The sequence below is a fragment of the Psychrilyobacter atlanticus DSM 19335 genome, assembly GCF_000426625.1.
Taxonomy (GTDB): domain Bacteria; phylum Fusobacteriota; class Fusobacteriia; order Fusobacteriales; family Fusobacteriaceae; genus Psychrilyobacter; species Psychrilyobacter atlanticus.
Map to the genome: position 1 here is coordinate 230686 of NZ_KE384548.1, position 56697 is coordinate 287382.

The window sequence follows — 56697 nt, forward strand, 5'->3', positions numbered from 1 at the left end:
GTAAATTGAGCATTAACCGCTCTCTTCTTTATTTTCATTCCCATAGATTTAGTTAACCCGGCAATAGGAACTTCTAATTCTCCTGCTATTCCAGAACCTGTAACTGTATCGGTCATAAACTGGATATTAGGTAATTCTACGTCTACTGTTCCTATTTCTTTTAATGCATTTAAATACAAACTAAATCCTTGTAGGGATATTGGAAATCCATTCATTACTTACCACCTCCAAATAGTTTCTTTAAGTATTCTGTATCATACTCTAGAGCTGATTCTATCTTTTCTGCTACTCCTACTGGAGTCATATATCTTTTAAAATTGTACTTTCCATCCATTAACTTAGTAGTTGGATTATCTTGTTTATTAAACTCGATCCTTCCGCCTAAAATGGCTCCTGTAGTTACTAATCCATTGTAGTAGTCGTTATAGCTGTCTACGATCTTATCCATTAGCTTATTATTAGCCGGCTTATCTACATCTAACCAGTAAGTCAGAGTAAAGTTGTTGTTATCCCAGATAAACATCCTCTTACAAGAGATTGTATTATCTTTAATATCTCTATTAGCTGGATAACATCCAGTTCTATTCCCCCATAATCTCCAACCGTTATTAAAGTTAATAGAAGTTGCTACTCCATTATCATTTAGATAATCAGCCTGGGTTAATAGAAGATCTACTTCTGTTTTATTCTTCAGACAGATCCCTGTGATATTAAGAGGTTTATTAGATGGTGATTCATATGGGATATCTCCATTTTTAGTATCTACTGCATACATAGAAGCAGCTACTAAAGTAGAAAGGTGGTAAAGAGTTTTGTCGATTAATCCCATTGGCCAAAAATTATACAAATTTTCATGGATATAATTATTATCGTTTTTCCATGCAGTGACCTTGTTATACTTATCAATCGTTGTTGAATCTATATCGGCTAATGCTATGCCGGTAAAGACCTCATTGATACTTTTCATAGCAGATACAAGGACTGTCATTACCTTGCTCTTATCGGTCCATCCAGGGGCTAATCCGATGTTAGGAACCTTATTAAATTTAGGAAATACCTGATTTATCAGAGCTATTCCTTCGGTCTTTAGAGTAGTTGTATCAATCCCTCCTATAACATCTGCTTCAGTTACTAAACCAGGTTTTAGTTTATCGTAGCTTACTTTTCCTGCGTTTAGAGTTCCTGCTAATGTTTCATCTGTAATTATGATACTTACAGATCCATCCTCATTGAATACTGCTGTATATTTTTCTTTAGGAACTGGACTATCATCAGATTGTTTTAAAGATAAACTCGGTAACAAAATTCCTTTATCAGCTATAGTTCCTTTTTTCTTAGTAAATGTGATATCTCCATCACTAACTGCTTCCTTATGGGTAGCAGGATCCAAGACATTTATGAGAACTACTGGTCCTACTTTAAATAACCTAAAAAATACATCTATAGCTTCACAAAGGGTATAACTCGCCCAATCATCTGAATATCCAAAGGCTTCTATAGCTTCTCTTTCTGAATAACAAAGAACAGGTTTATTGATCTGAGGTGTCTTTGCTAAATTTACCGGTGCAGTTCCTATAATTACTGCGCAATTCCCACTTTCTATTACACTTGCTATAGAGGTGGAGGTTTCACTTGTTTTTACTCCATGATTTATATTTCCCATTAGCTTAATACCTCCTCTAATGCTTTATTAAAAAGGATATTTGTTATAGTTCCTGGTTGATCTATTTCATTTAAAGATTCAACATATTTATCTTCAGAAACAAATAGAGGAGCTATAGATGGATATTTTTCTTTTAATTTCTCTATTTCTTCAGGGAGATTTCCTCGAAAGATAGTTCCTTTATCTAAAATCCCTCTTTGGACTCCTGGACCTATATAAAATATGCTCACTTTTTTTATCTCTTTTGGTTCTTCTATTTTTTTCTTTTTAGATTCTTTTTTTACTGCCATCATTCCTCCCTACAGATAGTCATCTTGTGGCTGTGTTACTGCTATTTCAAAGGTACATTTAGTCTCACCGAGGTAATGGGGGAACTCAATCTCTCCATAGACTTCATGTTTCATAGATCTCTTTAATATCCCAAACTGAAAATTGGTATCTTTAAAGAAATCTTCCCTGATCTTATCTATCACTGAGAGTACATCCCAATGACCAGTTGCATGTGTCAATTTAACTAAAGGTCTACTCTTTTCCCTTTCTCTACTTAACCCAATAGTTCCATATAAGATATTAATATCTGCAATACCGCTTAATTCTTTATCTTCAATATGGGTAGTTTGAATTAATATATATGGTTCTCCTCTCACTGCTGATTTAGGCAGTGCGCCTGTTTCAACTAGTGGTAAGACAAATTCACCTTTATCGTTTATTAACTGAATACCTTTTACTGCTTCAGTTATTCGTCTTTTTATCTCTTGTTCTAAATTTCTTACTGACATGGCTTCTCCTTTTTATTGATATTTATTGGCGGGGATTCTTTAACGACATTTGAAATATCTTTAACAGTATTTAAAATTTCCTTACCTATATTTTTAGTTGACATAATGCCTCCTTAGTTTCTAATATCTATTATTGGAGTTCCTCCAGAAGTAACTTGCGGTAATTCTCCATTCCATCTTAGGGTTTGTTCATATCTAATTAATTCATCTGATAAAGATTTTTTCTTTAGATCATTGGCTTTAGATTGGGCTTTAGCTACAGTTAATATTCTCTCTGCTTCAGCTTTAGCTTGAATTAATTTAACATTTGCTTTTCCTTGCTCCTGGATAGCATTTCTTTCAGCTTCAATTTGAGCTTTTTGTTTTTCAATCTTTTGTCTTTCTAATTCTTGTTGTGTATTTACTCTTTGTTGAATAACTGTAGCAGTGGCTTTATCTAGTCCTATTCTTGAGAAATTAACAGATTCAATGATTATTCCATCTTTAGCAAACTTTTCTTTAATATGCTGATAAGCCTTTAAGTTTAGATCTGCCCGTTTAGATCCATAAATATCAAGGACACTAAATTTAGAAGTTACCTCGGAAACATATGCTTTTATCTTTACTCTGGTATATGTATTCTGAATAAGTTCTCCACTTTTACCTTTAAATCGAGTAAATATTTTAGCAACTTTATTTTCATCATATCTATATGAATATTCTAAATCTACATTTACCATCTTTCCATCTGAAGTAGGAACTATAAAGGAATCATTATCTTCTGAACCTTCCCTTTCATCTGCAGATAAATATGCTTGTTCTGTTCCTACGGTATATTCTGTTACATTTTTAAAAGGATTGATAAGGTTGTATCCTTGGGTTAACACCTTTTCTTGAACTCCTCCATTAGGGCTATAAACAACACCTACATATCCTGCGGATATTCTATGACATGATTTAGTCATCATTAATATCGCCATAACTATTACAATCATTACCGCACTTGTTTTTTTTCCATTAATTATCATTTTTGTCCTCCTAATTTTTATTTTTCAAAGAATTTTTCTACTTGTGTTCCTAGGTTCTTTTCTAGTTTTTCTTGGATAAGCTCCTCTATAAATTCAATTACATTATTTGTTTCTAGCATCCCACCGGTAGAGTATCCTCTTTGTAAACTAATGGGATTTCTTTTCTTCCCGTCTCTTCTGAATACCTGAACATTCCCAGGTTGATTCTTGGGAGCATTAACAAATCCTCTTTTTAGTTCTTTAAGTCCACCGCTCCTGCTTTGAGCTACTTTGATAGGACCGTTACTTGGGATATCTACTTTAAATCTTTTAAGAGTAAAAGTATCCTTTTTCCTGTTATTTTTAACCTGGGCTACTGTGTTGCTTTCACTGGCTTTTTTTATCGTGATACTGGCATTTATAGGTTTCTTGTCAATATAGAATTCATCTATAATACGACTAACTATATCTCTTTTAGCTTCCAGGGCTGCCTTATTAGCAGCCCCTGAAACTACACTTTCAATACCATCTGTTATTCCCTCTAGTTCCTTTGTTATTTTAGCGAGTAACTTGCTATCTATTTCAATCATAAAATTTCACCTTTAGTAGAATTATCTATAATTAATAGCTATATCTATTCGGTATGTATTCCCTAGATCTTCTATGTCTATAATCTCATAAGAAACATCATCCATCTCTACTCTGTCGTTAGGGGCTAAATTTGATGGGAAGTCTGTTTTTCTAATAGATACGCATATCCCATTGGTATAGATCCCCATCTGTTCAGCTTTACCTTTGTATTTTGTCCTGAAGGTTTCAGATGATTTAACTACTACTATTTCATTACCTTCAAAGATAACTTTTTCTCCTATTTCTTCAGGATCAAAGAAAAGATCTAGATCCTCATCCATCAGATCTTTAAAGTTCATCTTCAGCCTCCATAATTGCTTCTATGATCTCAGCTTTTTTAGTCACCTTTAACTCTAGTTCCATATCCACTGCAATCTCTTTTAGATCTGCGACATTTAATTCATCTAATTCTTTTCGTCTTTTTTCTTGTGCTAATTCTTCAGGAGTTTTCTTCTCCTGGAAGTGAGACTTTTTTTCAGTTACAAAATCAGATTTAATTAGATCGACTGCATCTTTATCTTCTAATTCTATAACTGTGCCTGGCTTATATGTTTTCCCTTTATATTCAATGGCTGTTAATTTAACTTTACATTTTTTCATTGTTACCTCCCTATATTACTTTAGCTGCAATCCAGCCTTGAGCATCTTCCGGTATGATTAATGGTGAAGATCTGATTTCTAATAGATCTGTATTACCTTCAGATGAAGGAACAGTTTTTACTGCTTCTTTTCCAACAAATATCTTTGCTCTATCTGTGATCTTTTCTCTGAATGGGAAACTTCCATAATTTACTCTAAAACTCTTGGCTTTGAAGTATAAAAGTGTTCCATCTGGCAAGATAGGTTCTTCAGTAGGTTTACCGTATTCCTTTACCCAATCCATGTATGAATAGATCTTGGTATCTATCTCTGGAATATACCCAATGTATGAAACTCCTGGTTCTTTTTCCTTTGGTTTAAGATTGATAAGAGTGTCGTTGAGGATCTTTATCTTTTCCATCAAAGTTTTGTTGTTGATAATAGATCTAGCTACATCTGGGGTAACTATCACTGTATCAACTACATTTCCTGTGTTCTTTTGAACCTCAAGTTTTTGATTACTTAACCATCCAATGATATCTGAACCTTCTGCATCAAACTTATCCGATCCAGTTAATACCTTTAATGCAAAATCTCCATATCTGATACCTTCTTTTCCATTACCCATTGGAAATACTCCAGTCATTATCAATTGAGATAATGCCCAAATCTTAGTTCTATGGGCTATTGTTTTTAATGTCTTTAAATCTTCAGCTACTTGTTTCTTTAAGATCTTATTCAGATCTTTTTTACCAGTAACATAGATTCCTTCACCAAATTGCTGCTGATATGCTGAGTCAGCAGTTGCAGGTATCTTCAATGAGATAAATGGAGGTTTGTATCTTTCAACTGCAAACCCATCTCTTTCGATAAGGATTCCATTAGACATAGGACCTACAAATGCTGCTCTTACTCTTCCATTGTCCTTAGAGTGGATTTCTATCTCTTGGACTACTTCCTCTATCTCTTTACCAATTAGAATATTCCAAAGAAAATTAACTGGTCTTTTTACTCTTTCTATTGCTGCGGTTATCTTTCTCGCCTCATATGGTCCTGGCATTATTAATCACTCCTTTTGTTATTTAAATTTTTTATCTCATATAGATATTTTTAGGAATACCATTTATTCTTATTTTTTCTATATCTGTAGCATCTTCTTTGATAACTCCACTTTTATAGAACATTCCACTAACATAAACCATTGCTGTTTCAGTTGTTTTGACTTCTACATTTTCACTTAATACTCCAAAGAACTTAGTTTCATCTGTACACTTTGATAGCTTTAAAGTAGTGGGATCTAATTCTAAGAGCATCCCTCTAGTATAAGTTCCTGCAACAAATCCCATAGGTTCTACTAGGTAGGGAACTACTCCTCCGGCTTTCAGGTTTTCAGGCATTATTTTTTCTTTTTCCATTTAAAATCACTCTCCTTATTCGATCCCATTTGCTAACGCTACTATGTCATCAATCTCTTCTTCTTCCTGCTTGATCTTCATCTCTTCTGGAGTCATTCCATCTAATATTTGTTCTTGGACTCCTCCAGCTTTTGCATCATCGATCTTGTTTAGCAAAATTTCCATTTTATTCTCAGGTTTAGGTGGAACTTCAACATTTTTAGGTTGAGTTGCCATCTCTTGAAGAATATCAGTCATTAATTCTTGGTTTGTAGACTCTATAGGAGTTTCAAATTTAGCTTTTTGAATACATTCTAATGGTCTTCCTGCCCTTTGTTCTATTGTTTCTAGGTTTTGAATTCTTGTTCTTTCCTGGCTAACTCCTACTTGAACTATTTGTTTATATAGTTCCGGATGTTCTTGCATTAATTGCTCTAAACTCATTTCATCAACTCCCTCTGTATTTTTTAAATTCTTGTTTATTGGATTTTCTATTTTCTTCATACTATTTTTAATATTTTCTTTTTCTAAAAATTCATCTAGATTTTTAAATTCTGAAACATTTAAAATTTCTTCAGTACCGCACATAAGCATATTATTCTGAAAACTCATTTGAGCTTTGCTTTCACTCTCTATGTTAGTTACAAAACCATGTGCTAAAGCGGTCTTAGCGGTCATCCAGGTAGTTGCATCCATTTTCTCTATAAGATCGTCACGAGTGATATTAACTTTGCTTAAATAGGCTTCTATGGACACTTCTCTAAATTGATCTAGATCATCAGCTTGCTTTCTAAGTTCTTTAGCTTCTCCACCAGTCGCTCCATAATATGGATTGTGGATCATCATCATAGAAACCTTGCTCATATGTATCGTGTCTCCTGCCATGGCTACCACAGTGGCAATAGAGGCGCAAATACCATCGATAAATATATTTACTTTAGCTGGATGCCTTTTTAAACTGTTGTATATAGCGCATCCTGCAAATACTCCGCCACCACGAGAATTGATTCTGACATCTATCTCACTGATATCTCCTAATGCATCTAATTCTTCATTTATGTTTTTAGGAGTAGCATCAGCAAACCAACCCTCACCTACTACTCCATAGATTCTTATCTCCGCTTTCTTTTTGCTTATCATTACCGCATTAAGTAAGTTCATCTTCCTCACCTTCTTTAGTTTTTTTGTTTTTAGATTCTTCCTTGTTTGTTAAACCAAATTTTTTGATCTTCTTTACCTCTCGCCCACGTTGCTCGATATTATCATCAATATCACTACCATTAAGTTCCATACTTTCTCTCCCACCTGTGCTTAAATTATTTTTGATTCTAATTTCTGCAGCTTGAGCTTCTTTTTTGGGATCTAATGATCCTTGAGCTTGTCCAAACCATTGAGTTTTTAGATATGCTCTTCTTTTAAAAGGATCTTCATATCCAGGAAGATCTATATAATCCATGGCTACACAATAATCCATAAATTCCTCGTAGATAGGTTGCATAAAATCATCTGTAAACCATTGTCTTCTTGTTTTTAACATCTTCCAGGACTCTAATAGAGCTCCCTTTGAAGCTGAATAATTATTAGAGAACTTTAGTAATAGTTGCTCAGGAGCTAATTCCAGAGCTGCGCCTAAATGAACACACATAGTATCCATAAACTTTGTAAATCCAGAGTTAGGTCTATTAGAATCTGGAAATACTATCTTTTGTCCTGGAGGTAAGCCAGTAACAACTCCACTTTTTAACGTGATATCTTTTCCATCTTTAGGTTTAAAAGGACTTTTAGATTTAGTTTCCACTGTTTCATTTTCTATAAATGCTGCAAAATATGAATTAATAGTAGCTGCCATTAGTTCTGCATGGGTAAACTTTCTCATTTGGTGGAGGATTTCAAGAACTGGAGCAATTAAGGGGATCCCTCTTCTCTGTCCTATCCTTTCTTTGTCCATTAGGACCAATAGATTTTTCCTACCTGTTTTACTTCCATGAACTTGGATCTTAGTAGTCTCAGATCCTTCTTTATTCTTTTTAAAATGATAAGCAATTATTATCCCGTTTTTATCCTTTTCTACGCCGTTTTTTATATCTTTATCTCCAGTATCCGAAGGATTGATACAACTAGCAGGATCTAATAACCTTACTTTTAATCCGAATAGTTCTCCTGGATGAAGTTTAAATGATAGAGCTGCGAAACATTCCCCATCGATTAGAGAAGTTAATATAGCCAAGGATTGAATATGACTCAGTTTAGATTGTCTTCCCCAATCACATTCAGTAGATCCTGCCCACATTCTCCATAGGTTCTCTATATTTTTTTCTATCTCTTCTTTTTTTTCTTGTTCCAACCCCAGTATGCTATTATCTATAGATGCTTTTAGTTTTATCCCTGTTCCTATAACATTGGATCTGATTCTTTTGATAGCTCCATTTGCTATGGCATTTCCCATAAATTCATCTCTAGATCTAGCCACTAAGATATCTTTTGATTCCCCTATGTCCACATCAGAACTATTTATCTGATCATCATAATCCATAGCATTTTGAGTTCCTGCCCCATGGTTATGATATTGAAGTACATTTTCATAAGTTTTCTCTGCATCATAAAGACGTGCTTTATTCATGACTCTCTTAGCTGCTAATCCAGGGAACATTTTTTTTAATGATAGTTCCATCTGCTCCTCCTAAATAATTCTATTTATAGATTTTTATTTAATAATTTACTAATCAGATCTACACCTCTTTGATAAACTAGAGTTTTAATGTTTATAGATATTTCTCCATTCGATTTGGTAAACTTAGTTTCTATAGTTCTAAAGCATCCATTATCTATGTATTTTTGATAAGGCTGGTTATTTTGCATTAATATTTTTTTTCTCTTTAAAAATTCAAATAACTTTTTTCTTCCATAACCTTTTTTATTTATAACTTTGGCAATTACTCCTAAATCTAGGGCGTCTCTAGATCCTGTTATTGTTTCAAAAAATTTTATTTTGTGTTTATCCTCTTTTATTTTTTGTTTTAAAACTTGTATTTCTTTTTGCTCTTTTATCCAAGCGTTAGCTCTTTCTATTGGATCAGTTATTTTATAGCTTGGAATTTCCCCATTTTTTGCCAAGACTAAATTCTTATGTTTCATATTTTCCTCCTAAAGATCTAACCCGTATACATGGCCCCATACATCTGAATGATATGCATTTGCTTCCCCGTATCTAGGGCAGGGGACTTTCTTTATTTCATAACCTAATGCAATACTATTACTCTTTAGTTCTTGCCACTTAAAGTTACCTTTGAACTGTTTTTGTGCTCTACTAACTGTATAATAATTATTTAAAATCCCAAGTTCTTTTTGAGTATCATCTAATTCTTCTTCTAGGGCTTTATTATCTGCTAAAACTACTTTTATATGCCTAAATGAGCTATCTTCTCTTTGTAACATCATCAGATTCCCACGAGCTTCTAGTTTTTCCTTTTCTTCTATTGTTGCGACTAATTCTAACAATGCATCTTTATAGCTAATTGGTAATTTATTTTTATTCAATTGTTTCTCACACTCTATAAAATATTGTCTAACCTCTTTTCCTTTTGGTACGTTTGATAGCATAGCCAATTCTTTTGCAGTATCTAATTTCAAAATATATTCTATTCGTGGTCTAGGTACTGATTTTGTTGAATTCGCCTTATAAGTTGTATAATCTACGCCTTCAATTAATCCATAATTGCTATTTTTTACATATGTTTTTATCCAATTGGAAAAATCTTTTTTTACTTCTAAAAATCTATGCAACTCTCTAGCACTAACAAGTTGTTCCCCTTTTTCATTTTTAGTTATTTTTATTAACTCCATCTCTCATCCTCCTAATGTCTTCCTGGTATTACATTTTCTATTGTCATTCCCACATCATCGGGATTTCCATATTTCCGACACCTTTCTTCCCAAAGTTTAATTCCTGATTGTATCTTCCCTATATCTGCTCTTGTAACTTCTTTTCCATCTATGTTATATGCCTGACCTAATAAAACTTTTTCTTCAGCTTTTAAATACATTTTTAATTTCTCCTGGCACATTTCCAAGGTTATCCCTGTAATACTCATTCTTCCTCCCTTTCTAAATATCCAACTTTAGATAATAGACTTAATTCTTCTTTGGATAGAGTTGCTAAAATTTTCATATCATAATCATATATTTCTAGTGCTGCTTCAGAGTAGTTCCTCAGGTCTAATCCTTCATTTCTTTCTCTGATTTTTATCCATTTGTTACTACTAGGATCTCGAACCTCAGCAGTTAAACTCATAAAATATTCTTCAGTATAGTTTCTTGTTGGATTTTTAGGGAAATGACAAAACCCTGGTCCAGACTTTTTAATTCTCAATTTACTCATGGTTGAATCTTTTAATGCGTTGACCCCTACAGAATAAAGATTGATCTCATTATTTTTAGTTTTTCTAAATCCATTGTTTATTGCTACTATTCCACCTTGACCTTTAATTCCAAAGATTCGTTCATCTTCTTTATCAGAAACAAAGTTATATACATTTTGTGTGTTGTACCCAGTATCAATACAAGTTGCAAAGATCTTTAATGGAGTTCCATCTTTAAAATAAAAATCTGATTTTAAAAATTCATATAACTCATTCCAAACTTCTTCTTTTGAAGGATTCCCGTAAAATACCTGGTATGTAATCCCCCAACTTTCACGGCCTAATCCCCAGCCTGTAAGTTCTAACTCAATTCTGTTATGCTGTATATCGACTCCTGCAGTTAGTAATAACACTCCTTCAGGTATTTCAGCCTCATAGGTTTCACGTCTTTTAAATAGAGCTATATAATCAATTGTCTTGATGTTCTCTTCTTCCCAAGTTTCGGCCAATACGGTATTTTTAAATGTTTTTATTTTTTCCATATCACCTTGAGATTCTATCCATTCTTCGACTATTGATTCCCATGTTCTCCATGGACTAGCTAAGGCATTTAGGTGATAGCTTAGCTTCTTTTTCTTTTCAGGAAATTTGTGTACCCATTTTCCTTTAGATTGATTACCTCTTTTCCATTCTTTCTCGTGAGATAAAACACCACATTCATTACAAACCATCTCTACTGTTTCGTGATCATCATCAATCCACTTTAGATTTTTAAAATCTAATACTTGATACTCTCCACAATGGGGACAAGGTAATTTCCATACTGCCTGTGAGCCATTAGCAAACTCTTTCTCTATGGCACTTTTATTCTTTACAGTAGGTGTTCCAGTGATAATACATTTACTCTCATCACCATAAGTTGTTAGTCTTTTTCTTCCAAGGGAGATTACATCTCCTTCCCGACCTGAAGACTCCGGATACCTATCTACTTCATCAAAGAAAATTATTTTAATTGGTCTAGCTGCTAACTTACTTGGTGAGTTAGATCCAATGAAGGCAAGATACCCTCCCGGGAACATCTTATGTGTAACTGTATTCCCTGAGTTCTTGGAATTAGCATCTTTTATCCTGGCTTTTAATACATAGGTATCTCTTATCATTGGGGCTATTCGTTCTTTAGAATATGCTATTGCCATGGTGTCTGTTGGTTGCACTAATAGCATTGGACAAGGATCCAGATGTGCATATTTCCCAAAGATATTATTTATAAATTCTGATTTTGCAAGCTGGGAAGCCATCATAAGAATTGCTTCTCTCACATCTCCAGACTCTATTTTTTCGTAGATCTCTATCATGTATGGAGTTCTCTTTGTCTCCCAGGCTCCGATCTCTTTAGAGCCCTCTGAAGATAAGATCCTATTTGCATCTGCCCATTCACTAATACTTAAATTAAGTGGAGGTTTTAATAAATCCAGGCATTCTTTAAATAATTTTTTTACTTTTTTTTTGCCATTCATCACCTATCACCCTTATTGCTTGGAGGATCATATTTTTCTAACTCTTCCAAGGATTTTAATATATGTTTCTCTACAATCTTTTTAATATCCGGATTTTCATCTTGCTCTATTTCAATAGTAATTTTTCTACTGGTACTGAGGAGCTGGGATTTAAATTTTATTAGCATATCAGATAAGGCTCCTCTGACTACATCATCAGGATAATATTTATCTTTTAATATTTTTAAATTGAATTCTTGAGTTTCTCTTTTTGCTTTTTTTAATTTTTGATCTTCAAGATTATGATCTCCATTTTTACTTTTAATTTGTTTAATATATTCCTTAACGCACTTCCGGTAGATATATTCTCCAGGAGCATATTTAAAATCTTTAAATAGTGTTCTTACTTGTCTCTCAGTGATTAAAAACTGTTTGGCTAGTTGTTTTTCACTGATTAAAATTATTTGACCCATATATCCTCCTAAAATTTTTGGAAGTCCCAAATAAAAATTTTCTAACGGCCAAAGTTCTGCGCCTCAGCGTCGCAAATCTTTTTTCCGAACACCTCACAGTACCTTTTTATTACAATCTGTGTTATGCTTTAATAGAAAGAATAATCAGGAGGTAAAATTATGAAACAATGTGCTTATTATATCGATTGTGCCACGGAAGAAGTTCATAAATCAGGATGTCCCAATATGCCTACCGCTAATAAGATTAACTTAGGAAAGCATACAACTGCTCCTAAAGCAGTAAAGGCTGCATTATCTAAAGGCTTCACAAATGCTAATGGTTGTCCTCTCTGTTGCTCTCTCGCTAATAAAAAGTAAATGACTTTAGTTACATAGTCATTTACTTTTTTTATTTAATCGTCATCCTCTTCTTCCATAAGCATTGTCTCTTTTTGTTTTATAATATCTTTCTTACACTCTTCATATTTAATTTGCTTTAACTTATAATCTATTTGTTCTGTAGATGTCTGAAGGCTGAATAGTTCCTTGCCTAGCTTATACAGTTCTGTAGTGGCTGCTATCCTATTCTTCAAAGCTTCTTCATGTGATTTAACCTTTGGTTTTATACCATTAGCATTTAACTCCATGAGATAAGATAAGTTAGACTGATGGAGAGTTCTATAATCAGTTATGACCTTATTTCTCAATTCAACTCTTTTAGTTATGTCATCTTCAATAAATGCCTGTTGTAATATTGCTTTAGTCTTTCCTTTTTTCCAATTCTCTTTACTAGATAGGTTCCTAAGGGTTCCATAGTTGATCATGTATTCAACAGATATATCCAGTAGATCCATTCCGGCTTCATATGCTTTTCTCATATCTTTCTTTTTATCGTTATTAATTTTTCTGTATCTATTCATCAGTAATCAACCTTAGATCATTTAAATCTACTCCATATCTTTTTTCTATTAGATCTATAAGTAGTTTTCCCATTACACTTTCTGTATTTATCTTCTTTATGATCGCTTCCATGAGCTTAGATGGATCTTTATTACTTACAACATCAAAGCCAGGATTATTAAAAGAATAGACATAACTGTTTGCAAAGATATTTATGGTTTCTAATGATCTATCAGTTTGAAAAGATGAGATCTTAAATTTCTCTGCATCTTCTATCATTTCAGTAAAATCTCTTTCATTCATTTTTAGCATCATGACTCTCACCTCCAAACTACTTTTTTATGTCATAATAATGTCATAAATCACTTAAAATTTTCTACCTCATTACTTAGGGAAACTGTGTCACAATTATTTTTTGTCATTTCTTTTCAATCAATTGTTTTATATAGCTTTTAGCTGAAATTAGTACTTTTATTTTTTCCTCACTTTCTGCGATTAGTGAGGAAAAATTTTTCCCACTAAATAACTTAATTTTTCTTTGTTATTTAAGTGAGAGTATTTACTATTTATTCTCTTTATTTCCCTTCCACGGTTCTTTTTATTGTGAATATTTACTATGTCTATAAGATTAGAATAATCAAATATCCAGGAGTTATCTTCCAGGTATTTATATACACTTCTCTTTGGGGATCGGCCCTTAGATCTGGCTAATTTATTTTGTTTTTTTAGTTCTAAGTAATTTAATTCTAAGTTTGGTACTAATTCTTTTTCTAAATATCTATATGCTTCTTTAAATAATTTTTCCCGGCATAACTCCATAAAAATCTTATCTAAGAGATCTTGATCCCCTAATAGTGCTTCTAATGTATTATCGATATTAAATCTTTCAGTGGCATAGTATTTATATGTTGAGCTGGATAGCCACCACTCCAGTCTGGTTAATTCAAAATTTAAAAGAGTTTTATCGTCTACTTCTCTTTTCTTATCGTAAATTCTAACTTTATGACTTTTCCATCCTCCATCTAGGGTAGAATCTACAAATAATTTTTTATATGATTCATTTAGATTGATATTGCCTATTTTTCTCAATTTAGGCAGTTTAAGGAATAAAAGGATAAAGACTTCTTTAAATTCTTCAAAGATCAGATCCAGGTTTATATTTATCTCTATTTCACTGATCTTAGCTTCAGAAAGATCTATAGATATGTCTTTGCTATTTAATAAACTTATTAATCTATTAATAGATTCTTTCAGTTCAAAATTCCTTGTATTGTATATATTGTGACCATGTAAAATTTTATTAGGATTAAACCTAAGGTATGTAGTTTCTCTTACTTCTCCACTGTCGTAGAGTTTAATAGTTTTTTCTATACTGAAGAGTTCTTCTTTTATCTCAAACTTCTCTTCTATCCATCCCTGACCTTCAGTAAAAAGTGATTTTTTATCTGTTTCTATTTTTATTCCAGAGAGAACTAGTTTATCGATCCCTATCCTTTCTAACTTATCTCTATTTAACATTTGACAAATTCACCTCCTCTTATTAAATTTTATTAATTTTTAACTTGACTAAGCCGGTAAGTAACTGTAGAATGTCTGTGTAATGATGTTATTATATTTGAATAAATATTATTCTCTCTCCCAAGAGATTCATTACAAAGGTTTTATGATTGGCTCTTAAATTAACTTTTAAGAGCCTTTTTTATATATTCATAGAGATATTACATTGATGATTTGTTTTAGGAGGTTCACCTAATGTAATATCTTTAAAAATATATAGAAGATGTTATTTTATTTTTTTGTAGCCCTTTGTTTTCAAGGTTTTTTTTTCACTTAGTTGACTTTAGCGTTTTTTTAAGGTAAAATTAATTTATAATGAGCATACCAATTTGTATACATTCCTCATCCCAGTTGGAATGTATGCTGCTCATAAGGGTAAATTCATTTCGGACAGTGAATTTACTTACTTTTCCTCTGAGCCTCTAGTTATCTAAATAATTAGAGGCTCTATTTTTATTTAGTTAATTTAGTTAATTTTATTTATTTAGATAAACTTGTTTTAAAAGATACTTTGCTATATACTCTATCCATGGTGGGAAAGAGATTTTGAGAAGTTACTACTAGCAAAGGATTTAAGCCCTAAAAAATACAGCGATTTTATATACAACCCACCAGAATAAAATTAACACCCCAAAAGTTAATTTTATTTAAATTCCCTAAAAGAACCACTTTTTTAAGTGGTTCTTTTTATTTGATTTAAAATAAAAGAGTTTGCTTTTTTGTTTATTTAATTTATTTTGTTTATTTAGTTAAACTTGTTTCATAGAAAAAAATTATATATAATAATTCTAAGATGGATTTGACAAAGAATTATTTTAAAAACCTTTTAATTGTTGTTAAAGTCTATGAAACATTTTAGAATCCATCTAGAAAGATTTTCAGCATCTTTCGATTTTTTCATATGGGATCCCTTTTCCTGAAGGGGTCCTCTTCCATTTAAAAGATCTTTATTTTTTTTAATATCTAAAGTGTTACGTTTGACTTTGAAAAAAAAGTTCGATATACTTAATTTAGGTGGATTTAAATTAAACATTATTTAAAATACATAATAAACTGCTTGTTAATACCAAAAATTGCTTTTTTGAAATTTTAAATCCGCCTAAAAAAGACTTTTTTATTGGATTATTATTATATAGATTATTCGCATGAGACCTCTATTTTATGGAGATCTCATTCTTTTTTTCACAACATTAATTTTTTTTAATTAGTATATTGACTTTTATTTAGATTAGATATACACTTGTTTCAAGTGGGTTGAATACAGTCAAAAGTATTTTTATTTTTAATAATTAAACTATTGATTATCCACTTCGCAGAGACTTTTATTTATACGTCTTTAGTTGTATTCCTTCATATGGGGGCTCCTTTCAATCTTGGAAGGAGCCCCTTCCCTATTCAATTTCTTTGCTTTTTTTACACAATAATTTTCAATTTCTAATGTTAAATATTTCTCTTTTGATGGGATTTTATCTCTTATGAATTTATGCATGTTGTCCCAGTCAAAGTTTATTTTTTTATACAGTTGGTCTCTTTCAATCTTTCCCATGGATTTCCAGCCTTTTTTAGCAAGATCTTTTCTTTTATCTTCCAGGGCTTTCATCTGGGTTTGTCTTAATTCTCTTTGCTTTTTCCAGTTCATATTTCCCCCTAATGGGTGATTGAGTTCCCACCTTCTCAATGTTGAATAGTTTCCCGTTAAATTAACTATTTCCCTTATTAAAAAACAAAAAGGAGCGTAAAAACAGGCTAGTTATAGCCTATCTTTACACCCCATAATTTTTTGGTAGTATAAGTTAGAAGGTTTTCCTTATTGTAAGTTGTCCTTTCTTAGTAGCAATATAAATTGCCCTCGTCTTAGTAACAGATCTTACAGGTCCGTCTTCCCATATTTTTTATTGTATATTTACTTTTTAATTTTAATATTTTTTATTAGAGACTATGGTAGTTTTCATTGGATGACCTTTTTCAAAAGTGACTTTAATCTCTCCATATAGATCTTCTTCCATTAGTTTCTCTATTTCGATACTTAGTTTTATATATTTCTCCATTTTCTTCTTTTCCATAGGCTCCTCCTAAAAAATATAATTCTTTGGTCAAGTTTAATTATATAGGGAACTACAAAAAAATAAAAGTATTTTTTTTAAAATTGCTTTAATCATTATTAAATATGGGCTACTTACCCTAAACATTTTAGTAATTTTAATTTTAAAATCATTATTTTCTTTTCTTCACTTAGTTTTCACAAACAAATCATATAATCATTTTACAGAAAAGAATACAGAGGAGGAAAGAGATGAAGAAAAAGATTTTATTATTTACAGGGGTAGTTTTAATGGGGATATTTATGTATAGTATGCCTTACACTAGCAGCTTAAATGGAACTAGCATAAGCCAAACAGGGAATTCTTCAGAATTGAAGTTACAATATAGAAAAGGACTTTATTATGAACTAGGAAAAGGTACACCGTTTACAGGTAAAATGAAAGTTAATTACGAGAAGGAGTATGTAAATAGCGAAGGTAATTATAAGACCAAAGAAGCAATTTTTGAGAATGAATATGTGAATGGAGTTATAAAAAATACAAACTATTATACTCAAAATGGAACTTTTGAATATAATGTTAAAAAAATATAGAATATAATCATTTTACAAAAAAGAATACAGAGGAGGAGTTATATGAAGAAGAAGATTGCACTACTTACAGGGGTAGTTTTAATAGGGATATTTATGTATAGTATGCCTTACACTAGCAGTTTAAATGGGACGAGCATAAGCCAAACAGGGAATACGTCACAATTGAGGTTACAATATAAAAAAGGACTTTATTATGAACTAGGAAAGGAGACACCATTTACAGGTGAAATGAGAGTAAATTATGAAAAGGAATATATAAATAGTGAAGGTAATTCTAAGACCAGAGAAGCATTTTTCAAGAATGAATATGTGAATGGACTTTTAAAAGAAACAAACTACTATAGTCAAAATGGAACTTTTGAATATAGTGTTAAAAAAATATAGAAAAAAAACAGACGAGCAGCTAAAAATTCTTAGTTACTTGTCTGTTTTTTTATGAGAAAATCATGTATTTTTCTCAAATAAAATTCTTATGCAAAGCAGAAGTTTCCAGGGGTTACACGTGCATAACTTTAGTTATGCGTAAGCGTGCAGTCCTTCTTTTTATTCTTTAGGAAAGATTGTTATTTTTGGTTTGATTTTTGGTTTTTTATCTGGTGTAGTAGTAATAGTAATTTCCTTAGGAGAATATCCTTTTATAACTTGACTTCCTTTATCACTAGGTTTTATAAAGTGATCAGAAAGTTTTTTACGAGGAATATATCCTTCTAAACCCGGGATTGAGACTGTGTCTTTATTATCTTTCATAAGTTATTCACCTCCATTACTTTCTATAATATTAGCATCCATAAAATTAATTCGAGATATTTCAGAACCTTTGATAAGAACTCCTTTAGAATAATCTGAAAATTCTACTACTTGATTATTATCGTCAGTAGCATAAATAAATTCAAGATAGATACTTTGTTCGTTTGGGTAAGCACTGGCAAAAGAATTTGTTCCATAATAACCAACAATAGGCTTTTCTTTCCCTTTAATGTAAACTACTACAACACAAGGCTCTCTTTTTTCAAAGAAAAAATCCCAAGCCAGAGGACTGATAGTATTTACAGTATTTTCTTTTATAAGTTTACTTAAAAGAATTTTTTTTAATAATAATGGCAAAACAAAAGACATTGAAATTATAAGAAGAATTTTGATAGGTTTATTCAAAAAATCTATAGATAGATAGACTAATTTATATAAAATACCTAAAGAAATTATTTCAAAATAATTATCTTTTAACATATTTTTTTTATTTGGTACAATCATTTTCCAAATTTTATAAGAAATAAATCCCAAAGAAAAATAAGGAAATATACTTTCAAGTTGACTAAAAAAATTGGCACTATTCATATTTTCACCTCCTAAAATAAATTTTAAATTAAGTAATTACTTTATATTCTCTTACTAAAAAGTAGGTTAATTATAGATATATTAACCTACTTTTAGTTTTTTTGCAATACTTCTAATCTTTTTTTTAGAATTAATGTTCTGTTATCGTCTTTTTTGAATAAAAAAAAGATAGTCAAAAACTATCTTTTTTATTTTTAATATATTTACAAGATCACTCTGGATATCTCAGCTTCTTTTGAAGGGTAACTCTTCTCTAAATTAAATATATTTTGATCAAAAAAATTTAAGCAACCATCTCTTCACACATTTTCTTGGTTTTGTCTTTATTTTTTTTATCCATATAAAATACCTACTCAATTAAATTTTTTTCATTACTACTATATATTCTTTATGCATTGTTTTTACTTTATTACCTTTTTTCCCTGTAGGCGCTACTTTTCCTGGAAGTCTTTTTCTACTAATATTTCTAATAATTGTTTCAAGGTGTTCAAATCCATTTTTTTCAAAAAAATGTTTTGTTACCTCGTCTGTTTTAAGAAGTTGACCTTTGATAGTTCTATTCCCTACAACATATGCTACTATCCCTCCAGGTTTAATTACTTTAGCTACATTAGAAATTGATTTTTGATAATCTGAATAGAAACTCATCACTTCACGAACTCTTTTTGAGTCTTGTTCTTTTATTTTATACAGTGAATCATCTAAAAGAGGAAAATCAAAATAAACTTCTTCTTTCTTTCTTTTCCCTCCCATTAACATAGCATCTATTTTTTCAGAATTTTCATGCCCTAACCAATCATTAGCAAATCTTGAGAACTGCCCGTAAGCTACCGTTGATTGGCTATCTCCATAGGGAGGAGAAGTTATAACTATATCCACACTATTTTCTTTTAAAATATCTTCTGGAATGTTTTGAACAGTATCAAAATTATAGATATTTATTTTAGAATCCTTATTTGAAACTTTTAAATACTCTTCTAATTTATCTCTCATTTGAGTGAGGTTCCCCAACATCAGAAAGAAAGCTTCTTTCCTATAATGTTCTATATCTTCCTTAGGTATACGATATCTTTTAAATTCATTATTTCTAGTCATTGACACTTCTCTTAAAGTTTCGCTAAATGCAATTTCAAAAAGATCCTTTATATCTTGATTTTGAATTTTATCGATCCATTCTTTTATTGGAACCAACTGTTTTATATTTCTTTTTTTGAACCAATATTTTATATTTGTAACTTTAGGGTATTCAACAATCAAGTTATTAATATTTAATTCTACTTTTATTAGCTCGTGATCGAATTTTTCGATTTTTTTAGTCAACTCTTGGATATTTATATAGGTTGTTTTCACTTTTGATATTTTTCTAGCTAAAGGATTTAAGTCTGTTCCTATACAATTTAATCCTTTTATATTAGCTTCTATCAGAGTAGTCCCAGATCCTACGTATGGTTCAAATAAAGTATCCATACCTTTAGTTTGGTATCTTTCTAATAATTTTTCTACAATCCCTGGAACTAATTTAGCAGGATATTTATGTATATCATGTGTATATTTGTATCTATTGTTTAAAAAATCCCACTCTATATCTTCATATTTTTTACTCATGCTACCTCTCAATCTAATTCTTTAATATGTTTTTTCTAATCTAGTATAACATAAATTTTAAAGTATTACATCAACTCCTGGGGAAGATATTTTGGCTAGAAAGTCCTGGTAAAGTGCTAAAGTTTTATCTTCCATAACTCTACCTATCCTCTGAATTTTAAATTTAGTCTCGCTCTTATTAAAAGATATATTATTATTTTTAGAAATAATGTGATAGTTTAATTGATTAAATTCATCACCTTCAAAGCTCAATCCTAAGCTTTTTAGTTTCTCATCAAAAAAATTATCAAATTTTAAACCTTTAAAATATTCAGCTGAATAATAGGTCTTATTCTTGACAATTTCTTCTTTTGAACTTTCAAAATCAATAATAGCTTCTCCTTTGTTATTAAGTGTGCATAAATCTAAAATATTACAATCTACAATTTGAAGATTTTTTTTATCAGGAACTTTCAAGAACCAACTTTTAGATATTTGCCCGTTCGTAGAATCTTTATCAATTTGAATAGGCCAAAGATAAACACCTTTATCAATTTTTAAAAACTTGTCTAAATCATGATTATCTTTATCACTTCTATCATGATTATTAATTTTATCTTTTTCTAATAATAATAACCTATATTTATCTACATCTCTTGCTATATCATTACCTTTTTTTCTTAAAATAGTGTGACATGATTTTGTTATAACTAAACCATACTTATTTTTATTTTTATAATCTTTAAATTTAAATAGATCTCCAGGATAGATATCTTTATAACGAATATTAACAGAATAATCTATTATTGTGTGTTTGCTATTTTCTGATAGAAATTCCTCTAAATTAATTCTAGGCTCATTTTTAGTATATTTATTAGAAGCATTATTGAGATTTTTTTTACTTTCTATATACTTTCCATTTTCGGTAGACCTGATATTATTAATAGTTCTAAAAGCTTTATTTAATAAACTATCAACTCCTTCCCCACTTTCTTTAGCATTAATAATACTTGTTTTTAAATCAAAAATTTTAGAATGATATATGTCATCATATACCATTTGGTTTAATTTTTTTCTTTTCTCCAAATAATCATATAGGTGAGAATAGAGATAAGAATCATATATTAAATTTTCCAATGAAGTGCCGCACATTTTTTTTAGTTCTTTCTTTACTTCTTCTACGCTTTCTTTTTTTTGTATAGGATGTATGAGATAAGTATAGCTCAGGTCACGACTATTAGTTTTTAAATAATTTTTTTTTGCTTCTTTGTCTTTTATATCATTAAGATTTTCATGACTATAAAGCATCACCATAAATTTTTCAACTTTCAGATCCTTTGTTATACAGTCTAGGAGTTCCAAAACAGAGTCTTCGTTTTCGCCACTCCCTTCCAAGTTTCTATCCACAACAAATAAAGTGAAGTCATCGTTTTGTGTAAATTCATCTTTTAAATTTTTAATGCCACAAAACTTCTCAATTTCTCCCCCAAAAAGTTCTTCTAATGCTTTTAAAGGAAGAGGCGTATCTGCACTATAAAGTTCAGGGAAATCATCTTCATCAAAATTTTCTTCAAATAAGTTTTTATCTTTTTCTTTTAATTCTCTTAATGTATTGTAATAACTTAATTTAACGATTTTTCCATGATCGGCATCTTCTTCTTTATCCTCTAAATATTTAACAGGGTTACTTTCCCATAATTTTTCATTTTCACCATGTTCCCACTCATCATCTATTGATACTATTTTTTTTATATTCAATTGTTTTAAAATTTCATGCATTTTCTCTTTAATCCCCCTTAAAATAAAGTTTGTTCCATTTCATGCTTATTGAACTTCAAATAAAATTTATAAAGTCTTCCTGTGTCATTTCTTTCAGTTAACATACTAAGCTTACCATTTGATTCAGCAAGTAAAGCTTGCGATATATATAACCCTAATCCTCTACCACCTTCTTTTGCTGTTTGGAATGGTTGGAATAAGAAAATTTCCATATTTTTTGATATACCTGGCCCATTATCATAAAATACTACTTCTCCTTTATCGCTAATCTCTATTATTATCTTTTTTTGCTCTTCATTTGAGTACATAACCCAGTATAAAGAGTTTAAGAATAAATTATCAAAGATAGTCACCAAATATCCTCTATTAATTTTTATTCTAAAGCTGTCTCCTCTTACTTCTACAAGAATATTAGCTTTTTTTGCCTTTTTTGACATTGGAGTCTCATCAATATAAATTTCTTCCAAAATTTTCTTGATATCAACATCCTCTATTAATTTTTTATTTTTCTTATACATAGGCTCTAAGTGATCTAACTGCTCTTCAAGGTATCTAATCTCAGTTATAATATTATTTTGCCACCTCAATATCTCTCGTTTTTCTATATTACCTTCTTTTACTTTTTTTCTACTACTGCTAGCATACCCTCTGATATTTGATACAATTCTATTAAATTCATGTGTCATTGATTCCATTATTATACTTTGACCTACCATTGGTAGCACATCTTTAACATCGTCTAATACTTTCTCCTGAATCTCAATTGTTTGTCTTAAATGTTGATTTTGCTTTTTACCTGCTTTTTTTATTTTTTTTAGAGCATCGCCTATTTTTTTATTTCTTTTGTTTTTATTTTTTTCATCAGTTTTACCTATAGAAATTTCAGATACAACTATTTCTCCAGTACTTTCTTCTAATTTGTCATTTTCTTCTGTACTTTCATTATTTTCTTCACCCTCAAGAGCACTTTGAATTTCTTTCATAGCTTCTTCTATTTCTTCTTCTGAACTTTTTATTCTTTCAAATTTTAACAATCCATTTCTTGTAACAATTTCATCATCATTAAGGTTTCCTTTAATTTCAAATCCAGCAATAATATCACGTATTTCATCACAAATTAAAGTTACTATTCCATGCTTTATGATATTTAGAAAATTTTCTCCATATTCATCTAAAATAAAACCTTGTCTATTAGTTTGTTCTCTTAAGTTTCTACATGTAGGACTATCCAATTTTATATATCCTAAAATACTTTTTGATTGATAGGGAATATACTTAGTTTTTTGAGAATAAACATCAAAACCTGCCCAGTCATAGTTACTATTACCATAAGGCAATATCCTAAAACCATTCCTAAATATATAAAATCCTTGCAATGAACTCCATATATGAGTAAAATCATTATAACTTTTTATAGCGTCAAGTTTTAAATCTCTAATACTCTCTGTTATCAAACTCTTATTTTCTTGAGTAAGCGAAAGGTTATATAATTTTCCAGAAAAATTACCTGGATTAGCTAAACCTCCATCAATATAATTTAAAACTATTTTTTTAAAATACTTTTCATACTCCACTTGTACTTTTTCTTTGAAATCTATTTTATGACTGGTATATTTAAAATTTTGTAATAACTTGGTATCATTCAGCTTGTTTTCAACTAATCGAAAATTTTGCATTTTATTCGTTCTATTATTTATAAGCTTCTCTATATACTTCTCATAGTGAATAGTATTAATTTTTAATATCGAATTTTCATATGAAAACTCTATTGTGTTATCGGCTAAAAACTCTAAAACCTCTTCATCTACTTCTGTATTTGAATATGAATTCCCATTTAATGAAAAGAAAATCTTAAATAAATCTTTTAATTCGTCGTTATTAGAATTATTTAACTTGTCAAAAGGGGAAGACATCTTGTACAATTCATCTACTAAAAGTTTTATATTTTTCTTACTCAATTTCCAAAATTCAATATTTCTTATTCCATCAATCTCAATTCTTGTAAAAGAGTTTTTCTCATCACTATTATTATGCTCTAAATTTGCTGTTACATCTGTAATAGACATTTCAGTATTGAGTTTTGTCCAATCAATTTTCAATTCAGAAGCATTTGTTTTTAGTAGAATGTCGATATCTTCATCTCTTAATAAATTATTTTCTTTAAAAGCATCTAAATCCGCTTTAGTTTTAACAGTAATGTAGTGCCCTAATCTTTGAAACGAAAGTCTTCCAAGCCCTTTTTCTCCTAACACTTGCCTATTAAACTTTAGTGATTCTTTATGCACCTCTCTAAAGTTAGTAGCAATTTTAAAGAAGCTATTCTTTAATATGCTTGGTAGCATTCCATGACCATTATCTTCTATAATTATTTTCCCTCTCCCATATGGAGTCATTATTTCTGTATCTACTGAAATAGATGCAAAGGTAGCGTCTGCATCATAGGAGTTTTTTATTAACTCTAATAATGCCACTAATTCATTTTCAATTAACTGTTCTCCTAACTGGTATATTAATTTGGCAGCAGCCTGTAATTTTATTATTTCCATATCCCTCTACACCTCCTCCAAATATTTTCTTTCATCAAATAAACTCGATAGTTTATTGATTAAATCGCCTTTAAAAAGCATTAATTAGCCTCCTTAGTTTTATTTTACTATTTATTTTTAATACGCTATAACATCTTCTAAAAACTCACTAAAACATACTTTACTGTCTAACATATCTTTAAATTCATGTATATCATTTCCATCTATTCTTATTGAGCATGAGCTTTTTTCTTTTCTATAATAAAATATCTCTTCAGGATAAAGATAAGTTTTTTTAGGGATCCTAAACAAATAGAGGTTATTTTCATTCTGATCATTCAACAATATATACAATGTTTTTTTAAATTTTTTAGGTTTAGGTTCAAACCACCATTGTCCTGTTGTTTCATTTCTATTTGAAAAAATTGCATCCATAGAATTTAATCTTTTATCTGTACATCTATTGATCATTTCTATAGCTTCACCTTTATTTATTTTTGTATCTAATTGAGTTATATTTATTGATTTATTCATGTTAGACATTTTTTTTAATTTTTCTATTTTTATTTCAATTTTTTCTATTTCATCTTTTTTTATTTTTAATTTTTTCGTCAATTCTTTGATTTCTTCTGTAAACATATTTGTCCTCCCCTACCAATTTTACTCAAAAGAAGTTTTAATAATTATATTCTCTCACTCAGTATAACTATGGAATTATCGATTATAACGACTTTTTTGTTTTCTTATGTTTTCTTTTACTTTCAACAACTATTCCATGGCATTTAAAATCAGTATCTTCAGTTTTTAAAATAATAATGTCTTTATAAATAGTTCTATTTGAATTATCGCTCATCAAGTTTATGAAATTTTCATTATCTGAAACTCTCTTAATATATTCTTGGCCTTCGTAAGTTACTAAACATATTTCATCATTAAGATCCAAGTCATGACAATCTGGATCTACTACGGCAATATCTCCATCTAATAAAGTTGGGTACATTGAATCACCTGAAACTTCTACTGCAAAAGCTCCTTTAGGCATAGTTTCACCTTGTAAAAGAATAAAACTTTCTTTTCTAACTACGTTCCCCATATTGATAGCTCCTCCACCTGCTGAAGCAGCTCCATAAACTGGTAATTCTATAACTGTTATTCCTAGAGGATTAACCAAATTTTGAGAAGTATTTTCTTCATCTAAATAATCAACCATTTTATACAATATTTTATAATCTAAATCTAATGCTTCAGCTACTCTTCTTAGATAGTAAGGATTAATTTTTTTCTTATCCCCTTTTTCTAAACGATGTATATCAGCATTATTAATTCCTGTTTTATATGCCAATTGACCTTGGCTTAATCCTTTCTCTAATCTTTTTTCTCTAATCAATTTTCCTAACAGATCTCTCTGTTCTTCATTAACATTAAACTTATCCATAAAACATTTCAACTCCTTGTATATTAAGATTATATTTAAAAATACTGACAATTGTAAGAAACTAAAAAAAACTTCCTTGACAATCATCAGTAGAAGTGGTAAAACTATACTGACAAATATAAGTGGAGAGGAGGGGTGCTTTGAGTTTGCTTAGAAAAGTGAAATTAACTGTTATAAAATCTGATTTAAATATGAATAAAGCAATAGAAATATCTGGTGTATCCAGAGATACATTTTATAAAAAATTAAAAAAAGATGATAAAGATTTTTACGATAAACTTCTTTTAAGTCTAAAAAAATTTACTTAAGTTACTTACAAATATCAGTGAATAAAAGTGTTCTTTTAATTTTAAAGATTAAAAAATTGTTTTTATTTAATAACAAGGGGGGAGATGTGAAAACTAACTTTAAAGATTATAAAGTTTTAGTCAGTAGAAAAATAAAAGTTCCTAGTTCTATAGAACTTAAAATGGGTAATATTGATATTATCATTGATGTTTTCTATGGATATGATGGGGTAATGAGCTATAAAAAAAATGGAATATCTAGAGTGAGTATTTCCATTCCTCGTAAATTTCATTCTCCAGTCTTAATTAATAGAGATATACCAGTAATAACAAACTCAGGAAGAGAAATAAGAATAAATCTATTTAATAAAAGTAAATTAAGTTACACACTATATGAAAAATGTTAAAAGGGGGAACTATGGAAATTTCAAATGCTAAGGTTATAAAAACTGTATTTAGGAATAAAGACAAGATAAAAAAGAATGAATTTATAAAGAAAGTAAAAAAGCTGACCTATGATCTTACTCCTACCGGGGAGAAGCAATATAAATTATTTTAAATAAAAAAGAGTAGAAATAGATCTACTCTTAAAAAATCGGCAAATTTATGATTATAAAATATTTTTATATTTTGCTAGGAAATTTTCAACCCATGGATAAGCTTTACCGCAGTCAGGGCAGTAATTTGGTATTTCTTGACTCTCCATATATCGAGGTTGTCGAGCATGAGTAAAATTAGGATTAGCATTCACAGCTAAAAGGCCGCCTTTGATAGGTGAGCCACATGTACAGTGAGTTAAAACTTTACTATTACACTTGGTACATAGATCACCACAAAAATCCTCTACTCTTTCAAGTGTAGAAGTTTGAAGATGTCCTTTTTCACAGATAGCAGACATTAAATTTCTTACCTTTACTTTTACTAATTTTTTCATCGAAGCTCGCCCCCTTAAATTTTAAATAGGATATTTCAAGAGTTTTTAAGAAAGTTTATCATTTCTCTTGAATAGCACTATTAAGATTTTAATACCATATTACTATACTTGAGTATACTCTATAAATTATCAGTATTCAACATTTTTAGAGTAAAAATATAAAAAATTTTAAAGAAAAAAAACTGACCTGTGATCTAACTCCAAATGGGAAGAAACAATATAAATTATTTTAAATAAAAAAGAGTAGAAACAGATCTACTCTTGGAAGATAAAAAATTAAAGCGAGGTGTAACAATGAAAAAATTACTGTTTGATATTATTTTTTTATCACTAATACTAATTATATTCTTTTTACGCTCTATTATTGAAAAGGATAAAATTAGTAAATACATGGAAATAATACAATTTGCATTAACAATAATTATTTTATATTTTGTAGTAAAAACAGGACAGACACTATCTAATCCATTTATTTATTTTGGATTAGGAGGTTCAGCTTTAACTAGCTTTATCAGTATAAGACAGAAATTCTTTACAAAGAATTAAAAAATATATATAGGGAAATTACACTAGAAACAAATCCAATAATTTTCATAAAATTGTCAATAAATTTAAAAAATTTATTTTCAGCCTTATGTTTCATTTTGAAAGCTACATAGAAAATTAAAAGTATAAAATCAACTAAATTTTTATAAATAAAAATAGGTAGATATCTAAAAAAAGTATCTTTAAATTCTCTTTTTAAGTATCCAATTGATATATTTTTAGAAAAATCAATTTTATTATATGTTTCTTGAATAATGTATCTTGTTTCTTGTTCTTCAAAATTTATTAACATTTCATATTCACTAGCATCTTTATAAGAACGAATGGCATTAATAAAATCAGTTAGATTCTCTGGGTTATCTAAATTTTTAGCTGATTCTGTATTAGTAAATTTTAATATTGTATATTTTTTTAAAAGCTGTAGACACCTTGGGTATTTTTCTTCTAAAGATTTCCTAGATGAGAGAAAAGATTCAACATATTCAATATTTGTTTGAACCAGTTTACTATTAAAAGATAAATTTCTAATTACTAAAATATCATTCCAATAATTTCTTAGAAAAGTAGCGGTTTCTTTAATTTTAAATTGATCATAAATGACAGCAAGAAGTCCTAAAAAATAAAGCCATAAAAATGTTTCGATTTTTAAGATAAAAATTTTTGAAATAAAATGTTCCATTTGTTCCACTCCTTTAAACTCTAGATAGTATTGGTTTAATTTCTAATTCAAGTATAACTTTTAAATAGGAGAAATCAAAAATTATATCAAGCTAGGGAGTAAATATCTAACTAGAGTAGGTTTAATTTTACCATTAGAGCCCATTCATATAAAAAATAAAAAAAGGCATATAAGCCTTTTAATAATTTCTTATAAATTCATCAGTGATTGTACTAATATTAGTTTTAAAACTTGGAAAAATCGTTTTTAAAATGATTTCTAAAACTTTAGCATAATCAATATCTTTCATTGAATTAACAACGAAATTTAGAAGTGCATAAACAAGCTGATTAGAATAATTGCTAGAAGATGAAGCTATGATAGCTACACCTAAGGCTTTATGTCTATATGGATCATCTTCTCTTGAGAATTCAACATAGCTAAATTCAAAATCTTTTTCTAGTTTATCGAAATTGTAATCTTCGAAATTAAGATTTGATATAGGCTCAAATTTGTCTGTTATTACTTTTACAGTTTCTTCTGTTGGGATTTTTCCATCAAATTTAATGCTGTAGCTAAATCTGGCCAAATCACCTAACGCGGTTGTGTTAATTTTATACATTTTTTACTCTCCTTTAAACTCTGAATAGTATAGTTCAAGAATTTCTAAAATAGCCTGGGCTTATCTTGAACTGTATCATTGAGACTTTAAATAATGCATTAGACTTCATTATACTATGAAGCTGAGAAGTAAACAAGAATGATATAGGAATTTATAAAAATATAATTATTTTAAATAAAAAAGAGTAGAAACAGATCTACTCTGAGAAGATAAAAAAATTAAAGCGAGGTGAAACAATGGAAAAATTTTGGATGAGCTTTCTTTTAGCGGGTTTTCTTATAGGGATTATAAATCTAATGATTGAAGCTAGTTTTATTTTAAAAAAATTGAATTATGAAATTATGGATATTAAAACCAAGTTTCTGACTAAACACAATAATTGCTGTAAGTGTTGTAATTATTGTAGAGAATGTCCCAATAATAATTTTTAAGTTTTTAGCATATTTACCAATATGAAAAAATAATGGGAATTCAAAAATACTAGATTAACGGGAAGATTTTATAAAAAATAAGAGGAGGGAACACCATGGGAAAAAAATTAGATTTAAAATTAAGAGGTGTTCAATACGAAATCATAAGTAATGACAACGATTATGATTTAGAACTTACTGAAGAAAATACTTTGTGTTTTAAAAGAGGAGGGGAACTGTATGTTTCTGTTAACCTGGACAAAGTTTGTTTAGGCAGTAAATTAGCTATCTTAGATTTTTTAGGTTTAAAAATAAAAAGAGAGAAATAAATCTCTCTTGGAAAATTAAATAAATTAGAAATGAGGGGAGGAAATAATAATGAAAGAAAAGTTAATTATATATTCTTTAATAATACTAGGGTTATTAATTTTTATAATTGTATGTTTAGATTATTTATACCGTCTAGCACTTATAAAAACCTTTAAACCTCAGAGGTTAAAATTTGAGTTAGAAGAGCAATTTATTTTAAAAGAGCTTAGAGACAACAATGTATATATTGTCAATGAAATCTCTGAATTTAGGAAAAGTCAAAATATCAAACACAGGAGGTAACACATGGCTAGACCAGATTCAGCTCTGTCCTTAGAGCTAGAAAGAAGCATGAATATGCAGGTAAGGGTTGAAACCTTTGAAGAACATCTGAGACATGCAGGAGTGATAGATGATCTCGATGATGAGAGACGGATAAAGAGTTTCAATTTAAATAAATGGAATGAGGATATGCAAAAATCATTTACTAAAACCAGATCTGAGATCCTAAGACTAAAAAATCTTTCATCTATGAAAAAAGCCCTGGAAGATCTGAATAAAAAAATAAATGAATTCAATGAAACATATTTTGAAAAAAGAAAACAGATCGATGCTTTAGAGGTCCAGTACGAAACCTTGGATGATGAAGTGAGAGTGTGGCTCTTGGAATATGCTGTCAGCTGCAGAGAAAAGCTAAAGATAGAAAATTCCAATATCGAGAAAAAACTTATTAGAGAAAATCTAAATCGGAAAAAAAGGTAAAAAAAAAGGAGGACTAATCCACCTTTTTATAGAGACCTGAACCACAATCTGGGCATGCTGGTAACTCCTCATTGTCTGTCTCTATTATTAATTCTAAGTAACACATGACACACATATAAGTTCCTACACCTGGTTTTTCACCTGCTGCGTACATAGGATCTCACCTCCTAAAACAAACTAAAAACTCTTTACTCTAGGAGTATACATTAAAAACCTTAAAAAAGCACTAAGAATTGTATTTTATTTAAATTGTGCTAATTTTAAAAACAAAAAAATATTATTGAAAGGAGTAAATTTATGAGAGATACAATATTTAATATGAGACAAGATATTGCTCTAGAAATGAAAGAAAAGCATAAATTGAATATTGAGGACTTTATTTTAATCCGAAAAATAGGAGATTTCAGCTTATCTGATGACACGATAGAAATTATAAAAGATGGAAAAGCTTATCACTGGATCAGTTATGAAACTATCCAAAAAGATTTTCCATTATTATATCCCACAGTAGAAGCTATTAAAAAAAGAGTTCATAGAATGACTAAAAAAGGTCTCTTAGTGAGTAAAGCTCATATAGTAAAAAGAGGAGATTTAAATAAAAGTGAGTTTAACACACCAGGAACATTTTCAATCTTAAGGTTAGAAAAAGAAGCTAAAAAATTATTTAATTCAAAAGTAGTTCTACCCCCGGGACAAAATGGCGCACCCCTTGAGCCAAATTGTCCTGACCCCCAGGACAATTTGGGGCGACCCCTAGGACAAAATGGCGTTAACAAAGAACTCCTAGAAAAGAACCCCAAGAAAAGAACACCTAAAAAAGAAGTAGTAGCAAAAAAGAAAGGATCTACTGCTGCCCCTGAAGATACTTTTTTTAAAAACTTAAAAGACCTTCTGTCTAAAGCTAGTATTAAAAATCAGAATTCTAATACTTTAAAAAATATCAAAGAGTTCTCCAATGGGGATCTGGAGGAAGTAAAAAAAGTAATTGAATTTATAAAGCTGAAGAATAAAAATATGAACTCCAAGGTCTTGGTAGCAATTTTGAGAGACAAAGATCACCTGATAGTTGAACCGGTAGAATTAAAAAAAGTCACCAGGAAAGAAAAGATAAACTTTATGGTTAATAAATTGGGGGAGATTGAGATCAATGATCTCAGAGAGAAGGTCAAGGAGCAAACCTTCAAAGGTGAGGAGGGATGTTTTGTAAATACCGAGTTGGAAAATGTCCTATGTAAAAGATTCAATAAGTATATCTCAGATGGAGGGACCTATGCATAACACAGAGATCGGTGATTGGAACTACTTTAGGATTAACATTTTGCCTAAAATAAAAAAAGTGGTTCTTCATGATATTGAATATACAGATAAAAATGATATACAGAGTATGTCTTTGGAGGCATATCTGCAAAAAGAAACTATTAAAATGGAAATGGGAGGATCTTATGGGGAAATTAAGTTTGTATAAAAAAACAGCCTTCAGATCTATAGATCTAAAAAGGCTGCCAAACAGAATCACCAACCTATAAAAAATTCCGACCAAAGAAAAATATTACAGAAGGTGTCAGTGATTCTAAATAGATTATAGCATAAAGCCACCGGTTGTATTTAATTTTTAGGGGGTTATGAATTAATGAAAACTAAAAAAGAAGTTTTAAAAAAATTAGAAACCAGACCTCATACTAAGAAATATGCTAAAAAACAATGTTTTAAGTTTGGTTTAGACATTGAACTACTTAATAAATTTTGGTTAGGTGATATAGAGCCTATGGGGACCAAGAAGTATTTTTTTACTAGAAAAAGAAAAATTCAATTTCAAAGATTTATTATTTCCAATCGAGACTATGAGGTTGAGATAAAGAAAAATCAAAAGGAGAAAGATAAAATTCTTAACCTCAAGAAAGATGAAAAGATCAGAAAATGCACCAAATGTAAAAAAGAGTTTATAACGAAGGTCGATCGATTAGGAGTGAGTTATGATACTCGGTGTAAGAAGTGTAAAACAAATGAGAGGTATGACCATAGTGGCCGATTAAATGGAAGGCTGGGGAAGGTAGAAGGTAGGAGTAATTAAATATTTGTTCAATTGGACATTGAAAACTAAATAGTGTGCTTAACTTGAAATTCATTTTTTATTGTAGTATATTTAATACTATAATTTTAAAGACTAGGGGTGTAAAGAAAATGGAAACAATAATTAACTATTATAATAAGTACGATGAAGAACCAAGACTTATGAGGACAAAAGCTAACACATTAGAATTTGAAACAACTAAATATCTTTTAAAATATTATATTGAGAAAAGTGATAAAATCTTAGAAACAGGTGCAGGTACTGGAAGATACTCTCTTCATTATGCTAATGAGGGAAACTGTGTTACTGCTACAGATCTGGTTCCTAGACATGTAGAAATAATAAAGAATAAAGCTTTAGGAAACAAAATGAATAATCTTACTGTAGGATTAGCTAATGCAACTAACTTAGAAAAATATGCAGATAACTCTTTTGATGTTGTTCTTTGTCTTGGTCCAATGTATCATCTAACAAATATCAAAGATAGAGAAAACTGTATAAAAGAAAATTTAAGAGTTTTAAAGCCAGGAGGAATTTTAGCTATTGCTTATATAAACAAACATTATATTCTTTCTAACCTTCTCTTTAAAGATAAAAAGTTTTTAACTAATGATTTTATAGATAAGGTTTTAACAGATGGATATTTAAGTGAAGATGATGGATTTAATTTCTGGACAGATTCATGTTATTACACTCCTAAAGAAATTGAAGAATTTTTGGGAACGTTTAACGTAAACAAATTAGAAAATGCCGCAACAGATGGTTTAGGAAGACTTCTTCCTGAAAAGGTGAATAATCTTTCGGATGAAGAATTTGAGGTATATAAAAATTATCATTTTAAAAGTTGTAGAGAGGAATCAATAGTTGGTTATAGTAATCATGCACTTTACATAGGAAGAAAAAAACTATAAATAATTTTTTTCACTATAGTGAAAAACATGAAAATCATAAAAATATTAATATTTGAGATATAAAAGCACACTATATAAATAGTGTGCTTTTATTTTATAAAAACACACTATATAAATAGTGTGCTTTTATTTTATAAAAACAAATAAATAAAATATTTTAGAGGATAAAAAATAATATATTAATTCTTAAATCTAATTTTTAGATAAGATTACATGAAAAATCGGCTTTCTAATTTTGTTATATAGGCGTTTTGTAAGGATGGTTCGATAGATTAATCAAGAATTTGTCGGAATCGCTAGAAACTCGTTTTAGAGACTCTCAGAGGGGTTTACCAGAAAAAATGTTTTCAGTGGAGATTTAAAGTGAATTTTAGGAAATTATAAAAATCAAAATCAGGGGAGGAGGTATAAATATGGGTAATATTGAAAAAATAGAAATTTTAAGACTTTTAAAGAAAATAAAAACTAAGCAGGATAGGAGAAAGAAAAATGCTTAAAGGAATTTTGTATTGCAGAGTTTCTACTGAGATGCAAGAAGAAAAAGAATCTTTAAAGTATCAAATTGAAAAAGGTAAAAGTTATTCAAAATCACAAGATATAGAATTGACTAAAACTATTACCGATGTGGAGTCTGGTGGAAGAGATGACAGGGATGGGTTTTTAGAATTGCAGAGAGAAATAAAAGCGAGGAGTTTTGATGTACTTGTAGTTTACGAAGCTTCTAGAATTTCTAGGAAGATGATTACAATGATCCAATTTGTATTACAGCTTCAGGAACAAGATATAAAATTTATCTCTATTTCTCAGCCAGATCTAAATACAACTACAGCCACTGGAATGTTATTTTTTCAAATCCAGGCATCATTGGCTGAATATGAAAGAAAGCAAATATCTATTAGGGTAAAATCAGGAAAATATGAGAGAGCTAAAGTTGGACAGTTTACAGGTGGGACTGCTCCTCTGGGATATGATGTTATCGAAAAAAAATTAACTCCAAATGAGGATGCAGAATTAGTTAATGATATTTTTGATTATTATCTGAGATGCCAATCTATGGCAGCGACCGGAAAAAAATTTAATAGAAATAATGAATCAATAAGATGGATGTTAAAAAATGAAGTATATATAGGTAAAAAGAAGTGGGGACAAAAAGAAAAAAACTTAATGACTCATAAACAAAAAACAAAGTTAGATTATGAAGTGTTTGATGGTGAGCATGAAGGAATAGTGCCGGAAGAGATATTTGAAAAAGTCCAAACAATACTAAAATTAAATTCTAAAAGAAGAATTGAATTTTCAACTAGTGGAGCTTTATTTGCCGGTTTAATTAGATGTGCTTGTGGAAATAAGATGTATAACTCAACTTTGAGAAATACTAAAAAAAATTATCATTATTATCAGTGCGATAATAAGCGTTGTAACTTGAAAATTCCAAGAGAGAAATTGGAAACTAAATTATTAAAACAAATATATGCTTTAAAGGAATTAAAAGATTTAAATAATACTGAAGATCTTAAAGTTGTCAATTATACATTAGATATAGAAAAACTAAAGGTTAAAATTTCTAAATCTAAAAACAAGAGAAAAAAATTAACTAGAAGCTTTGCTTCTGGATTAATAGAAGATGATGATTTTGAAGATCTAGTAAAAGAGATTAAAAATGATATATCGATCTATGAAAATGAAATAGAAGAATTAGAAGAGATTAGGGATAATGAAAAAAACTTAGAAGTAAGAAATGATAATTTAGAATTGTTTATAGATGTTATGGAAAATTTAGAACCTGAAGATATTAATGATGCTAAAAAGGTAATGAGATTTATTATCAATAGAATAGAGTTGCATGATGACAATAAGAAAAACCCACAGTTTGATATATACTTTAATTAATAAAAGCTCCCAAAAATGGGAGCTTTTTAAATATCTAATTATATATCCCAATTTGTAGGGGGATAACGTGGTGCATCAGGGGGGACTTGAACCCCCACAGGAAAACTCCCATAAAGCCCTCAACCTTACGCGTCTACCATTCCGCCACTGATGCTTAACATAGAAAATTATATAGTAAACTCCTACACTTGTCAATTAATTTTTTCAAAAGAGATAAGTTGAATAGTTGATTTTACTTATCTCTTCTAAACGTTAACTGAGATAGCCTAATATTATAAATATAATAGAGCTTATTCCTGCATTTAAGAGGGCATATGGAATTTGAGTCTTCACATGATGTATATGATCCGATGCTGTTGCCATAGATGACATGATGGTGGTGTCGGATATAGGAGAACAGTGATCTCCCATAATACCTCCAGATATAGCAGCTCCCACAGCTAGGTAGATATTCCCGTCAAGGATTACGGCAGTTTGAAGTGCAATAGGAATCATTATTGCGAATGTACCAAAGGATGTTCCAGTAGCAAAGGCCATTATTCCAGCTAGAATAAATACTATTACCCCTGTAAAGGCAGAATTTATGGAAGCTCCATTTAATAGGTTGGCTAAATATTTTCCCGTTCCCAAGGCATTTATGGAATTACCAATTGCAAAGGCAAAGATTAGTATGGATGAAACGGGGATCATTCCTCCGATTCCCTTATAGAAATAATCCATATATTCTTTTAAGTTCATAATACCTTTACCTATATAATATATTCCTGTAAAGGTGGTCACTGCAAATATTGCCCAAAACAATGCTGTAGACCCGCTTCCCTTAGTGAGATCTCCATCGCCAGTAATATACAGTCCGGTGGGAACCATTATTACTAAAACTAAAATAGGGAGGATCATATGCCACATAGATGGTTTTACACCCTTCTTTATAGGAAGATGAATGGATTCTTTTTCGATTACAGGTCTGGCATCATCGGCTAAAACTTTTCCATCTAGCATGGCTCTGTCTTCAGCTTTTTTCATAGGTCCAAAATGGTTACCAGAGATAATAAAGTAGAGAACACTGAGAATAGTTACATATGAATAGACTTGATATGGAATGCTTTTTATAAGGATAGTTACTGGATTTATATCTACAACTCCTGCTGCTACCTGGGCAGCCAAAACTCCTAAGATAGTAGCACCCCATCCATTTAACGGGATCAGTCCGCAGATAGGTGCTGATGTAGAATCACATATATATGCTAATTTTTCTCTAGATACCTTATATTTATCGGCGAGATCTCTAGTGATGGTTCCGGCTAATAAGATGGTTATGCTAGATTCTATAAAAACTACTATCCCTATAAAGTATGCCAAAAGCATAGTTCCACGCCTTGATTTTATTATTCTTTTTTTCTTTGTCAGGAAATCGACAAATCCTTGTACTCCACCAGAGACCTGGATCAAGGTCATAACTCCACCTATTAAAAATACAAATATCAATGTTTTGGTAGCCCAACTTTCACTAAATACGTCTATAATCCCATTTAGACTCTGATTTAATGAAGTTAACAGATTCCAATCTGTTAAGATAAGGTTGCAAAAGACTATCCCTAAAAATAAAGAGATTACCACCTGTCCTGTAGTTATAGCCAAAATTATGGTGATAATTGGGGGGATAATGCTTAAAATTCCATAATCCATCTTATTCCTCCTAAGTTATATATTGTTTACTTAAACAGTGTAACATTAGTTTTTTAGTTTCGAAAGTATCAATCAATCTGAAGAACTGTTCGCAAAAATCATAAGATTTGTTATAGATATTGGCGGTTGAGCTATTATACTGTTCATGTTTTTTGAATTTCAAGGTTATGAAATTTTATAAGGCCTTTAGAGAAGTAGGGGTTGTAATATAAAGTTTAAATACATAAAAGTCAAAAAGTGTCGCGGCGACACTTTTTGACTTCGGATAATTATTGATTATACCTTATTGAAAATATATGAATGATTTTAAGTGGAGGAAAAAAAACAGTGGAAATCAAATGGTTAGGTTTTACTCTAGAGGAACATAGAAATATGGTTCTTATGAAAATGTTAATGAAGGAGGAAAAAGGGAAAAAGCAGATAGAGTAAAGACGGTATTCGTGAATAGCAAGCTATAAAATTAAAGGGTGGATATTGAAGGAAAGAATTATAAGTTTGTTTTATTTTTTATGGTATAATAAGAAATAAAACATTAAAGGAAGTGATTATATTGAGTATTACATTAGATCAAGAGATGAAAGAAAAATTAGATAGAAGAGTTGTAGCAATGAGTGAGAAGATCAGTGAATTAGGTTTTGACTTAGAGGAAGACATGAAAGAGTTGGTGGAGATGAGAGAAGATATCTCTGAGTTGATTTTAACAACAAAATTAAAGAAGATAGAGTACTTTGTAGAAAAAGAAGGAGATGGAGTAGGATTCTATTTAGGAGATTTACAAGTTACTTTTTTTGTAGAATATGGTGAAGATGAAGAAGGACCATATTATGAAGCTACAGCAGAGATCTTAGAAGGGTAAACCTTTAATATCAAATTTAAATTTAAAAAGCAAAAAGTGTCGCGGCGACACTTTTTGCTTTTTTTGTAATAATCTATACCTTTATAACTTGCTCTTCTAAATTTGATTTCTTTTTTAGAGATTTGAACTCCTTAATTACAAAATGTGATGTGATTAGAGCTAGTGTGAAGTCTGTAATAGGAACAGCTAACCAAACTCCATTTACACCGTAGTATTTAGGTAAAAAATAGAGGAGTGGAAGCATAAGTATAAACTGACGGATGATGTTTATAGCTGTTGTTATTTTGGCTTTTCCAACAGTCTGGAAATAACTACTTCCAATCATATGAAATCCCATGAAGAGGGTCATACTAAAAAATATTTTAGTTGCATTTGTTGTTAGTTCGAATAATGTTTGATCGTTATTGATAAATGGTGAAATTAATAGATGTGGTAAAAATATAGCTGCAAAAAACCCTATGGCTGAAATACTCATAGCCACTAGAAGAGATAGCTTATACGTTTCCCTTACTCTTTTAAAGTTTTTAGCACCGTGATTATATCCTAAGATAGGCTGACTTCCTTGATATATTCCTACAATAGGCATATACATAAGAACACTGATACTGTTAATTATTCCGTAAGCAGCAATAGCGATATCGCCTCCATAGATATTTAAATTTTTATTGATGAAGATGACCACGATAGAATTGGACATCTGCATAATAAAAGGCGCTATTCCAATACTGGCTATCCCTAGAAGGATCTCTTTTTTTAATTTCAAATTTTTTAGTTTTAATTTTATATTGCTGTCTCCGTTTAAAAAATGCCTGATTTGGAGTATTGCTACAAGCACATTTGAAATAACTGTAGCAATTGCAGCTCCTTTTATCCCCATACCCAGTGTGAATATGAAAAGTGGGTCTAGTAAAATATTTAATCCACATCCTATGATGCTCATCTTCATGGCAGCTTTTGGGTTCCCTTCACCCCTCATAATATTATTCATTCCTATGAATAATAGTTGAAAAGTAGTGGCAAAAAAGATGATGGACATATAATCTTTGGCATAATTAATATTATTTGCTGTAGCACCAAATAATAAAAGGATATCATCTAGGAATAAGATCCCGAAAATTGAAAATAAAATTCCCATTCCAATAAATAAAGTCAGTGCATTCCCTAATATTTGCTCTGCTTTTTCTTTATTTTTTTGTCCTAAATTTATAGAAATAAGAGCTCCTCCTCCGACACCTATAAATAACCCTGTTGCTAATATAAACGTGAAAAGCGGTAAAGCTATACTTATTCCTGCAATAGCTAATCTTCCAACACCAAAACTTATAAAAATTCGGTCTACGATATTGTATAGGATATAAACCAAAGTTCCTGTGATGGCTGGGATAGAATACTCCCATAAAAGTTTTGGTATTTTTTCTGTTTCTAATTTTATGTTTTTCATACACTCTCCTAAATGTTCTTATTATGTGATAGTCATTGAATTCTGATCTATTTTCTTCATTATAGTAAATAAAGTTTCAACCTCTGATTCCGACAGATCTTTTAAAATGATTTTTTTCCAATGGGTGATAATGTTTTTTAGGTCGGGAATTATCTTTTTTCCGCTTTTTGTCAAAAATAATTTTTGTTTTTGTTTATGGTGGAGATCATCTTCTTGATATAGATAATCGTATTCAATTAATTTTTTGACTCCTTTAGAAATCAGACTTTTGTTTAATTTAGTCAGCCTAGAGACTTCGTTTTGACATATCCCTGGGTTATTATTGAGACAGAGTAAAATGGGGTAGTCGCTGTTGCCAATCTTATATTTTTTTAACTCCTCCCTCATATAATGCTGGTATTGTCTGTAGGTTATACTTATGTATTTTGAAAGCATATTCCTCCTCCTTACTGTTTATATGTAAACAGTATAGATTAAAACATTTTAATTGTCAACAGAAATAAAAATAAGAGTGAAATTTAAAATGCTAAAATTAAAAAAGTGTCGCCGCGACACTTTTTTAATAGGTGGATATATATAGATTAGAGTGATATAATATAATAATTTAAATTATACGGAGGGGAAATATGAAAAAATTATTGTTATTGGGATCAATCGTTTCATTGTTTGCTTTTAATAGTGCAGAAGTAAAAGCTGCAAAAAAAGTAGATCTAATAGTAAAAAATGGGATAGTTTTAACTATGAATGGAGAAAAAGAAATACTAGATGATGGTGTAGTAATTGTAAAGGGAAATAAGATAGTAGAGGTAGGAGATAAAAAGATACTGAAAAAATATTCTTCTAAAAAAACAATAGACGCAGACGGTGGGATAATCATGCCGGGGATGATAAATACTCATACCCATGTTTCTATGAGTGTATTTAGAAGTTTAGCAGATGACGTTCCTGATAGATTAAATAGGTATATATTCCCACTAGAAAATAAGATGGTATCTCAAGAGATGGTTTATACTGGAGCTATCCATGGTTCTATAGAGATGGCTAAAGGCGGAGTTACAACTATGGTGGACATGTATCTATTTGAAGAAAGTGCGGCAGAAGCTGTAAAAGAAATCGGTTTGAGGGGTATAATGACACAGAATATCATTAAGTATCCTACAGCAGACGGAAAAGATGGAGACGCTAAGGTGAAGATGGCGATAGAATTTGTAGAAAAATATAAAAATGATGAATTGATAACTCCTGGATTTGGACCTCATGCACCTCATACTGTTAAAGAAGAAGATCTAAAGAGGATAAGAGATCTTTCTAAAAAATATAATGTTCCAGTTTCTATGCATGTAGCAGAAACACAAAAAGAGTTTGATAAATTTAAAGCTAAATATAATATGACCCCTATTGAATATTTAGATTCTATAGGTCTATTGAATGAAAGATTCATAGCAGCTCATTCTATTTTCGTAACAGACAGTGATATTGAACTTATGAAAAAAAGAGATATAGGGGTAGCACATAATATGGTAGCCAACATTAAATCGGCAAAAGGTGTATCTCCAGCGCTGAAGATGTTTGATGATGGACTTAGAATTGGACTTGGAACAGATGGACCTATGAGTGGAAATACACTGGATATAATCGGTCAAATGGGATATGTGGCAAAATTACATAAATTAACAAATAAAGACAGATCAGCAATGCCGCCATATAAAGTAGTAGAAATGGCTACAATGGGAGGAGCTAGAGCTATCCATAGAGAAGATGAATTAGGATCTCTAGAAAATGGAAAGTTAGCAGATATAGTAGTTCTAGAAACAAAATCTGCAAATATGCAGCCTATATTTGATCCATATTCAGTATTGGTGTATTCAGCTAATGCTTCTAATGTAGATACAGTAATTGTAAATGGAAAGATGATTGTAGAAGATAAAAAATTATTGACCTATGATGAAGAAAAAAATAGAAAAGCTATTCAAGAATTTTCAAAAAAAGTTAAAAAGATAGCAGAAACTTTATAGATAAAAATTTAAATCTACTCCTTTTTAGGGGTAGATTTAAATTTATGAGGAGGAGTTAAAGTGGAAAAAAATCCAAAGAAAATAGTTGTCAAAGATAAAGGACAGAATATAAAAAGTGTTCAAGAGTATAAGTATAATGAATATGGAGATCCGATTTTGTTTAAAAAAACAGATGGCTTGGGGGAAACTTTAATTCACTGGATATATGAATATAAATATGACGAATCCAAAAGGAAGACTATGATGAAAATATCTGATATAGGAACAGATAAAGAAACAATAATGGAGTATGAATATTAGAAGGAAAAAATAGAGGGAATATGATATAATATAATAAATTGTTCATATAAAATAGCAGAAGAGGAGATTTATGTGCATTTATTAGATGGAATTATATGTGGAATGATACTTTCATTACCTTTTGGTCCACTAGCTATATATTGCATGGAAAAGACACTATCTGAAGGAAGGTATAAGGGTTTTATATCCTCTTTAGGAATGATAACAGTAGATGTTTTTTACGGGCTTATTGCATTGTTTGGATTTAGATATGTAGAAGGTTTATTACGTGACTATCAAATAGAAATAAAGGTAGTATCTGGAATATTAATATTAGGATTAGGATATAAAATTTTTAGAAACAGAAAAGAGATAAAAAATATTGTAGAAGAAGATCACTTTGGTTATATAAGATCTTATGTAACAACTATTCTAGTGGCATTTGCTAACCCACTTTCGATCTTTACCTTTATAGGTCTTTTTGCAATTTTAGGTGTATCTACAGATGTAAAACACATTAGTTTAAAAATTGCTTTGGGAATACTAATCGGTGGAGGAACCCAGTGGTTTGGAATAACAGGGGCATTATCTCATTATAGAAAAAAAATAACATTTAAAACTTTAGAAACATTGAGGCATTATGCCAGTGTAATAATTATGTTAGGTGGAGTGGCAATCACTCTGTCATCATTTATAAAAAACTAAGATATAGCTTTTTCCTATAATCTTAAAAAGGAGTAGTGAAATGGTAAAAAATTTAGATTCATACTTAAAGTATGATCCAAAGAATGAAAATGTAACAATAGCAGTAGCAATGAGTGGAGGAGTAGATTCTTCAACAGTGGCTTACCTGTTAAAAAAACAAGGATACAAAGTTTTTGGAATCACAATGGAGGTCTGGACCAGTGGATCAGCATGCAGTACAAATATAGACTTAAGTGATGCAAAAAAAGTATGTGATGATCTAGGAATAGAACATCATATGATTAACTTAGGAGACGAATTCAAAGACATAGTGGTAGACAGTTTTGTAAACGACTATATGGAAGGAAGAACTCCTAATCCATGCATGGTGTGCAATAGACATATTAAGTTTGGAAGATTAGTACAATCAGCATTATCTCATGGAGCTGACTTTATAGCTACCGGGCATTATGCTAAGATAGAAAATGGTCTGTTGAAAATAGGTGACGATCCAAATAAAGACCAGGTATATTTTCTGTCTCAAATGAGAAAAGAAAATATAAAAAAATTAATGTTCCCAATAGGAGATCTTGAGAAACCTCAGGTAAGAGAATTAGCCGAACTATTAAATATCAGAGTATATGCAAAGAAAGACAGTCAAGAGATCTGTTTTGTAGAGGATGGTAAATTAGGCGAATTCTTAAATGAACTGACAGATGGGAAAGCTACATCTGAAGGGGAGATTGTAACAACAGATGGAAAGATAATCGGTAAGCATAGAGGAGTTAGTTTTTATACTATTGGACAGAGAAAAGGGTTAGGAATCAGTTACCCGACACCACTTTATGTTATTCAAATAGATAGCAAAAAAAATCGTTTGATAGTTGGAAATAATGAAGAGTTATTTAGTTCATATTTGATAGCTAACAAAATAAATCTTTTGGGATGCGAAATGATAGAAGATTTAAAAAGTATGAAATTAAAAGCAAAGACTAGATCTAGAGATAAATTTCATCCTTGTAGTGTAAAGGTTTTAGAAAATGACAAGATAAAGATAGACTTCACTGAGGAGAAGGTTAGAGCCATAACTCCAGGACAAGGTGTGGTACTTTATAATTACGATGGTGAAGTCATGGCCAGTGGATTCATAGTTAAATAAAAGAATCAAAAAGATAAAAATTATTTGAAATAATAAAGCCCAAGTCTTTAGACTTGGGCTTTTAAAATTAAAAAAATTAAGAACTAAATAATATTTGGCCGCTACTGTCTAGGGCCATGATAATTTTCATAGGATCATAATCACCAAAACTTTGATTCCAAGATATTATAGATGCTAGAAGTAATGTTTTGTTGTTAAATTTTTGCATTATTTTTTCACCCTTTTTTAATATAAGAAACACTTTCAACTTATACACCTCCTCAAAATAATTGTGATAATAACTCCTTAATAGAGTATACCACCTATATGGATAGAAAAAAATTAAAACTTCATTAAAAGTTTTATAAATTTACATCTTATAAATTAATTTTTTTTAATGTTTGTAGTTACTTTATTAGACGTAAAAAATATAAAAAAGTTTAAAAAAAGTTATTTATGTCTTTTTTTTGAATTATTTATAAAAAATGTTTGACAAAGAGAGAAAATTAAGGATATAATCAATTATAAAATTGAATAGAAACTTCGGGGCAGGGTGTGATTCCCTACCGGCGGTTATAGTCCGCGAGCGTAAGCTGAACTAGTGAAATTCTAGTACCGACAGTATAGTCTGGATGATAGAAGTTATTTAATAAAATTTTAATTTATAGTTTAAAATGTTTTTCCTTTATGGGGTATTCTGAAATAGAACCATATGGAAGTCTTTTTTTAGGAAAGTATAAATTAAAAAAATTATTAGAAGTCTAAAGCCTCAAGTAAAACTTGAGGCTTTTTTTATTATCTAAGAATCTTTAGAGAAAAATTCTGATGTGGTAAAAAATTATTAAAATATAAATTTGGCTAATCTGGATGCAACGTCACGTTGCTTTTTTATAAAAAAAATAAAATATATGGGGGAAAAAAATCATGAAAACATTTGAAGGAAATTTTAACGGAGAGAATATCAGAGTAGGAATAGTATGCGGGAGATTCAATGAATTTATCACTTCTAAATTATTAGGAGGAGCTAAGGATGCTCTAGTTAGACATGGTGTAAATGTTGAAAATATAGATGCGGCATGGGTTCCAGGAGTGTTTGAAATGCCATTGATAGCTAAAAAAATGGTAGAAACTAAAAAATATGACGCAGTAATAGCTCTAGGAGCAGTAATAAAAGGATCAACACCTCATTTTGATTATGTATGTGCAGAAGTATCTAAAGGAATAGCAACTGTATCAATGGATTCAGGAATCCCTGTAATCTTTGGAGTTTTAACAACGAATACAATTGAGCAGGCTATAGAAAGAGCTGGAACTAAAGCAGGAAATAAAGGTTTTGATGCAGGAGTATCGGCTATCGAGATGGTAAACTTAATCCAAACAATAGGATAAAACCTTAAAAATATAGTCAGAGAAGAAGAACTATAAACATAAAGAGCACTGAGGAAGGGAGTTAATTATGGTGAATTTAGATGAAAAATATATGGAGTTAGCCCTGGAACTGGCAGCCTTAGGAGAGGGAGATGTAAATCCAAATCCTATGGTAGGATCAGTAGTTGTAAAAGATGGGGAAATAATCGGAAGAGGCTACCACAAAAAATACGGTGGTCCCCATGCAGAAGTTTTTGCATTAGAAGAAGCAGGGAAAAGAGCTGAAGGCGCTACAATATATGTAACTTTGGAACCATGTTCCCATTATGGGAAGACCCCTCCTTGTGCTGAAAAGATAGTTAAAATGGGAATTAAACGATGTGTAATCGCAACTTTAGATCCCAATCCATTGGTAGCTGGGAAAGGTGTTAAACTTTTAGAAGAAGCAGGAATAGAGGTAAAAATTAATGTTTTAAAAAATACAGCCTTAAAACAAAATGTTGTTTTCTTTAAATATATAGAGAAAAAAATTCCTTATTTATTTTTAAAGTGCGCTATTACCCTAGATGGAAAAATAGCTACTGAAAGTGGAGATTCTAAATGGATCTCTAATGAGATATCGAGGGAAAGAGTACAGAGGTTACGACATAAATATATGGGGATAATGGTAGGGATAAATACACTATTAGGAGATAACCCAAGGCTCAATGCAAGGATAGACGGTGGGAATAATCCCCATAGAATCGTCATAGATCCCGGTTTAAAAACTCCAGAGGACTATAATTTTATTCAAAATAACAGGGATAATAAATCTATAATAGTTACCTCTAAAGAAAATATCGATAGTGAAAAGCATCTAAAATTTGAAAAGAAATATAATGTGAAATTTATATTTTTAGATGGAAATAGATTTTTAATGACAGAGATATTGGAAAAAATAGGAAAAATAGGGATAGATTCTATACTTTTAGAAGGTGGGAATTCTATGATATCTATGGCTTTTAAAGAAAAAGCTTTAGATGGAGGAGAGATATTTATTGCTCCAAAAATCACAGGAGACAATAATGCCATCCCATTTGTAAGTGGATTTAAGATAGGAAATATGAAAGAAAGTATAGAATTAAAAGAGGCAAAGTTTAGAATCTATGGAGATAATGTAGCAATAGAATTTAGTTTATAAGGAGTAAAATTATGTTTACAGGATTAGTAGAGGAGATGGGGGAAGTAATCGGTCTGGAAACAGGAGATCTTTCACTTAAAATAACACTGAGGTGTAAAAAAGTACTTGAAGGGGCGAAATTAGGAGACAGTATTGCTACTAATGGAACCTGTCTGACTGCTACTAAGATAGGCAGCGATTATTTCGAGGCTGACATAATGCATGAAAGTGTGAAAAGAACCAACCTGAAAAGATTGAAGGTTGGAGATCGGGTAAACTTAGAAAAATCTATAACTTTGGCCACTCCTTTAGGAGGGCATCTGGTAACAGGTGATGTAGACGGTGAAGGAATGATATCTAATATCTATTCCGATGGAATAGCAAAAATCTATGTAGTAAAGATTGAGTCACGACTTATGAAATATGTTGTTGAAAAGGGGAGAATTACCCTGGATGGTGCCAGTCTGACTGTAGTAGATTTTGGAGATGATTTCTTAAGTGTATCACTAATTCCTCACACCCAGGAGATGATAACTTTGGGAAGTAAAAGTGTAGGAGATCATCTAAATGTAGAGACCGATTTAATCGGAAAATATGTAGAGAGAATGATGAACTTTAAAGAAAAAGCAGATGTTGAAAAGAAAAGTAATATCACAGAAGGTTTTTTAGCTGAAAATGGCTTTTATTAAAGCTTAGTAATTACTAAATATCAGTTTTCACCAGCAATAATTTCGACTTGTTATGAAAACTAAATTTTGAAATCAATAAAAAAGTTGTATTAAAAAAATTGAAAAAGGGGAGAATAACTATGTTAGATAATATAAAAGATGCAATTGAAGATATAAAACAAGGAAAGATGATAATAGTAGTAGATGATGAAGACAGAGAAAATGAAGGAGATATAGTAATGGCTGCCGATATGGTATCCTATGATGCGATTAATTTTATGGCTACTCATGCCAGAGGACTTACTTGTGTCCCAATGGATAGAGCAAGAGCTAAGGAATTAAAGTTAGATCAAATGGTCGGGAACAATACCGATCCCCATGGAACAGCCTTTACAGTATCTGTGGATTCAAAAGATACTACTACAGGAATATCTATCAGAGACAGGGTGCAGACTATAAAAGATCTATCTGATAGAAATAAAGGTGCTGATGACTTTAATAGGCCAGGACATCTATTTCCCCTTGTAGCAAAAGATGGAGGAGTTTTGATCAGAAATGGTCATACTGAAGCATCTGTAGATTTTGCACGTTTAGCAGGGTTAAAACCAATGGGTGTAATCTGTGAAATTTTAAAAGATGACGGTACCATGGCAAGATTAGATGATTTAAAAACATTTGCTAAAAAGCATAATTTAAAACTTGTAAGTATAGAAGATCTTATAAAATACAGGAAAGAAAATGATGTTTTAGTAAATGAAGTTGCAGTAGCAAAGATGCCTACACAATGGGGTGAATTTAACCTTCATGCCTATGAAAATTGTTTGGATGATAAGGAACATATTGCCTTAGTAAAAGGAGATGTAAAGGGTAAAGAAGAGGTATTGGTAAGGATACATTCTGAATGTTTTACAGGAGATGTATTGGGATCTCGTAGATGTGACTGTGGTTCCCAACTACATAAGGCTATGAAAACTATAGATGGAAAAGAAGAGGGAGTTATCCTATATCTTCGTCAGGAAGGAAGAGGAATAGGTCTTTATAACAAGATGAAAGCCTATAATCTGCAGGACGAAGGATTAGATACTGTGGAAGCTAATGAAAAACTTGGATTTGAAGCAGATCTAAGAGATTATGTATTAGGATCTCAGATATTGAAAGATTTAGGAGTAAAATCAGTTAAACTTATGACAAATAATCCTAAGAAGATAGAGGGATTAAAATCTTATGGGATAGATGTTGTAGAGAGAGAAAATATCGAAATTACACCTAATGAGGAGAATAAAAGATATTTAAAAACTAAGAAAGAAAAATTAGACCATATGCTGGAAAAGGTATAAAATCGATCTCATTGATAAATAAAAAAGACAGATATTTTTTAAATGTCTGTCTTTTTATCTATATACTTATATATTCCTTGTTTTTTCTAAATATCTTCTAGAGGCTATTTTTATAAAGTTATTTTTGATTCCCTCTGTTAGCAGGCCTCCTACAACCTTATTATCTGTATAATCAAGATGTTTTTTCAATAAAATTTCCAATATTTCCAGATCATTTTCATTGATATCAAAACATTCTACCATATCCATATTTATGTTGGATTCTAAATAGTTTTCTTTCAACAGGTAAGCAACTCCTCCACTCATTCCTGCTCCAAAGTTATTTCCTGTACTTCCCAAGATAACAACATGTCCTCCAGTCATATACTCACAGCCATGGTTTCCTATACCTTCTACCACAGCAGAAGCTCCAGAATTTCTTACTGCAAATCGTTCTCCAGCGCTGCCATTTAAGTATAATTCTCCTCCAGTAGCTCCATATAATACTGTGTTCCCGGCAATACATCCCATATTAGATGAATAATCTACCTCTTCTGGTTTTTTAATTATAATTGTTCCTCCAGAGAGACCTTTGGCTACATAGTCATTCCCATAACCTTCTAAGGTTATCTTCTGCCCCTCTACGGCAAAGGCACCAAAACTCTGTCCCGAATATCCCCTGAGGTTTATGTTTAAATTTGTTTTCCCGTCATTATGGAAAGCTTCTAATTGAGCTTTTCCAGCTACTGTAGTTCCAAAAGATCTGTTTGTATTATCAATTATTCCATGATATTCCAAGTTCCCATGATTTGAGTTCTGACAAATCATTTTATTTAGAGGATCTACTGTGTTTATATTTCCACAGTATTCTTTTTTACTTCTAACCTCTCTGAAGATAGGATCAAAATTCAGCTTAGATCTTTTATATCCAGAGCTTAAATCAGAAGATAACAAGGAAGATTTACCAAGTATTTCTTCAATACTTTTAGCTCCTATAGATGCCAGTAGTTCCCTTACTTCAGATGCTATAAACTTTAAATATGTAAGGATATCTTCAGGTGATCCGGTAAATTTTTCTCTCAATTCTTCTTTCTGAGTTGTAATTCCTACAGGACATGAATTGGTATGGCATCTTCTACAGAAGATACAGCCTTCAGCCACAAGAAGTCCACTACCAAAAGCATATTCATCTGCTCCTAAAAGAGCTGCAACAATAATGTCATATCCTGTTTTTATCCCACCGTCTACTTGGAGTTTAACCAGATCTCTCAGATCATTTTCACATAAAACTTTATGGGTGTCTGATAGTCCAAGTTCCCATGGAGTAGCTGTAAATTTCATAGATGAAGAAACTGCTGCACCTGTTCCTCCGTCAAATCCTGATATAACTACCTTATCGGCTCCTGCCTTTACAGTCCCGCTGGCTATTATTCCAACACCTTTTTCACTGGCCAGTTTCACACTTACCTTAGCATCAGTATTCAAATTTTTTAGATCAAATATCAGCTGAGCCAGATCTTCTATAGAATAGATATCATGGTGGGGAGGAGGAGAGATAAGATCTGTCCCCGGAACTGTATTTCTTACTTTTCCAATGGAATCACTGACTTTATGTCCCGGAAGATGTCCACCTTCTCCAGGCTTTGCTCCCTGGGCCATCTTTATCTGAAGTTCTTTGGCATGCATAAGATAATTTGCTGTTACACCAAACCTACCACTGGCAATCTGTTTAACTTGGGAGATTCTGTTATCTTTTAATCTTTCTATATCTTCTCCACCTTCACCGGAATTTGACATAGCTCCAATGGAGTTAAAGGCTATAGCGATAGTTTCGTGAGCTTCCTTGGAGAGAGCTCCAAAAGACATGGCTCCTGCTACAAATCTTTTTAGTATATTTTCCTCCGATTCCACCTGGGATAATGAGATAGGTTTTTTATTCAGGATGAAATAATCTCTCAAAGTTCCCTTTATCTTATGGAAGTCATCTGAGTATTCCTTATACTTAGTATAATCTTTTGAATAGACTGCCTCCTGAAGTTTTTTTATCATATCATATGAATTTTTATGGGAGAGGCCATTTTTTGTAGCTATAAACTCTCCGATACTTTTTTTGTGGGAATATCCGGTCTTTTCTCTAGAGATAACTTCTCTTTGGATGTCTTGTATGCCCAATCCGTCAAGGTCTGAAGATGTATTCCCCATATATTTTCTACATAGTTCCTGGGATAAGCCGATACTTTCAAAAATTTTGGCTCCTCTATAGGATGCTATAGAAGATATTCCCATCTTAGACATTATCTTTTGTATACCGTTATCGACTGCTTTTAAATATTTAACTGTGTTCAATTCCTTAACGGCAAGATATTCCAATACAAGGTATGGATTAACAAGGTCTGCTCCGTATCCAATAAGAAGTGCATAATGAGTAACTTCACGAATTTCACCACTTTCTGCAGCCAGGCCGATTTTTCCCCTCAATCCTTTTTCTATCAGAGCATGATGCACTGCAGAGACAGCAAGTAATATAGGGATGGATCTTTTGGTATCTTTATCCGTAAGGATGATATTTTTATTCTGCTTTGCATTTGATATAGCGATTTCTATTATGCTTTTTAAAGATTCCTCCATATTTTCTTGAAATTCTGTTGAAATCACAGCGGAGTTTACTTGTTTAAATTTTTCTATATATTTATTTTCTACTATGGGAGAGGGAAACTGGTGTATGGTTCCCCTATCTTCTATTGGGTCTAAAAGATTTTTCTTCCCTCCAAAGTTAGAAGTGATAGAAAATATTGATTTTTCCCTTATAGAATCCGTAGGAGGATTGGTTACCTGAGCAAATTTCTGCTTAAAATAATCAAAGAATAGTCTGGGATTATCTTCATCTAATACAGCCAGAGGGACATCGTAGTTTGTAGATGCTACGACCTCTTTCCCCTCATCGGCTAGATGCTCTATGGACATATCTATATCTTCCTTGGTATATGAATATCTGTCTAAAAGATCTTCTACTTCTTTGGTTGTTAGATCAGCTTTCACTACCTCTGCTCTACTATATTTTTTTAGATTCTTTACCTCCTCACTGTAATCTGTTCCACTGATGATCCTTTCAATTATCTCATCTCTAGTGAGTAGTTTTTTTTCTATGAGATCTAAGTGTAAAAATTCCCCTGCACTTAGTTTTCCACTATGAGCAATTTTTGAAAATTCTGTATCCAGTACTCCCATCTCAGAAGAGATAATGAGTTTATTATCTTTAGTTATCGTATATCTCATAGGTCTCAGGCCATTTCTGTCCAAAGAGGCAAAGATCTCATCTCCATTAGATGTAATAAGACCTGCAGGGCCGTCCCAAGGTTCCATAACTAGAGATTTGGCCTCATAATACTCTTTTAATTTTTCTTCTAAATTATTATTTTTTTCCCAAGCCTGAGGAACCAGAGTTGTAACTATCTCAGGAAGTTTCTTCCCTGTATACATCATAAATTCTACTACACTGTCAAGATTGGCACTGTCAGAATTTTCAGGACTGGTAAGGGGAAAGATGTTTTCGACATCATCCCTTGAATATTCTTTTGAATAAGTATCATTTTTTCTGGCTTCAATCCACGCTGTATTACCGTTTATTGTGTTGATCTCTCCATTGTGCTCCAAAGTTCTAAATGGCTGTGCCAGATCCCATGAAGGCAGTGTATTTGTACTAAACCTCTGATGGATCATAACATAGGCTGATTTAAAACTTTCTTCTGAGAGGTCACTATAAAAATCATTGAATTGTTTAGGAGTAATAAGTCCCTTATAAACTACTGTCTTATTGGAAAATGAAGCAAAATAAAAATCTTTTTTAAATATCCCTTCAGCAGAAATCTTTTTTTCTATATTTCTTCTCAAGTTATATGCAGAAAAACTATCTTTACTTTGAGGAATCTTTATAAAATATTGATATATATATGGAAGAGATTTTCTTGCACTGGTTCCGAGGATCTCCTCCTTTACAGGAACTTTTCTTTCGCCTATGACAGCACTTCCAGTAGAAGAGACCTCTTCTAGAATTATGTCTATACAGATTTTTCTTAAGAGTTCATCTTTTGGCAGGAATGTCATAGCTACATGGTAATCTCCATCTATACCAATTTTTTCTTTAAAAAAATCCTTTGGAACCTGGACTAAAAGACCGGCACCATCGCCACTACCGTCTCTTAGAGTCCCTCCTCGATGTTCTAATCTATTTAATATTTTTATACCCTCTCTGACTATCTGATGTTGAGGTATATTGTTTATATCAGCTACGACTCCTATTCCACAATTTGAATGTTCTTTCATAAATTCCTCCTTTATCTTCAAATTTCACCTATATTTATAGTATTATCATATTACATTTATATGTTTTTCATATATATACTAAATACTTCATTCATTAATAATATATTCTTTGAATGGTAATGTCAATTATTATTTTATAGAAACGAATTATTAAACTTTTTATGAGAGGGTTATTTTTTAAATTTATCTTCTAAAAATGTAAAGATAACAGTTATAAAGACTGTGGAGATGATGCCAACTCCGGTATCTATTATCCTGTGAAAAGCATAAAAAGAACTAGAAATTCCTCCTAAATTTATAGAAATAGCTAAAAAGACTATTCCTGCCATATTTGAGGGGGCTTTTAAAAAATTAGAGCAGATGAAAACTACCAGAAATGCACCCAAGGCATAGATATAATTTGAATGAGGAAGATAATGATAAAAAAATAGACCCATAAGGGCTCCTATAATTGTTCCATAAAGTCTTTTTATACCTAATTGAATAACTTTTTTATGGCAGGATTGGGATACTACCACTGCTGCAATACAAGCATAAAATAAAGAGTTTATATGTAGGAGAGTTCCTATAGACAGGGCAGTTAATATGGAAATTCCTGTAATCAGCGACAGTTTTAAATTTTCTAACATGTGATTCTCCTTTTTTCAAAAACGGTATTAAGTTTAGTATAAATAATTTAGTATAAATAAATTTTATCATAATCAAGAAAAAATTGTTTGAAATAGAGGAGAAAAAATATGAAAAAATGTCGCCGCGACAACTTTTGAATGAGAGGAAAGATTATTATTTTAAGCTATAGAGAGAATACAAAAATTAGAATTGAAAGAAGGAGGTCTATAAAAATAAAAGTTCATAAAAAATATAATAAAAGAGATAATCAAAATGATTATCTCCTTTATTAATTTCATTTATAATCAATATACCCTTTTTCTAACAATTCTTCTCCTCTTTATATAGTTTCCTGTTAAAGTATTTTCTTCAAATAATTTTTCATAAATTACACTTCTTTTAATTTTACATTTAGTTTAAATTAAGCTACAACAACTTTATTTTTGTTAACTTTTATTGCGATAAATGTAAATACTAAACCAATCGTTGGTATTATTGCTCCATAAAATGGAATTGCAGATGCTCCTATAGACTGACTATCTAATATATATCCACCTATTGAGGCTCCTAAAAAATTAGCTATATTAAAGGCTGATATATTTGCAGTACCTGCTAGTTCTGGGGCTTTGGCTCCATATCTCATTACATTCATTTGCATTGATGGAACATTAAAGAAAGTTCCTATACCAAAGATAAATGCAAATATCCAGAATAAATAATAATTTGTATCTACAAATCCTAAAATAATCATACTAACTATCATGAATACAGCACCAACTATAAGTGATCTATCAAGATCTTTATCTGCTGCTTTACCTCCAAAGTTATTCCCAACTAAAAGACCGAACCCTACAAGGATAAGAAGTGGAGTTAATAGATGCTTAGATATTCCTGCTACATCAAGTGATAGTGGAGCTAAATAACCGTAAACACTCATAAACCCTGTCCAAACTAGTACTGTGCTTAAAAGACTTCCTATTAATCTAGGATTTTTAAATACACTCAATTGGGAGATAATACTATTTTCTGTTTGATTTTCTTTTAGATCTTTTATAAAAATTATTATACTGATCATTGTTATTAATCCAAGAAATGCAACCACTACAAATGTTGTATCCCAACTAAAGTTTTGAGCTATAAAAGTTCCTCCAGGAACTCCTAAAACATTTGCTAGTGTTAATCCGGCAAACATTTGACCTATTGCTCTTCCGTTTTGTTCTTTTGTAACCAATTCTGTGGCAATAACTGCTCCTATTCCATAGAAAGGACCTTGAGTTAATCCTGATATGACTCTACCTAAAAGCATCATATGATAAGTTGGTGCAAAGGCACAAATTAGATTCCCCGCTATAAATAATCCAATTAATCCAATCAAAACTATCTTTTTATCATATCTAGATAACCAAAGTGTGAGTATAGGTCCTCCAATAACTATTGCTAATGCGTAATAACCTATAAAGTTTCCTGCAGCCCCTTCTGTTATTGAAAATGCTGCAGCTACATCTTTTAATACTCCTGCAATTATAAATTCCGCTGTTCCTATTGCAAATGCTGCAAGTGTCAGTATCCATACTTGAAATGGTAGTTTTTCATTTTTTCTCTCCTTTTATAAATAAATTTAATACACTACAAATTTTAACATCTAAAAAATAACGGTAATAATTTATTACCTATAAAAGTTACTATTTTTTATGTGATATTTTTTGACAGGCCATTTAGTAGTTTTTGTTCTTCTTACTTTTATGTATACATTGTAAATTAATTTGATTTTAAATTACACGCCAAATGTCGTTACTTTGAATTTTTTTAGTTAAAAATAAAAAAAGGTTTGCATTAAACCATGGTTTAAGATATATACTAATTTCATAATAAAACTTTAGGAGGAAATTTAATGAAAAAATTAGTAGTAATAACAGGAGCAAGCAGCGGATTTGGAATGGAACTGGCAAAGGAATTCTCAAAAGATGGATATCCAATGTTGTTATTAGCAAGAAGGGTGGGAAAAATGGAGGCACTTAATTTACCAAATACAATATGTAGAAAAGTAGATGTAACTGATAAAGTTTCATTTGAAAATGCAATAAGAGAAGCTGAAGCTAAATATGGGAAAACAGATTTAATAATAAATAATGCTGGAATGATGTTATTGGGAGATATAGCAACTCAAGATGCGAGTGAATGGCAAACTATGTTAAATGTAAATGTAATGGGGGTAATGAATGGAATGCAGATAGTAATGAAGGATATGAAAGAAAGAAAATTTGGAACAATAATTAATCTATCTTCAATAGCAGGATTAAAACCATTTGGTGGTCATGCTGCTTATTGTGCAACCAAATATGGCGTGACAGGTCTTACTGAAGTAGCGAGACAAGAGATGTCTTCTTATAATGTAAGAGTGTTGTCTATTTGTCCAGGAGCAGTAACAACTGAATTATTGGGACATACTACAGATAAAGATATTGTCAATGGATACGAAGCTTGGAAAGAGGCAGTAGGAGCTATAAATATCACAGCAAATGATGTAGCAAAAACAATAAAATATGCCTATGAATTGCCTCAATCGGTTTCTTTAAGAGAAGTTGTAATTACAGATACAAAGCAAGATGCATAATTGAGATATAAAATAAGCTCTCCCAGCTATAATAACCATATAGCTAGGAGAGTTTTTGTTTATTGGAGTAGATGCGATAAAATCAAAAACTATATGACAATTAATTAAAAAATAGTAGAGAGAAAACATAAAATATTAAATAAAAAGATATTCAATTATAATTATCCCTTTTTATTGGTATTATTTTATTCGAATTTGGATGTTTACTTATCGATATCCCCCTTATTTATTTTTAACTTCATAAAAAAACCTCCCAGATTAGGGAGGAAAATAATATATCTAATACTCTTTAGCTATAATCTTAAATTGAGAATATATATATTCTCAATTATTTTGGCTATCTTTTGATTTATAAGTATTAAAATTTATTTTTCATCGATTATTAAAGTTTCTAGAGTAAGTTTAGGAACATTATAAATTCCACTCTCATCTTTAAAATACTTCCAAGCAGAGATATCTTCTGTCTCTACTACATTTCTTTTTTTAGTAAGAGGGTGTCCATATCCTATGGCATAAGAAACTTCATACTTATTAATACCTAGTTTTAATAACTCTTGTATTTTGTTTTTATTTGGTGAAAACAAACATACATTTCTCATACCATATTCATTCATCATCAAATTTATACTCTGGTAGACTATCCCTTGGTCAAAACTTAGAGTATCTCTATTTTTTATCCTTGATTTTTCAACTACTACAATAATATAACCTGCTGGTTTATGTTGCTCTTCTACCTCGTGAAATGTAGGAAGGTTAGTAAGTTTAAATAATTTATCTTTTAATTCCATATCTTCATTGACGATAATATATCTACTAAGTTGCATATTAAATGCACTAGGAGAATTTTTAGCACCCTTTATAATGTTTCTAACTATCTCTATATCTACTTTTTTATTTTGATATCGTCTATGTGTTCTGGCTTTTAATAGTTGATCTTTCATTTTCATCTCCTGCTTTTATTTAGTTAATATATAAAGCTTCTTAATATCATTATCTCTATGATACTAAGAAGCTATTTATAAAAAATGGTTGGATCTTAATTAAATTTGTTTAA

At 30.7% G+C, this 56697-nt stretch carries 67 protein-coding genes, 1 tRNA gene and 1 riboswitch (2 of these 69 cut by a window edge); of the genes, 25 read left to right on the forward strand and 43 right to left on the reverse strand.

Annotated features, from left to right (window positions below):
- The 17 genes from K337_RS0112775 to K337_RS0112860 form a co-directional block, all read right to left on the reverse strand.
- Window positions 1-215, reverse strand: the start of a protein-coding gene (locus K337_RS0112775) for a phage major tail tube protein (protein WP_028856951.1). The gene continues 301 nt to the left of window position 1, outside the view; only the first 215 of its 516 coding nucleotides appear in the window; its start codon is at window positions 213-215; its stop codon lies off the left edge, out of view.
- Window positions 215-1663 (reverse strand): phage tail sheath family protein, encoded by a 1449-nt coding sequence (locus K337_RS0112780; RefSeq protein ID WP_028856952.1) that lies wholly within the window; start codon window positions 1661-1663, stop codon window positions 215-217. Before K337_RS0112780 ends, K337_RS0112775 begins: the two co-directional genes overlap by 1 nt.
- Window positions 1663-1953 (reverse strand): hypothetical protein, encoded by a 291-nt coding sequence (locus K337_RS0112785; protein ID WP_028856953.1) that lies wholly within the window; start codon window positions 1951-1953, stop codon window positions 1663-1665. The genes K337_RS0112780 and K337_RS0112785 overlap by 1 nt, the downstream gene beginning before the upstream one ends.
- A gap of 9 nt (window positions 1954-1962) precedes the next feature.
- Window positions 1963-2442: a hypothetical protein gene (locus K337_RS0112790; protein WP_028856954.1), complete on the reverse strand. Its 480-nt coding sequence runs from the start codon at window positions 2440-2442 to the stop codon at window positions 1963-1965.
- Window positions 2443-2555: 113 nt separating this feature from the next.
- Window positions 2556-3449: a prohibitin family protein gene (locus K337_RS0112800; RefSeq protein WP_037029909.1), complete on the reverse strand. Its 894-nt coding sequence runs from the start codon at window positions 3447-3449 to the stop codon at window positions 2556-2558.
- A 17-nt stretch (window positions 3450-3466) separates the two neighbouring features.
- On the reverse strand, window positions 3467-4018 hold the full coding sequence (locus K337_RS0112805) for a phage tail protein (RefSeq protein WP_028856956.1): 552 nt from the start codon (window positions 4016-4018) through the stop codon (window positions 3467-3469).
- A 21-nt stretch (window positions 4019-4039) separates the two neighbouring features.
- On the reverse strand, window positions 4040-4357 hold the full coding sequence (locus K337_RS0112810; RefSeq protein WP_028856957.1) for a head-tail joining protein: 318 nt from the start codon (window positions 4355-4357) through the stop codon (window positions 4040-4042).
- Entirely contained in the window at window positions 4347-4658 is a 312-nt protein-coding gene (locus K337_RS0112815) for a hypothetical protein (RefSeq protein ID WP_028856958.1), read from the reverse strand. Before K337_RS0112815 ends, K337_RS0112810 begins: the two co-directional genes overlap by 11 nt.
- A gap of 10 nt (window positions 4659-4668) precedes the next feature.
- Complete coding sequence (locus tag K337_RS0112820; protein WP_037029911.1) at window positions 4669-5697, reverse strand: major capsid protein; 1029 nt, start codon at window positions 5695-5697, stop codon at window positions 4669-4671.
- Window positions 5698-5728: 31 nt separating this feature from the next.
- On the reverse strand, window positions 5729-6052 hold the full coding sequence (locus tag K337_RS0112825) for a hypothetical protein (RefSeq protein ID WP_028856960.1): 324 nt from the start codon (window positions 6050-6052) through the stop codon (window positions 5729-5731).
- A gap of 15 nt (window positions 6053-6067) precedes the next feature.
- Window positions 6068-7192, reverse strand: coding sequence for a head maturation protease, ClpP-related (locus tag K337_RS19305; protein ID WP_051251776.1), 1125 nt, complete (start codon window positions 7190-7192; stop codon window positions 6068-6070).
- Window positions 7179-8702 carry a phage portal protein gene (locus K337_RS18515; protein ID WP_051251777.1) on the reverse strand — a complete coding sequence of 508 codons (1524 nt, stop codon included), beginning with the start codon at window positions 8700-8702 and terminating at the stop codon, window positions 7179-7181. The genes K337_RS19305 and K337_RS18515 overlap by 14 nt, the downstream gene beginning before the upstream one ends.
- Window positions 8703-8725: 23 nt before the next feature.
- The gene (locus K337_RS18520) at window positions 8726-9166 is read right to left on the reverse strand and encodes a phage antirepressor KilAC domain-containing protein (RefSeq protein ID WP_051251778.1); all 441 of its coding nucleotides are present in this window, start codon (window positions 9164-9166) and stop codon (window positions 8726-8728) included.
- Window positions 9167-9175: 9 nt separating this feature from the next.
- Entirely contained in the window at window positions 9176-9874 is a 699-nt protein-coding gene (locus K337_RS19310; protein ID WP_051251779.1) for an antA/AntB antirepressor family protein, read from the reverse strand.
- An 11-nt stretch (window positions 9875-9885) separates the two neighbouring features.
- Window positions 9886-10122, reverse strand: a complete 237-nt coding sequence (locus K337_RS18530; RefSeq protein WP_037029913.1) for a hypothetical protein — start codon at window positions 10120-10122, stop codon at window positions 9886-9888.
- Window positions 10119-11906, reverse strand: a complete 1788-nt coding sequence (locus tag K337_RS0112855; RefSeq protein ID WP_028856961.1) for a phage terminase large subunit family protein — start codon at window positions 11904-11906, stop codon at window positions 10119-10121. Before K337_RS0112855 ends, K337_RS18530 begins: the two co-directional genes overlap by 4 nt.
- Window positions 11906-12358 carry a hypothetical protein gene (locus K337_RS0112860; protein ID WP_028856962.1) on the reverse strand — a complete coding sequence of 151 codons (453 nt, stop codon included), beginning with the start codon at window positions 12356-12358 and terminating at the stop codon, window positions 11906-11908. Before K337_RS0112860 ends, K337_RS0112855 begins: the two co-directional genes overlap by 1 nt.
- Before the next feature lie 159 nt (window positions 12359-12517).
- Between K337_RS0112860 and K337_RS0112865 the strand changes: the two genes are divergently transcribed.
- Entirely contained in the window at window positions 12518-12715 is a 198-nt protein-coding gene (locus K337_RS0112865) for a hypothetical protein (RefSeq protein ID WP_028856963.1), read from the forward strand.
- A 35-nt stretch (window positions 12716-12750) separates the two neighbouring features.
- Here K337_RS0112865 and K337_RS0112870 read toward each other — a convergent pair whose 3' ends face one another.
- From K337_RS0112870 to K337_RS19905, 5 genes are all read right to left on the reverse strand, one after another.
- The gene (locus K337_RS0112870) at window positions 12751-13257 is read right to left on the reverse strand and encodes a hypothetical protein (protein WP_028856964.1); all 507 of its coding nucleotides are present in this window, start codon (window positions 13255-13257) and stop codon (window positions 12751-12753) included.
- Window positions 13250-13552 carry a hypothetical protein gene (locus K337_RS0112875; RefSeq protein WP_028856965.1) on the reverse strand — a complete coding sequence of 101 codons (303 nt, stop codon included), beginning with the start codon at window positions 13550-13552 and terminating at the stop codon, window positions 13250-13252. Before K337_RS0112875 ends, K337_RS0112870 begins: the two co-directional genes overlap by 8 nt.
- A 180-nt stretch (window positions 13553-13732) precedes the next feature.
- Window positions 13733-14755, reverse strand: coding sequence for a hypothetical protein (locus tag K337_RS0112880; protein ID WP_028856966.1), 1023 nt, complete (start codon window positions 14753-14755; stop codon window positions 13733-13735).
- Window positions 14756-16130: 1375 nt separating this feature from the next.
- Complete coding sequence (locus tag K337_RS0112885) at window positions 16131-16433, reverse strand: hypothetical protein (RefSeq protein WP_028856967.1); 303 nt, start codon at window positions 16431-16433, stop codon at window positions 16131-16133.
- 277 nt (window positions 16434-16710) lie between these two features.
- Window positions 16711-16857 (reverse strand): hypothetical protein, encoded by a 147-nt coding sequence (locus K337_RS19905; RefSeq protein ID WP_156877374.1) that lies wholly within the window; start codon window positions 16855-16857, stop codon window positions 16711-16713.
- A gap of 230 nt (window positions 16858-17087) precedes the next feature.
- Here K337_RS19905 and K337_RS0112895 point away from each other — a divergent pair, with 230 nt between their 5' ends.
- Both K337_RS0112895 and K337_RS0112900 read left to right on the forward strand, forming a co-directional pair.
- The gene (locus K337_RS0112895) at window positions 17088-17429 is read left to right on the forward strand and encodes a hypothetical protein (RefSeq protein WP_028856968.1); all 342 of its coding nucleotides are present in this window, start codon (window positions 17088-17090) and stop codon (window positions 17427-17429) included.
- Between the two features lie 42 nt (window positions 17430-17471).
- Window positions 17472-17813, forward strand: coding sequence for a hypothetical protein (locus tag K337_RS0112900; protein WP_028856969.1), 342 nt, complete (start codon window positions 17472-17474; stop codon window positions 17811-17813).
- 159 nt (window positions 17814-17972) lie between these two features.
- On the opposite strand, the gene K337_RS0112905 is transcribed toward K337_RS0112900, so the two are convergent.
- The 7 genes from K337_RS0112905 to K337_RS0112935 form a co-directional block, all read right to left on the reverse strand.
- A complete protein-coding gene (locus K337_RS0112905) occupies window positions 17973-18176 on the reverse strand; it encodes a hypothetical protein (RefSeq protein ID WP_028856970.1) in 204 nt (67 codons plus the stop codon).
- A gap of 3 nt (window positions 18177-18179) precedes the next feature.
- The gene (locus K337_RS0112910; RefSeq protein WP_028856971.1) at window positions 18180-18764 is read right to left on the reverse strand and encodes a DUF6338 family protein; all 585 of its coding nucleotides are present in this window, start codon (window positions 18762-18764) and stop codon (window positions 18180-18182) included.
- Window positions 18765-19121: 357 nt separating this feature from the next.
- A complete protein-coding gene (locus tag K337_RS0112915) occupies window positions 19122-20369 on the reverse strand; it encodes a DNA methyltransferase (RefSeq protein WP_028856972.1) in 1248 nt (415 codons plus the stop codon).
- 57 nt (window positions 20370-20426) lie between these two features.
- A complete protein-coding gene (locus tag K337_RS0112920) occupies window positions 20427-22127 on the reverse strand; it encodes a hypothetical protein (RefSeq protein WP_028856973.1) in 1701 nt (566 codons plus the stop codon).
- 17 nt (window positions 22128-22144) lie between these two features.
- Window positions 22145-24673, reverse strand: a complete 2529-nt coding sequence (locus K337_RS0112925; protein ID WP_028856974.1) for an ATP-binding protein — start codon at window positions 24671-24673, stop codon at window positions 22145-22147.
- Window positions 24674-24790: 117 nt separating this feature from the next.
- Complete coding sequence (locus K337_RS0112930) at window positions 24791-25291, reverse strand: hypothetical protein (protein WP_028856975.1); 501 nt, start codon at window positions 25289-25291, stop codon at window positions 24791-24793.
- Between the two features lie 82 nt (window positions 25292-25373).
- Window positions 25374-26087, reverse strand: coding sequence for an XRE family transcriptional regulator (locus K337_RS0112935; protein WP_028856976.1), 714 nt, complete (start codon window positions 26085-26087; stop codon window positions 25374-25376).
- Between the two features lie 140 nt (window positions 26088-26227).
- Between K337_RS0112935 and K337_RS19910 the strand changes: the two genes are divergently transcribed.
- The 3 genes from K337_RS19910 (at window position 26228) to K337_RS19915 (ending at window position 26933) form a co-directional block, all read left to right on the forward strand.
- Window positions 26228-26395: a hypothetical protein gene (locus tag K337_RS19910; RefSeq protein WP_156877375.1), complete on the forward strand. Its 168-nt coding sequence runs from the start codon at window positions 26228-26230 to the stop codon at window positions 26393-26395.
- A gap of 86 nt (window positions 26396-26481) precedes the next feature.
- Entirely contained in the window at window positions 26482-26781 is a 300-nt protein-coding gene (locus K337_RS0112945; protein ID WP_028856977.1) for a hypothetical protein, read from the forward strand.
- 11 nt (window positions 26782-26792) lie between these two features.
- Window positions 26793-26933 carry a hypothetical protein gene (locus K337_RS19915; RefSeq protein WP_156877376.1) on the forward strand — a complete coding sequence of 47 codons (141 nt, stop codon included), beginning with the start codon at window positions 26793-26795 and terminating at the stop codon, window positions 26931-26933.
- A gap of 51 nt (window positions 26934-26984) precedes the next feature.
- On the opposite strand, the gene K337_RS0112955 is transcribed toward K337_RS19915, so the two are convergent.
- Complete coding sequence (locus K337_RS0112955; RefSeq protein WP_028856978.1) at window positions 26985-27308, reverse strand: DUF2321 domain-containing protein; 324 nt, start codon at window positions 27306-27308, stop codon at window positions 26985-26987.
- A gap of 390 nt (window positions 27309-27698) precedes the next feature.
- Between K337_RS0112955 and K337_RS19920 the strand changes: the two genes are divergently transcribed.
- The gene (locus K337_RS19920; protein ID WP_156877377.1) at window positions 27699-27854 is read left to right on the forward strand and encodes a hypothetical protein; all 156 of its coding nucleotides are present in this window, start codon (window positions 27699-27701) and stop codon (window positions 27852-27854) included.
- Here K337_RS19920 and K337_RS0112965 read toward each other — a convergent pair.
- Window positions 27841-28533: a hypothetical protein gene (locus K337_RS0112965; RefSeq protein ID WP_028856980.1), complete on the reverse strand. Its 693-nt coding sequence runs from the start codon at window positions 28531-28533 to the stop codon at window positions 27841-27843. The two genes, K337_RS19920 and K337_RS0112965, sit on opposite strands and share 14 nt — an antisense overlap.
- A 178-nt stretch (window positions 28534-28711) precedes the next feature.
- Window positions 28712-29134: a hypothetical protein gene (locus tag K337_RS0112970; RefSeq protein ID WP_028856981.1), complete on the reverse strand. Its 423-nt coding sequence runs from the start codon at window positions 29132-29134 to the stop codon at window positions 28712-28714.
- A gap of 526 nt (window positions 29135-29660) precedes the next feature.
- Between K337_RS0112970 and K337_RS0112980 the strand changes: the two genes are divergently transcribed.
- Genes K337_RS0112980 through K337_RS0112990 form a run of 3 tightly spaced genes read left to right on the forward strand, consistent with a single transcriptional unit; the run spans window position 29661 to window position 30615 of the window.
- Window positions 29661-29873, forward strand: coding sequence for a hypothetical protein (locus tag K337_RS0112980; protein ID WP_028856983.1), 213 nt, complete (start codon window positions 29661-29663; stop codon window positions 29871-29873).
- Between the two features lie 49 nt (window positions 29874-29922).
- The gene (locus K337_RS0112985; RefSeq protein WP_028856984.1) at window positions 29923-30156 is read left to right on the forward strand and encodes a hypothetical protein; all 234 of its coding nucleotides are present in this window, start codon (window positions 29923-29925) and stop codon (window positions 30154-30156) included.
- Between the two features lie 3 nt (window positions 30157-30159).
- On the forward strand, window positions 30160-30615 hold the full coding sequence (locus tag K337_RS0112990) for a hypothetical protein (protein WP_028856985.1): 456 nt from the start codon (window positions 30160-30162) through the stop codon (window positions 30613-30615).
- A 13-nt stretch (window positions 30616-30628) separates the two neighbouring features.
- Here K337_RS0112990 and K337_RS19635 read toward each other — a convergent pair whose 3' ends face one another.
- A complete protein-coding gene (locus K337_RS19635) occupies window positions 30629-30769 on the reverse strand; it encodes a zinc ribbon-containing protein (RefSeq protein ID WP_084140893.1) in 141 nt (46 codons plus the stop codon).
- A 143-nt stretch (window positions 30770-30912) separates the two neighbouring features.
- Here K337_RS19635 and K337_RS0113000 point away from each other — a divergent pair, with 143 nt between their 5' ends.
- The 5 genes from K337_RS0113000 to K337_RS0113030 all read left to right on the forward strand — a co-directional run bounded on the left by K337_RS0113000 (window position 30913) and on the right by K337_RS0113030 (window position 35487).
- Window positions 30913-31893, forward strand: a complete 981-nt coding sequence (locus tag K337_RS0113000) for a hypothetical protein (protein ID WP_028856986.1) — start codon at window positions 30913-30915, stop codon at window positions 31891-31893.
- Window positions 31886-32080: a hypothetical protein gene (locus tag K337_RS0113005; protein ID WP_028856987.1), complete on the forward strand. Its 195-nt coding sequence runs from the start codon at window positions 31886-31888 to the stop codon at window positions 32078-32080. Before K337_RS0113000 ends, K337_RS0113005 begins: the two co-directional genes overlap by 8 nt.
- A 165-nt stretch (window positions 32081-32245) precedes the next feature.
- Window positions 32246-32686, forward strand: a complete 441-nt coding sequence (locus tag K337_RS0113015; protein WP_028856988.1) for a hypothetical protein — start codon at window positions 32246-32248, stop codon at window positions 32684-32686.
- Window positions 32687-32796: 110 nt separating this feature from the next.
- Entirely contained in the window at window positions 32797-33597 is an 801-nt protein-coding gene (locus tag K337_RS0113020; RefSeq protein ID WP_028856989.1) for a class I SAM-dependent methyltransferase, read from the forward strand.
- 489 nt (window positions 33598-34086) lie between these two features.
- Window positions 34087-35487, forward strand: coding sequence for a recombinase family protein (locus K337_RS0113030; RefSeq protein WP_028856990.1), 1401 nt, complete (start codon window positions 34087-34089; stop codon window positions 35485-35487).
- A 68-nt stretch (window positions 35488-35555) separates the two neighbouring features.
- On the opposite strand, the gene K337_RS0113035 is transcribed toward K337_RS0113030, so the two are convergent.
- A tRNA-Leu gene (locus tag K337_RS0113035) sits at window positions 35556-35641 on the reverse strand.
- A 98-nt stretch (window positions 35642-35739) separates the two neighbouring features.
- On the reverse strand, window positions 35740-37173 hold the full coding sequence (locus K337_RS0113040; protein ID WP_028856991.1) for a Na+/H+ antiporter NhaC family protein: 1434 nt from the start codon (window positions 37171-37173) through the stop codon (window positions 35740-35742).
- 550 nt (window positions 37174-37723) lie between these two features.
- Between K337_RS0113040 and K337_RS0113050 the strand changes: the two genes are divergently transcribed.
- Window positions 37724-38029: a hypothetical protein gene (locus tag K337_RS0113050; RefSeq protein ID WP_245584900.1), complete on the forward strand. Its 306-nt coding sequence runs from the start codon at window positions 37724-37726 to the stop codon at window positions 38027-38029.
- A gap of 73 nt (window positions 38030-38102) precedes the next feature.
- On the opposite strand, the gene K337_RS0113055 is transcribed toward K337_RS0113050, so the two are convergent.
- Together K337_RS0113055 and K337_RS0113060 are read right to left on the reverse strand one after the other, a co-directional pair.
- Entirely contained in the window at window positions 38103-39470 is a 1368-nt protein-coding gene (locus tag K337_RS0113055; protein ID WP_028856993.1) for an MATE family efflux transporter, read from the reverse strand.
- Window positions 39471-39491: 21 nt separating this feature from the next.
- Complete coding sequence (locus K337_RS0113060) at window positions 39492-39905, reverse strand: MarR family winged helix-turn-helix transcriptional regulator (RefSeq protein WP_028856994.1); 414 nt, start codon at window positions 39903-39905, stop codon at window positions 39492-39494.
- Between the two features lie 191 nt (window positions 39906-40096).
- Here K337_RS0113060 and K337_RS0113065 point away from each other — a divergent pair, with 191 nt between their 5' ends.
- The 4 genes from K337_RS0113065 (at window position 40097) to mnmA (ending at window position 43607) form a co-directional block, all read left to right on the forward strand.
- Window positions 40097-41485, forward strand: coding sequence for an amidohydrolase (locus K337_RS0113065; protein WP_037029916.1), 1389 nt, complete (start codon window positions 40097-40099; stop codon window positions 41483-41485).
- Window positions 41486-41545: 60 nt separating this feature from the next.
- Window positions 41546-41785 (forward strand): hypothetical protein, encoded by a 240-nt coding sequence (locus tag K337_RS0113070; protein WP_028856996.1) that lies wholly within the window; start codon window positions 41546-41548, stop codon window positions 41783-41785.
- A 72-nt stretch (window positions 41786-41857) separates the two neighbouring features.
- Window positions 41858-42469 carry a LysE family translocator gene (locus K337_RS0113075; protein ID WP_051251780.1) on the forward strand — a complete coding sequence of 204 codons (612 nt, stop codon included), beginning with the start codon at window positions 41858-41860 and terminating at the stop codon, window positions 42467-42469.
- 40 nt (window positions 42470-42509) lie between these two features.
- Window positions 42510-43607, forward strand: coding sequence for a tRNA 2-thiouridine(34) synthase MnmA (mnmA, locus tag K337_RS0113080; RefSeq protein ID WP_028856998.1), 1098 nt, complete (start codon window positions 42510-42512; stop codon window positions 43605-43607).
- A 76-nt stretch (window positions 43608-43683) separates the two neighbouring features.
- On the opposite strand, the gene K337_RS19925 is transcribed toward mnmA, so the two are convergent.
- Window positions 43684-43854: a hypothetical protein gene (locus K337_RS19925; protein ID WP_156877378.1), complete on the reverse strand. Its 171-nt coding sequence runs from the start codon at window positions 43852-43854 to the stop codon at window positions 43684-43686.
- A 267-nt stretch (window positions 43855-44121) separates the two neighbouring features.
- Window positions 44122-44234, forward strand: a riboswitch (FMN riboswitch).
- Between the two features lie 276 nt (window positions 44235-44510).
- Here K337_RS19925 and ribH point away from each other — a divergent pair.
- The 4 genes from ribH to K337_RS0113105 all read left to right on the forward strand — a co-directional run bounded on the left by ribH (window position 44511) and on the right by K337_RS0113105 (window position 48118).
- Window positions 44511-44975 (forward strand): 6,7-dimethyl-8-ribityllumazine synthase, encoded by a 465-nt coding sequence (gene ribH / locus K337_RS0113090; protein ID WP_028856999.1) that lies wholly within the window; start codon window positions 44511-44513, stop codon window positions 44973-44975.
- Window positions 44976-45042: 67 nt separating this feature from the next.
- Window positions 45043-46134, forward strand: a complete 1092-nt coding sequence (gene ribD / locus K337_RS0113095; RefSeq protein WP_425414020.1) for a bifunctional diaminohydroxyphosphoribosylaminopyrimidine deaminase/5-amino-6-(5-phosphoribosylamino)uracil reductase RibD — start codon at window positions 45043-45045, stop codon at window positions 46132-46134.
- A gap of 11 nt (window positions 46135-46145) precedes the next feature.
- A complete protein-coding gene (locus K337_RS0113100; protein WP_028857001.1) occupies window positions 46146-46802 on the forward strand; it encodes a riboflavin synthase in 657 nt (218 codons plus the stop codon).
- A 119-nt stretch (window positions 46803-46921) separates the two neighbouring features.
- Entirely contained in the window at window positions 46922-48118 is a 1197-nt protein-coding gene (locus K337_RS0113105) for a bifunctional 3,4-dihydroxy-2-butanone-4-phosphate synthase/GTP cyclohydrolase II (protein WP_028857002.1), read from the forward strand.
- A 66-nt stretch (window positions 48119-48184) separates the two neighbouring features.
- On the opposite strand, the gene gltB is transcribed toward K337_RS0113105, so the two are convergent.
- The 3 genes from gltB to K337_RS0113120 form a co-directional block, all read right to left on the reverse strand.
- Complete coding sequence (gene gltB / locus K337_RS0113110) at window positions 48185-52420, reverse strand: glutamate synthase large subunit (RefSeq protein ID WP_051251781.1); 4236 nt, start codon at window positions 52418-52420, stop codon at window positions 48185-48187.
- Window positions 52421-52590: 170 nt separating this feature from the next.
- On the reverse strand, window positions 52591-53049 hold the full coding sequence (locus K337_RS0113115) for an FUSC family protein (protein ID WP_028857004.1): 459 nt from the start codon (window positions 53047-53049) through the stop codon (window positions 52591-52593).
- Between the two features lie 401 nt (window positions 53050-53450).
- Window positions 53451-54596 (reverse strand): MFS transporter, encoded by a 1146-nt coding sequence (locus tag K337_RS0113120; RefSeq protein ID WP_028857005.1) that lies wholly within the window; start codon window positions 54594-54596, stop codon window positions 53451-53453.
- Window positions 54597-54920: 324 nt separating this feature from the next.
- Between K337_RS0113120 and K337_RS0113125 the strand changes: the two genes are divergently transcribed.
- Entirely contained in the window at window positions 54921-55643 is a 723-nt protein-coding gene (locus K337_RS0113125) for an SDR family oxidoreductase (protein WP_028857006.1), read from the forward strand.
- Window positions 55644-56008: 365 nt separating this feature from the next.
- Here K337_RS0113125 and K337_RS0113130 read toward each other — a convergent pair whose 3' ends face one another.
- Both K337_RS0113130 and K337_RS0113135 read right to left on the reverse strand, forming a co-directional pair.
- Window positions 56009-56584 (reverse strand): nitroreductase family protein, encoded by a 576-nt coding sequence (locus tag K337_RS0113130; RefSeq protein ID WP_028857007.1) that lies wholly within the window; start codon window positions 56582-56584, stop codon window positions 56009-56011.
- A 109-nt stretch (window positions 56585-56693) separates the two neighbouring features.
- A protein-coding gene (locus tag K337_RS0113135) for a 6-pyruvoyl trahydropterin synthase family protein (protein ID WP_028857008.1) crosses the window boundary here: on the reverse strand, window positions 56694-56697 show its final stretch. The gene runs 473 nt beyond the window's last position; only the last 4 of its 477 coding nucleotides appear in the window; its start codon lies off the right edge, out of view; its stop codon occupies window positions 56694-56696.

Coding starts and splice junctions, on each gene's coding strand:
- K337_RS0112780 (WP_028856952.1), bottom strand. CDS start 1,663: ATGGGAAATATAAATCATGGAGTAAAAACAAGTGAAACCTCCACCTCT.
- K337_RS0112785 (WP_028856953.1), bottom strand. CDS start 1,953: ATGGCAGTAAAAAAAGAATCTAAAAAGAAAAAAATAGAAGAACCAAAA.
- K337_RS0112790 (WP_028856954.1), bottom strand. CDS start 2,442: ATGTCAGTAAGAAATTTAGAACAAGAGATAAAAAGACGAATAACTGAA.
- K337_RS0112800 (WP_037029909.1), bottom strand. CDS start 3,449: ATGATAATTAATGGAAAAAAAACAAGTGCGGTAATGATTGTAATAGTT.
- K337_RS0112805 (WP_028856956.1), bottom strand. CDS start 4,018: ATGATTGAAATAGATAGCAAGTTACTCGCTAAAATAACAAAGGAACTA.
- K337_RS0112810 (WP_028856957.1), bottom strand. CDS start 4,357: ATGAACTTTAAAGATCTGATGGATGAGGATCTAGATCTTTTCTTTGAT.
- K337_RS0112815 (WP_028856958.1), bottom strand. CDS start 4,658: ATGAAAAAATGTAAAGTTAAATTAACAGCCATTGAATATAAAGGGAAA.
- K337_RS0112820 (WP_037029911.1), bottom strand. CDS start 5,697: ATGCCAGGACCATATGAGGCGAGAAAGATAACCGCAGCAATAGAAAGA.
- K337_RS0112825 (WP_028856960.1), bottom strand. CDS start 6,052: ATGGAAAAAGAAAAAATAATGCCTGAAAACCTGAAAGCCGGAGGAGTA.
- K337_RS19305 (WP_051251776.1), bottom strand. CDS start 7,192: ATGAACTTACTTAATGCGGTAATGATAAGCAAAAAGAAAGCGGAGATA.
- K337_RS18515 (WP_051251777.1), bottom strand. CDS start 8,702: ATGGAACTATCATTAAAAAAAATGTTCCCTGGATTAGCAGCTAAGAGA.
- K337_RS18520 (WP_051251778.1), bottom strand. CDS start 9,166: ATGAAACATAAGAATTTAGTCTTGGCAAAAAATGGGGAAATTCCAAGC.
- K337_RS19310 (WP_051251779.1), bottom strand. CDS start 9,874: ATGGAGTTAATAAAAATAACTAAAAATGAAAAAGGGGAACAACTTGTT.
- K337_RS18530 (WP_037029913.1), bottom strand. CDS start 10,122: ATGAGTATTACAGGGATAACCTTGGAAATGTGCCAGGAGAAATTAAAA.
- K337_RS0112855 (WP_028856961.1), bottom strand. CDS start 11,906: ATGAATGGCAAAAAAAAAGTAAAAAAATTATTTAAAGAATGCCTGGAT.
- K337_RS0112860 (WP_028856962.1), bottom strand. CDS start 12,358: ATGGGTCAAATAATTTTAATCAGTGAAAAACAACTAGCCAAACAGTTT.
- K337_RS0112865 (WP_028856963.1), top strand. CDS start 12,518: ATGAAACAATGTGCTTATTATATCGATTGTGCCACGGAAGAAGTTCAT.
- K337_RS0112870 (WP_028856964.1), bottom strand. CDS start 13,257: ATGAATAGATACAGAAAAATTAATAACGATAAAAAGAAAGATATGAGA.
- K337_RS0112875 (WP_028856965.1), bottom strand. CDS start 13,552: ATGATGCTAAAAATGAATGAAAGAGATTTTACTGAAATGATAGAAGAT.
- K337_RS0112880 (WP_028856966.1), bottom strand. CDS start 14,755: ATGTTAAATAGAGATAAGTTAGAAAGGATAGGGATCGATAAACTAGTT.
- K337_RS0112885 (WP_028856967.1), bottom strand. CDS start 16,433: ATGAACTGGAAAAAGCAAAGAGAATTAAGACAAACCCAGATGAAAGCC.
- K337_RS19905 (WP_156877374.1), bottom strand. CDS start 16,857: ATGGAAAAGAAGAAAATGGAGAAATATATAAAACTAAGTATCGAAATA.
- K337_RS0112895 (WP_028856968.1), top strand. CDS start 17,088: ATGAAGAAAAAGATTTTATTATTTACAGGGGTAGTTTTAATGGGGATA.
- K337_RS0112900 (WP_028856969.1), top strand. CDS start 17,472: ATGAAGAAGAAGATTGCACTACTTACAGGGGTAGTTTTAATAGGGATA.
- K337_RS0112905 (WP_028856970.1), bottom strand. CDS start 18,176: ATGAAAGATAATAAAGACACAGTCTCAATCCCGGGTTTAGAAGGATAT.
- K337_RS0112910 (WP_028856971.1), bottom strand. CDS start 18,764: ATGAATAGTGCCAATTTTTTTAGTCAACTTGAAAGTATATTTCCTTAT.
- K337_RS0112915 (WP_028856972.1), bottom strand. CDS start 20,369: ATGAGTAAAAAATATGAAGATATAGAGTGGGATTTTTTAAACAATAGA.
- K337_RS0112920 (WP_028856973.1), bottom strand. CDS start 22,127: ATGCATGAAATTTTAAAACAATTGAATATAAAAAAAATAGTATCAATA.
- K337_RS0112925 (WP_028856974.1), bottom strand. CDS start 24,673: ATGGAAATAATAAAATTACAGGCTGCTGCCAAATTAATATACCAGTTA.
- K337_RS0112930 (WP_028856975.1), bottom strand. CDS start 25,291: ATGTTTACAGAAGAAATCAAAGAATTGACGAAAAAATTAAAAATAAAA.
- K337_RS0112935 (WP_028856976.1), bottom strand. CDS start 26,087: ATGGATAAGTTTAATGTTAATGAAGAACAGAGAGATCTGTTAGGAAAA.
- K337_RS19915 (WP_156877376.1), top strand. CDS start 26,793: ATGGAAATTTCAAATGCTAAGGTTATAAAAACTGTATTTAGGAATAAA.
- K337_RS0112955 (WP_028856978.1), bottom strand. CDS start 27,308: ATGAAAAAATTAGTAAAAGTAAAGGTAAGAAATTTAATGTCTGCTATC.
- K337_RS19920 (WP_156877377.1), top strand. CDS start 27,699: ATGGAAATAATACAATTTGCATTAACAATAATTATTTTATATTTTGTA.
- K337_RS0112965 (WP_028856980.1), bottom strand. CDS start 28,533: ATGGAACATTTTATTTCAAAAATTTTTATCTTAAAAATCGAAACATTT.
- K337_RS0112970 (WP_028856981.1), bottom strand. CDS start 29,134: ATGTATAAAATTAACACAACCGCGTTAGGTGATTTGGCCAGATTTAGC.
- K337_RS0112980 (WP_028856983.1), top strand. CDS start 29,661: ATGGGAAAAAAATTAGATTTAAAATTAAGAGGTGTTCAATACGAAATC.
- K337_RS0112985 (WP_028856984.1), top strand. CDS start 29,923: ATGAAAGAAAAGTTAATTATATATTCTTTAATAATACTAGGGTTATTA.
- K337_RS0112990 (WP_028856985.1), top strand. CDS start 30,160: ATGGCTAGACCAGATTCAGCTCTGTCCTTAGAGCTAGAAAGAAGCATG.
- K337_RS19635 (WP_084140893.1), bottom strand. CDS start 30,769: ATGTACGCAGCAGGTGAAAAACCAGGTGTAGGAACTTATATGTGTGTC.
- K337_RS0113000 (WP_028856986.1), top strand. CDS start 30,913: ATGAGAGATACAATATTTAATATGAGACAAGATATTGCTCTAGAAATG.
- K337_RS0113005 (WP_028856987.1), top strand. CDS start 31,886: ATGCATAACACAGAGATCGGTGATTGGAACTACTTTAGGATTAACATT.
- K337_RS0113015 (WP_028856988.1), top strand. CDS start 32,246: ATGAAAACTAAAAAAGAAGTTTTAAAAAAATTAGAAACCAGACCTCAT.
- K337_RS0113020 (WP_028856989.1), top strand. CDS start 32,797: ATGGAAACAATAATTAACTATTATAATAAGTACGATGAAGAACCAAGA.
- K337_RS0113030 (WP_028856990.1), top strand. CDS start 34,087: ATGCTTAAAGGAATTTTGTATTGCAGAGTTTCTACTGAGATGCAAGAA.
- K337_RS0113040 (WP_028856991.1), bottom strand. CDS start 37,173: ATGGATTATGGAATTTTAAGCATTATCCCCCCAATTATCACCATAATT.
- K337_RS0113055 (WP_028856993.1), bottom strand. CDS start 39,470: ATGAAAAACATAAAATTAGAAACAGAAAAAATACCAAAACTTTTATGG.
- K337_RS0113060 (WP_028856994.1), bottom strand. CDS start 39,905: ATGCTTTCAAAATACATAAGTATAACCTACAGACAATACCAGCATTAT.
- K337_RS0113065 (WP_037029916.1), top strand. CDS start 40,097: ATGAAAAAATTATTGTTATTGGGATCAATCGTTTCATTGTTTGCTTTT.
- mnmA (WP_028856998.1), top strand. CDS start 42,510: ATGGTAAAAAATTTAGATTCATACTTAAAGTATGATCCAAAGAATGAA.
- ribH (WP_028856999.1), top strand. CDS start 44,511: ATGAAAACATTTGAAGGAAATTTTAACGGAGAGAATATCAGAGTAGGA.
- ribD (WP_425414020.1), top strand. CDS start 45,043: ATGGTGAATTTAGATGAAAAATATATGGAGTTAGCCCTGGAACTGGCA.
- K337_RS0113100 (WP_028857001.1), top strand. CDS start 46,146: ATGTTTACAGGATTAGTAGAGGAGATGGGGGAAGTAATCGGTCTGGAA.
- K337_RS0113105 (WP_028857002.1), top strand. CDS start 46,922: ATGTTAGATAATATAAAAGATGCAATTGAAGATATAAAACAAGGAAAG.
- gltB (WP_051251781.1), bottom strand. CDS start 52,420: ATGAAAGAACATTCAAATTGTGGAATAGGAGTCGTAGCTGATATAAAC.
- K337_RS0113115 (WP_028857004.1), bottom strand. CDS start 53,049: ATGTTAGAAAATTTAAAACTGTCGCTGATTACAGGAATTTCCATATTA.
- K337_RS0113125 (WP_028857006.1), top strand. CDS start 54,921: ATGAAAAAATTAGTAGTAATAACAGGAGCAAGCAGCGGATTTGGAATG.
- K337_RS0113130 (WP_028857007.1), bottom strand. CDS start 56,584: ATGAAAGATCAACTATTAAAAGCCAGAACACATAGACGATATCAAAAT.